Origin of the sequence: Streptomyces sp. RKAG293, assembly GCF_023701745.1 — a bacterium.
Lineage (GTDB): Bacteria > Actinomycetota > Actinomycetes > Streptomycetales > Streptomycetaceae > Actinacidiphila.
The window spans coordinates 7,011,352-7,068,542 of the sequence record NZ_JAJOZB010000001.1 but is presented as its reverse complement, the minus strand read 5'-3'; the positions used below and the strand labels follow the sequence as shown (position 1 = coordinate 7,068,542).

The window sequence follows — 57,191 nt, the reverse complement described above, 5'->3', positions numbered from 1 at the left end:
CGCGGACACCGGCGCCCTCGCGATCCACGTCTCCGACCTGCTCCGGGTCGGCGACACGCTCTACGCGGCCACCAACCGCTCCGGGGCCAGTGGCCTCCTGCAGGGCGGCCGCGGCGTGCTGCGCAGCACCGACCACGGTCTGAGCTGGCACAACATCTCCACCGGCCTGCAGAACACCGACACCACCCATCTGGCCGCGACCCCCGACGGCCGCACGCTCTACGTCGGCACCACCGACGGCGGCGTCCACCGCCTCAACCTCCACCGCTGACCCCGACCCGCACGAAGGAGCACCACAGCTGAACACAACGGCCCGGCGCCCGGACGGAACCTCGTCCGGACGCCGGGCCGGCTCGTTGTCAGAGGCACCGCTTACGGTGATCGGTATGGGGACGGGGATCGAGTACGTACGGGGAGACGCGACAACGCCGCTGGGCAAGGGGCCCAAGGTGATCGCGCATGTCTGCAACGACCTGGGCGGCTGGGGCAAGGGCTTCGTGCTGGCCGTCTCACGGCGCTGGCCGGAGCCGGAGCGCCAGTACCGGCGCTGGCACCGTGAGCGCGCGGCCAACGACTTCGGGCTCGGAGCCGTGCAGATGGTGCGGGTCGACCGGCTGGTGTGGGTCGCCAACATGGTGGGCCAGCGCGGGATGCGCACCGGCAGCAAGGGCGTCCCGGTGCGCTACGAGGCCATCGACGCGGCGCTGGAGAGACTCGCCGGCGAGGCGGCCGGGCTCGGAGCTTCGGTCCATATGCCGCGGATCGGCTGCGGGCTGGCGGGCGGGCGCTGGGAGCGGATAGAACCGCTGGTCCAGGCGCGGCTCGCGGACCGCGCGGTCGCGGTGACGGTGTACGACCACGACTGAGCGCGGTTCCTGCGTGCCGCTCAGTGCTTGGCGCGGCTCGGCTGTACCCGTTTCGGTTCGCCGGCCATTTTCGGGTGTTCGGGCGGGTAGGGGAGGTCGCCCGCGCCGTGGTCGCGTTCGTCGCGGGCGGCGAGGTCCAGGGCGGGGGTGATGTCGAAGGCGTGGTCGTCCATGTCCGCGTGGAGGTCACCGACCTCCGCGTAGCGGGCCGGCATCGAGACGAGGTCGAAGTCCCGTGGCACGGCGCTGTCCAGCTCGTCCCAGAGCAGTGGCGCGGAGACCGGTGCGTGCGGGAAGGGGCGGACGGAGTAGGCGGAGGCGATCGTGCGGTCGCGGGCCATCTGGTTGTAGTCGACGAAGATCTTCTCGCCGCGCTCCTCCTTCCACCACGCGGTGGTGACCTGCTCGGGCATCCGGCGCTCCAGTTCGCGCGCGATGGCGATGGTCGCCCGGCGGACCTCTACGAAGGTCCACCGGGGCGCGATCGGGATGAAGACGTGCATGCCGCGCCCACCGGAGGTCTTGGGCCAGCCGCGCAGGCCCAGCCCCTCCAGCACATCGCGGAGCCCGTGCGCGGCGCGCACCGCGTCGGCGTAGTCGGTGCCGGGCTGCGGGTCGAGGTCGATGCGCAGTTCGTCGGGGTGGTCGGTGTCCGTGCGGCGCACCGGCCACGGGTGGAAGGTCAGACAGCCGCGGTTGGCGGCCCAGAGCAGTGCGCCGACCTCGGTCGGGCAGGTCTCGTCGGCGAAGCGCCCGCTGGGGAAGGCGATACGGGCCGTCGGGGTCCAGTCCGGGAGGTCCTTCGGGGCGCGCTTCTGGAAGAACGACTCCCCGGCGATGCCCTCGGGGAAGCGCTGCAGCGTCGTCGGGCGGTCGCGCAGCGCCCGCAGGGCGCCCTCGCCGACGGCCAGGTAGTAGTTGGCCAGGTCCAACTTGGTGAGGTTCCGCTCGGGGAAGTACACCTTGTCCGGGTGCGTCAGCCGCACCGTCCGCTCGCCGATCCGCAGCTCCAGCGCTTCTGCCATGCCTCCACGCTAGGACCGCTTCCGGGCGCGCGCCTCCGGGGCCGTGCCGCTCCGCGAGAGGCGCCGGGGCGCGGGCGGCCGCACACTCGGACCATGGAGCTTCCCGTGATGCCGCCGGTCAAGCCGATGCTGGCCAAGGCGGCAGCGCGCATTCCGGCCGGGATGCAGTACGAGGCCAAGTGGGACGGATTCCGCGCTATCGTGCACCGCGACGGTCCCGAGATCGTGATCGGCAGCCGCAACGGAAAACCGCTCACCCGGTACTTCCCCGAGCTGGCGAGCGTGCTGCTGGAGCAGCTGCCGGACCGCTGCGTCGTGGACGGCGAGATCATCATCGTCTCCGGCGACCGGCTGGACTTCGACGCCCTGCAGGAGCGCATCCATCCCGCCGAGTCGCGGATCCGGCTGCTCGCCGAGCGCACGCCCGCCTCCTTCGTCGCCTTCGACCTGCTCGCCCTCGGCGACGCCGCGCTGCTGGACACCCCGCTGCGGGAGCGCCGTACCGCCCTCGAAGAGGCACTGGCGGGGGTCACCGCGCCCGTGCACGTCGCCCCGGTGACGATGGACCTGGCAGTGGCCGAGGAGTGGTTCAGCCGCTTCGAGGGCGCCGGCCTCGACGGCATCGTGGCCAAGTCGCCGGAGCTGCTCTACCGCCCCGACCAGCGGCTGATGGTGAAGGTCAAGCACGAGCGCACCGCCGACTGCGTCCTGGCCGGGTACCGCGAGCACAAGAGCGGGCCCGTCATCGGCTCTCTCCTGCTCGGGCTGTACGACGCGGACGGCCGGCTGCAGCACGTGGGCGCGTGCGCGTCCTTCCCCATGCGCCGCCGCGAGGAGCTGATGGCGGAGCTGGCCCCGCTGCGCATGGCGGAACCGGACGAGCACCCCTGGGCGGCGTGGAAGGACCAGGAGGCGCACGCGACCGACCGGATGCCGGGAGCTCCCAGCCGGTGGAGCGGAGCCAAGAACCTGGAGTGGACGCCGCTGCGGCCCGAGCGGGTGTGCGAGGTCGCCTACGACCACATGCAGGGCGACCGCTTCCGGCACACGACCCAGTTCCGCCGCTGGCGTCCGGACCGTGACCCGGACAGCTGTACGTACGCCCAGCTCGACGAGCCGGTCCGCTACGACCTCGCGAGCGTCCTGGCCTCCACCGGCTGACCCGGTAGGCCCGGCAGGCCCGGCAGGCCCGGCAGGCCGCTCAGTGGTCGAAGACCACCGTCACGGGCGCATGATCGCTCCAGCGCTCGGGGTGCGTCTCGGCCCGCTCCACCACGGCTGACGTGGCCTTCTCCGCGAGGCCTGCCGTGGAGACGTGGTAGTCGATCCGCCAGCCCGCGTCGTTGTCGAAGGCCCGGCCGCGGTAGGACCACCAGGAGTAGGGGCCGGTCGCCTCGGGGTGCAGCCGGCGGACCACGTCGGTGTAGCCGCCCTGCTCGAAGACCTTGCTGAGCCAGGCGCGTTCCTCGGGGAGGAAGCCGGCGCTCTTCCGGTTGGTCTTCCAGTTCTTGAGGTCCGCCTCGCGGTGGGCGATGTTCCAGTCGCCGCAGACGAGCACCTCCCGGCCTTCGGCGGCGGCGCGGATGCGGAGTTCCGAGAGATGGACGAAGAACTCGGCCATGAACCGCTCCTTCTCCGTCTGGCGCTCGGTGCCGACCTCACCGGAGGGCAGATAGAGGCTGGCGACGGTGACCCCCGGAAGATCGATCTCGAGGTAGCGGCCGGAGCTGTCGAACTCGGCGGAGCCGAATCCGATCTGGACGCGGGTGGGCTCGCTGCGGCTGTAGATCGAGACGCCGGCGCGGCCCTTGGCGGCGGCCGGGGCGTGGAAGGCGGACCAGCCGTCCGGCTCGCGGACCTCGTCCGGGAGCTGATCGGCCTCGGCACGTACTTCCTGCAGACAGACCACGTCGGCGGTGGTGGCCGCCAGCCAGGGCAGGAACCCCTTCTTGGCGGCGGCGCGGAGCCCGTTGACATTCACGGTCGTCACAGTCAGCACAGCATGCTCCCGTATTGCGGCTATCGGCGCAGGGCAGCCTACGCGACCGTGACGTGCGCGGATCCGGCACAGGGGCGGGCACGGGAGCGGGCACGGGAGCGGGCCCGCGGGCGTACGCACGTACGATGCCGTGGTGGAGATTCGAATCAGGCGCTACGACCACCCCGACGCGGTCAAGCTCAACGACCGGGTGCAGCTGGAGTACGTCGAGCGGTACGGCGACGGCGATCTGACCCCGATGGACGCCGCCCAGTTCGACCCGCCCCGGGGCCTGTACCTGGTGGGGTACGTGGACGGGGAGCCGGTCGCCAGCGGCGGCTGGCGGGCGCAGGACGAGTCGCCGGAAGGGCACTCGGACGGCGACGCCGAGCTCAAGCGGATGTACGTGGTGGACGAGGCGCGGGGCCGGGGGCTGGCGCGGCGGATACTCGCCGAGCTGGAGACGAGCGCGGCGGCGGCCGGGCGGTCCCGGATGGTCCTGGAGACCGGCACGAAGCAGCCGGAGGCCATCGCGCTGTACGAGTCGTGCGGCTACACCCCGGTGACGAAGTTCGGGCTCTACCGGTACGAGGAGCTCAGCGTGTGCCTGGGCAGGGAGCTCCAGGGGCGCACGCCGGCCGACGGCGCCTGAGCCGGTCCCCGGTCCGAGCCGGTCCCCGGTGAGCCTGAGCCGGTACCGACCCCGACCCCCGCGTCACTTCTTGCGGCGGGAGAAGTAGGCGCCGCAGATTCCGCCGATGACGGCCACCGCGAGGAAGGCGAGCCACAGCGGCATCGTCACCTCGGGAATGATCAGCCGGATCTTGACCTGCCGGGTGTTCTCGAAGATGAACACGAGGCCGAGCACCGCCAGCACGGCCACCACGATCCGGCCCGGCGTGAGCCACTCCCGGCCTGACTTCCTGCTGGACGTCGACTTGTCGGGACTCACAGCGGGTCACCTGCTTTCCGGTCGACTGTCACCCCCTGCGTTCAGCATCGCGGCCTTCGGGTCCCGGGGGGCGGTCGGCTGCTCCGTTCGGGTGACGGCGGTCGGGGTGACGGCGCTTCGGGTGACGGTGCCGAGCAGGCGCAGCGCCGCCTCGGAGGAGGAGCCCGGCTCGGCGCTGTACATCAGCATCCGGTGCCCCGAGTCGTCCGGGACCTGCAGCATCTCGAAGGAGAGCTCCAGCGGTCCGATCGTCGGGTGGTGGAACGCCTTCGCACCGAAGGTGCAGCCGTTCACCGGATGGCGCGACCACAGGGCGGCGAACTCGGGGCTCTTCATCGACAATTCGCCGATCAGCTCGGCCAGCCGCCGGTCCTCGGAGTACTGTCCCGCGGCCAGCCGCAGCGAGGCGACCGCGCGCCGGGCCTCCTCGTCCCAGCGCGGGTACAGCTCGCGGGTGTGCGGGTCGAGGAAGAGCAGCCGCTGCAGGTTGGGGCGGTCGGCGGGGCGCTCGGGGCTCCGCGCGTCGAGGTGCCCCGCGGTCAGCGCGTGCCCCAGCGGATTCCACGCCAGCACCTCGAAGCGCCGGTCCACGACCACGACGGGCACGTCACTCATGGCCGCGATCAGCTGCCGGGTCCCCGGCCTGGCGCTGTCGGGACGCTCGGCCGGGCGGCGTTTGGTGCGGCCGGGGCGCGCCAGGTTGCGCAGGTGCGTGTGCTCGTCCTCGGTGAGGCGCAGCGCGGCGGCGAGGGCGTCGAGCACCCCTTCGGAGGCGTTGTTGCTCTGGCCCTGTTCCAGCCGGGTGTAGTACGCGACGCTCACGCCGGCGAGCTGCGACAGCTCTTCGCGGCGCAGGCCCGGCACCCGGCGCCGGGCGCCGTAGGAGATCAGTCCGACGTCCTCCGGCCGCAGCCGGGCGCGGCGGGTGCGCAGGAATTCACCGAGTTCCGCGGGAGTGTCCATACGGATCAGTCTCCCCCGCCCGCGCGTTCGCAGCCTGTCCCTGTCAGGAGCAGGCAAGGCCGCGGGGTGGGGGGAGGCGCCGGTCCGGCCCCCCGCGGCCGACTGCGTCGGGTACGCCCGCTGCTGCGCCTCAGGTGCGCCCGGTGCGCCGCGTCAGGTGCGCCCACTGCTCCGCGTCAGGTGCGACCTTCGCCGTCCTGGGCCTGCTCCAGCAGGGGCGCGGATTCCATCCAGCGGGCCCGTCGTACGGTGAATCCGGCGCCCTTGTAGGCGTCGCAGACCTGCTTGTCGTCGTCGACGACGAGGCGGATCTCGCCCTTGCGCGCCAGCCGCCGCAGGAGTTCCAGCTTGGTGACGCGGGCCGGCCTGCGGTCGTTGTCGGTCCGCATCCACACCCGGCCCGGCGGCAGCCCATGGCGTTCGAGCCAGGCCGCCGTGTCGCGGCGGCAGCGTTCCGGCCGGCCGGTGACGTACTCGATGTCGCATGCGACGGCGGTTGCCAGCGCCAGTGCCACGCCCTCCTTCAGCGGCGGGTCGTCCACCGCGGCCGCGAAGAAGGCGGCCCAGTCCTTCGGCTGCCGCTCCAGGTGGATCAGCCGGTGCCTGGTGTCGCAGAGGGTGCCGTCCAGGTCGAAGACCGCCAGCGGACGGCTCGGATTTAGTTCATCGTTCACTTTTACCTCCGCGCGGAGGATAACGCCGAGAACCGGGTCCGACCCCCTCCGAGCAGGTCAAGGAGCGATAACGGGGTGCGGACGCCACCTCCCGCCGTCATCATGTGCGGATGACTTGGACCGCACCCGAAGTACCGCGTACCGATCCCCCCATGGTCGCCGATGAGCGCGCCTCGCTGGAGAGCTGGCTCACCTATCACCGCGCGACCCTCCTCACGAAGTGCGCCGGGCTCACCGGCGAGCAGCTGGCGCTGCGCCCGGCGAAGCCGTCGGCGCTGTCGCTGCTCGGGCTCGTACGGCACATGGCGGAAGTGGAACGCTGGTGGTTCCGGACGAATTTCGACGGCCAGTCGGACGTCGGCGACCTCTACTGTCCCGACGACGATCCGGACGGTGACTTCGACCGCGCCGACGGCGCCGCCGCCGAGGCCGACTTCGCGGTGTTCGCCACGGAGTGCGAACTCGCGGACCGGGCCGCCGCGGGACGCTCGCTCGACGAGACGTTCGCCCACCCGCGCCGCGGTGAACCGATCGATCTGCGGTGGGTCTACGTCCACATGATCGAGGAGTACGCGCGGCACAACGGCCACGCCGACCTCCTGCGCGAACTGACGGACGGCGTCACCGGGGAGTGACCCCCGCGCCGGCACCCGCGCCGGCCGAGGCCGACTCCGCCCCGATCGCATCCGCCCCGGCCTGCTCCGGCACGGCCGGTGCCCGGCGCCCGCTCCCCCGCCCCGCCGCGCGGGCCCGCAGCGCCGCCCCGGCCAGCACCGTCACGGCCGCCGTCCCGTAGGACCAGGACTGGAGCCAACTGCCGTGCGCGCCCATCGCGTTGCCGATGTAGAGCACGGTGCCCGCGAGGGGGACGGCGAGCCACTCCCAGCGGCCGTCGAGCGCGACCAGCGCGACCACCAGCAGGGCGTACCAGTAGTAGGAGGGCGAGGTCAGGAGCAGCGCGGTGCCGGTGACGAGCAGCGCGCCGCTCCACGGCCGGTCCTGGTCGCCCCGGCGCATGACGTAGAGGGCCGTCAGCGCGATCAGTACCACCGCGACCGGGGCGGCGACGCCGTCCGGCAGGAACAGCCGCAGCAGCGCGAACCGCCGGACGCTGCCTGATTCGTACCCTTCCTCCTGCAGATAGCCGGGCAGATAGCCGAGGACGCCGAAGCCGGAGGTCAGGATGTACGGCAGATAGGCGAGCGCGATCACCAGAACGGCGGGCAGCAGGACGCGCGCGGCGTCGCGGGGGCCCCGGCGGGCGAGGGCGCCCGGCAGGACGACCGCGGGCAGCAGCTTGACGGCGATGGCCGCGCCGAGCAGCGCGCCGCGGCGCGGCAGGACGGACGTTCCGAGCGCGAGCACGGTCAGCAGCACGCCGAGCGTGTCGACGTGCGCGTCGTTGACGGCGGCGAAGGACACCGCGGGACACCAGGCCCACAGCGCCGCGCGCCGTGGATCACCGCGCCGCCGCAGGACGAGGAGCAGGGCGGCGCTGGTCCCGACGGCCAGCAGCGCGCCCGCGATCTGGGTCGGCTTGTGGCGGGCGCCGTCGGGCGACAGCGCGTGGACGGCGAGGAACCAGCCCTCCGCCACCGGCGGGTAGATGGTGTTCACCGCCGGGCGGTTGATGCGGGTGCAGTCCGCACCCGCCGTACTCAGGTCGGGGAAGGAGCAGTCGGGGCCCGGCGGGAAGAGCCAGCTGTCGCGCAGCCCGGCCAGTTCCGGCGCGGCGGGCGGATGGGCGTACGGGGAGATGCCCGCGGCCTGCACCCGGCCGTCCCAGGCGTAGCGGTACATGTCGCTGCTGGTGCGCGGCGGCCCGCTCAGCGCGGCGAGCGACAGCGCGGCGCTGCCGGCGAGCACCAGGACCACCGCGGCGCGAACGGGCACCTTGCGGACCGCCCATACGGCTCCGGCGAACAGCACCCAGGCCGCCGCGTACCAGTACAGAAGGTGGCGCGGGTGTGCCTCGGAACCTCCTGACCGGATGGTGACGGCGACGACGGCGGTCAGCGCGGCGACGAGGACTGAGGTGCATACGGTGCGGACTCCCACACCGCCCACCGTGGCAGGCGGAGCCGCCCGGCGGGCTCCTGCCGGGCCCCGCGTCCGCATTCCGTAAGGTCTCGGCGGCGCGTCCGCATTCCGTAAGGAGTCGCCTCCCCTGCCGGAGCCCTGGTCGGGGGTGTGATGGAGGCATGCAGAATCCATCAGACGGGGAGCGTCCCCCGAAGCCTCCGAGCCCCCGGAGCGACCCGCCGAGCGACCCGCAGAAGAGCTCCCGGGGCAGCGCGCCGAGCACTCCGGCGCCCAGCACTCCGTCCGTGCCGAGTACCCCGCCGCCGAGCACCCCGCCGGTACCAAGTACCCCGTCGGTGCCGAGTACCCCGCCGACCCGTCCGCCCGTTCCTCCCCGCGCGCGGCTCGCGCTCCCCGATCCGCCGGCGTGGCTGCGCCGCGGCCCGCTGCGCGAGGGGGCGTTCACCGGGCGGCTGCACGACGCGCGGACGGCCACGGTCGTCGGCCGCGCGCTGGGCGCGGCCATCGCGGTCTGCTTCGTGACCGGCCTCGTCAGTCACTATCTGCAGCACCCGCCGGACTGGGCGGCGGACCGGCTGCCCAGCCGCCCGTCGTGGGGGTACCGGCTCACCCAGGGGCTGCACGTGGCGACCGGCATCGCGGCGATCCCGCTGCTGTTCGCGAAGTTGTGGACGGTGTACCCGCGGCTCTTCGCCTGGCCGCCGGCCAGGTCGGTCGGCAAGGCGCTGGAGCGGCTGTCGATCGCGGTGCTGGTCGGGACGGTGCTGCTGCAGTTGCTCACCGGGCTGCTGAACACCCTGCAGTGGTACCCGTGGCCGTGGAACTTCGTGCCCGTGCACTGGGCGCTGGCCTGGGTCGCGATCGGCGCGCTGCTGCTGCATCTGGCGGTGAAGGCGCCCGTCATCGCGGCGCACTGGTCGCGGCGGTCGGGCGGCACCGTGGAACTGCCCGCGGCGGACGGTCCGGACCGGCGGGCGTTCGTGCTGGGGGTCGGCGCGGCGGTGGGCGCGGTCACACTGACGACCGTCGGGCAGTCCTTCACCCCGCTGAAGGACTTCGACCTGCTCGCGCCACGGCATCCGGACCACGGCCCGCAGGGCCTGCCCGTCAACAAGACCGCGGCGGCGGCCGGGATCACCGCCGCCCGGCTGGCGGACTGGCGGCTGCGGGTCGCCGGGCCGCGACCGTACGAGCTGACGCTGCCCGAACTGCGCGCCCTGGAGCAGCACGCCTCGCTGCTGCCGATCGCCTGCGTCGAGGGCTGGAGCAAGAGCGCGCACTGGGAGGGTGTGCGGGTGCGTGATCTGCTGGACCGGGCGGGCGCCCCGCGCGGGGCGCGGCTCAGGGTGGTGTCCCTGCAGCAGGGCGGCGCCTACTCGGTGATGGAGATGGGCGCCACGTACGCACGTGATCCGCTGACGCTGCTGGCGCTGACGCTGAACGGCGCGCCGCTCTCCATCGACCACGGCTTCCCGGCCCGGATCATCGCGCCGAACCGGCCGGGTGTGCTGCAGACGAAGTGGGTCTCCCGGCTGGAGGTGCTGGCATGAAGGCGCGTATCGCGCTCGGCGCGGTGGGTGTGGCGGCGATGGGGTTGGGCGCCGTACAGCTGTTCACGAACCGTCAGGTGAAGGCGCCGGTCGAGGTGCTGTTCTGGCTGGCCGGCGCCATCGTGCTGCACGACGCGGTGCTGACGCCGGTGGTCCTGGCGGTCGGCGCGGTGCTGTCCCGGTGGCTGCCGCCGCACCTCCGGCGGCCGGTGCGCGCCGGGCTGATCACCGCGGCGTGCCTGACCGCCGTGGCGCTGCCGTTCCTGCTGCGGCCGGCCGCGACGTCCAACCCGTCGGTGCTTCCGCTGGACTATCCCCGCAACACGCTGATCGTGCTGGGAGCGGTGGCCGTGCTCACCGCTCTGGCGGCCGGATGGGCGGCGCTGCGCCGATTTCGCTCCCTTCCCAAAAGCTAATGCATAGAGAGCCACTCAAGCATTAGCATGTGTGTCGGCGGAACAGTCCCGCCGACACACATGGGAGGCACGCGCGATGACGGCTCTGGAACTTCCCCGGGTGGCACACCGGTTCGCCGACGTGGACGGCGTACGCGTCTTCTACCGCGAGGCCGGCGACCCGGACGCCCCGACCCTGCTCCTGCTGCACGGCTTCCCGTCCGCCTCGCACCAGTACCGGCGGCTCATCGACGCGCTCGGCGGCCGATACCACCTGATCGCCCCCGACTACCCGGGCTTCGGGCACAGCGACGCGCCGGCCTCCCTCACCTACACCTTCGACCTGCTCGCCGACGTCGTGGAGGGGTTCTGCGAGGCCCTCGGCCTGCACCGCTTCACGCTCTACGCCTTCGACTTCGGCTCCCCGGTCGGCTTCCGCCTCGCCGCCCGCCACCCGGAGTGGATCGCGGGGCTCGTGGTGCAGAACGGCAACGCGTACGAGGAGGGGCTCAGCCCGATCGCCCGCGCCTTCGTGGCCGAACGCCCCGGGACCGAGGGCTCCGAGGAGCGGCTGCGCCAGATGCTGACCCCCGGCTTCACCCGCGGCCAGTACGAGGGCGGCACGACCGACGCGTCCACCGTGCCCCCCGAGAGCTGGCTCCTCGACCAGCACTTCCTCGATCTGCCGGGGCGCGACGTGATCCAGCTCCAGCTGGCCTACGACTACCACAGCAACGTCGGGCTGTACCCGCGGTGGCAGGCCTGGCTGCGCAAGCACCAGCCGCCGACGCTGGTGCTGTGGGGGAACCGCGACGCCATCTTCGTGGAGGCCGGAGCGCACGCGTTCCTGCGCGATGTGCCGGACGCCGAGGTGCACTCGTTCGACACCGGGCACTTCGCGCTGGAGGAGTGCGTCGGGGAGATCGCACCGCTGATCGCCGACTTCCTGGACCGTACGTGGGCGTGAGCGCCGGCCCGGGACGGTCCTCGGCCACCGGTCTCAGCAGCGCCACAGCTCCACGAAGTGCCGGCCGGCCACGGACCACTCCTCGACCGTCGTCCAGCCCGCGCTGTCGGCGGCCGACCGCAGCGCGGCCGCGCCCAGCCGCGCCCAGGGGAAGTCCCGGCCGTACCGTCCCCGGCCGTCCTCCACCCGTACGGTGAACCGCTCGTCGACATCGTAGGCCGCCGCCTCGACGAGCAGCCGGCCGCCGGGGGCGACCAGTTCGCCGACCCGGGCGAGCAGGGCGCGCGGGTCGCCGCCGATGCCGACGTTGCCGTCGATCAGCAGCGCCGTGCCCCAGCGGCCTTCGGCGGGCAGCCGGTCGAAGACCGACCGGCACAGCACCGCTCCCCCGATGTCGCGGGTGCGGGCCACGGCGGCCGGGCTGACGTCCACGCCGAGGGCCGGTACGCCGGTGGCCGCGATTGCCGCCACCAGCCGGCCGGGCCCGCAGCCGATGTCGAGCACCGGGCCGCGCCGGCACCGGAACAGCAGCGCGGTGTCGGCGGCGTCGGGCGCCGCGCACCACCGCTCCACGTCCAGGGGCAGCAGCCAGCCGTCGGCCCTGCGCAGGAACAGCGGGCCCTGTCCCGAACGGATCGCGTGCGCGTACGGGTCGTCGATCCAGGGAGCGGGGGCGGGGGCTTCGGGCCGCTGCGCGATCGTCGCGGTCGCGCCGTCCACCGGCGTCATCGGGCCTCCGCCCGGCCGGCAGCGGCGTGCCGCGCCGGCATCGGCAGGATCCTCAGAGGCCCTGGTGGGAGGTCGGCCGCCCGCAGTGCGGCGGCGAAACGTGAGCCGGGTGCGATGCCGGCGACCTCGGCGGCATCGGCGGCGGTGTCCACATCGCGCAGCACCGGCAGATCACGGACCCGCAGCCCGGCCTCGGTGAGACGGCGGCGCTGGATCTCGCCCGTCCGGTCCGTCGACATCGGCACCCCGGGGAACAGCGAGGGATCCGGCTCGGCGAGGCCGATCGCCCAGAAGCCGCCGTCCTCCGCCGGGCCGAACCACGCGTCGCAGCCGGACCAGGCGTCCGGCCGCAGCGCCGGCTCCAGCAGGTCCGGGGTGAGCTGCGGAGTGTCCATGCCGACCAGCAGCGTGGGCCCGGCGCAGCCGGCGAAGGCCGCCGCCAGCCGCTCGTCCAGGCCACCGGACGCCTGCGGAACAATGTCGAAGCCCGGCGGCAGCCAGGGACCGGGCGCGCCGTCGAGCACCAGCACCCGGCGGCGGGCCGGGGCGCGCAGCACCGCGTCGAGGGTGTCGGCGAGCGCCGCCTCGGCCAGCGCCGCCGCCTGCCGCGGCGAGTACGGCGGGGTGAGCCGGGTCTTGACCCGTCCCGGTACCGGCTCCTTGGCGATCACCAGCAGCGTCGTCATGCCGGGAGCGCCGGTCATCGGGCGGCCTGACCGGCTTGAACGGCCCGGGTGGGCTGCGCGGGCGCGGGGACCTCGACGGTCCGGCCGTCCGCCGCCGTGCCGAGCGCCGCCGTGCCGAGCGCCGGCTGCCGCAGTACGGCGCTCATGTCCTGGACCGCCTGCCAGGTTCCGCGCCAGGTGCCGGTCACCTTGGAGCGGCCGGTTCTGGGCGCGTACGGGACGTCGGTCTCGGCGATCCGCCAGCCGGCGTCGGCCGCCCGGACCAGCATTTCGAGCGGGTAGCCGGACCGGCGGTCGGCCAGTTCCAGGCCGAGCAGCGCGGTACGCCTCGCGGCCCGCATCGGGCCGAGGTCGTGCAGCCGCAGGCCGGTGCGGCGGCGGATCCGCCGGGCCAGTTCGAGATTGGCGACCCGGGCGTGCGGCGGCCAGGCGCCACGGGAGGTCGGCCTGCGGCGGCCGAGCACCAGGTCGAGATCACCCCGCAGCACCGGGTCCGCGACGGACGGCAGCAGGGCGGGGTCGAGCGAGGCGTCGCAGTCACAGAAGCAGACGATGTCGGCGGTCGCGGCGAGCAGTCCGGCGTGGCAGGCGGCGCCGAAGCCCCGCACCGGCTCGCGGACCACCGTCGCTCCGAGGGAAGCGGCGAGGTCGGCGGAACCGTCGGTCGAGCCGTTGTCGACGACGATCGCGCGCCAGCCGGACGGAAGGCGCTCCAGCACCCAGGGCAGGGCACCGGCCTCGTCCAGGCACGGCAGTACGACGTCGACGGGCGGTGTCGTTGGGTTGGTCACGCTCCTCACCCTATGAAGCAGAAACCGACATTCCGGACTTTGGATCCTTACGAAACACGGACGTCGGCCTCCTGAGCCCCCGCCCGGGAGCCCGGTCCCACCGCTCGGTGCCAGACTCGAAGCGTGACCACCGATCCCGTACAGCGCCGCATCCTCGTCGTGGACGACGATCCGACCGTCGCCGAAGTCGTCGCGGGGTACCTCCTGCGCGCCGGCTTCGTCGTGGACCGGGCCGCCGACGGACCCACCGCGGTGGCCCGTGCCGCCGCCGTCCGCCCGGACCTCGTCGTCCTCGATCTGATGCTGCCCGGTCTGGACGGCCTGGAGGTGTGCCGGCGGATACGCGAGCGCGGCCCCGTCCCGGTCGTGATGCTGACCGCCCGCGGCGACCAGGACGACCGGATCCTCGGCCTGGAGGTCGGCGCGGACGACTACGTCACGAAGCCGTTCAGCCCGCGCGAGCTCGTACTGCGCGTGGAGTCCGTACTGCGCCGCGCCGGGACACCGCCGCCCGCCGGCCCCTGGCTGCGGTCGGGGCCGCTCGCCCTGGACCCGGCCGCCCGGCGGGCCATCCACGGCGGCACGGAACTCGCCCTGACCATCCGTGAGTTCGACCTGCTCGCGTTCTTCCTCCGGCATCCCGGGCGGGTGCTGGGGCGCGAGGAGCTGATGCGGCGGGTGTGGGGCTGGGAGTTCGGCGATCTGTCGACCGTCACCGTGCACGTGCGGCGGCTGCGCGAGAAGGTCGAGGACGATCCCGCCCGGCCGCTGCTGATCAGCACGGTCTGGGGCGTCGGCTACCGCTTCGACCCGCCCCCGGGCACTCCGCCCGCGGATCCCGTGCCCGCGGGAGCGGAACCGGCGGCACACGAGGCAGCACAGGAAACGGTGAATCCCGATGCATGACGTCCTGCTGATCGCGGCCTACGCGGCGGTCGGCGCCGCGGCCGCCGGACTCCTCGGCGCGCTGGCGCTGCGGCTGCTGCGGAACCGGTCGGTGGCGCTGTCGCTCGCGGTGGTCGCCGCCGTCACCGTGGCGGCGATGCTCGCCGGCACGCTCTCGGTCGCCTGGGCGATGTTCCTGTCCTCGCACGACCTCGGCGTGGTCATAACGGTCTGCGCGATGGCCGCCGTCGTCTCGCTGGGCGTGAGTCTGCTGCTCGGCCGCAGGGTCGTCGCGGGCAGCCGCGCGCTGGCGAGCGCCACCCGCGACTTCGGCGACAGCGACATCTTCGCCGCGCCCGCCGGGCCGCCGACCGCCGAACTCGCCGACCTGGGCCGCGAACTGGCCGCCACCAGCGCGAAGCTCGCCGCGTCGCGGGAGCGCGAACGCGCGCTGGAGGCGTCCCGCCGGGAGCTGGTGGCCTGGATCTCGCACGATCTGCGCACCCCGCTCGCCGGGCTGCGCGCCATGGCCGAGGCGCTGGAGGACGGCATAGCGGAGGACCCCGCGCGCTACCACGCGCAGATCAGGACCGAGGTGGAACGCCTCAGCGGCATGGTCGGCGATCTCTTCGAACTCTCCCGCATCCAGGCGGGAGTGCTCGCCCTGGTGCCGTCCCGGATGTCCGTCTACGACCTCGTGGGCGACGCCATCGCCGGCGCCAATCCGCTGGCCCGCGAGCACGGGGTCCGGCTGATCGGCGACGGCGTCGAGTCCGTTCCGGTGGAGGTCGACGGCCGCGAGATGACGCGGGTGCTCGCGAATCTGCTCGCCAACGCCATCCACCGCACCCCGGCCGACGGAACGGTCGCCGTCTCCGCGCACCGCGAGGCCGACTCCGTGGTCCTGTCCGTCACCGACGGCTGCGGCGGCATCCCCGCCGACGACCTCCCCCGGGTCTTCGACACCGGCTGGCGCGGTACCGGAGCCAGAACGCCTCCCGCGGGGGCCGGGCTGGGCCTCGCCATCGTCCGCGGCATCGTCGAGGCCCACGCCGGCCACGCGGCCGTCCGCAACGTTCCGGGCGGCTGCCGCTTCGAGGTCGTCCTGCCGGCCGCCTCGGGCTGACGTCAGACCGGGGTGGGCGCGGCGGTCCCGCGCAGTGCGGCCTGGGCGAAGTCCCGCATGCCGTCCGTGAAGCCGACGGCCGGCGCCCAGCCGAGTTCGGTGCGGATCCGTGCGGACGAGGCCGTGATGTGCCGGACGTCGCCGAGCCGATACTCGCCCGTGGTGACGGGGGCGGGGCCGCCGGTGGCCACGGCGAGGGCGGCGGCCATGTCGCCCACGGAGTGGACGGTGCCGCTGCCGACGTTGTACGTCCGCAGCCCGCCGGACGGTCCGCCGGTGACCGCGCCGAGCGCGGCCGCGTTGGCGGCCGCGACATCCCGTACGTGCACGAAGTCCCGCCGCTGGGCCCCGTCCTCGAAGACGCGCGGGGCCTCGCCGCGCGCCAGGGCGGAGCGGAAGAGCGCGGCGACACCCGCGTACGGGGTGTCGCGCGGCATCCCGGGTCCGTAGACGTTGTGGTACCGCAGGGACACCGCACGGCCGTCGGCCGCTCGGGCCCAGGCGGCGGCGAGATGTTCCTGGGCGAGCTTGGTGGCGGCGTAGACATTGCGCGGGTCGGTGGGGGCGTCCTCGGTGACGAGGCCGGGAGCGAGCGGATCACCGCACTGCGGGCAGGGCGGCTCGAAGCGGCCCGCGTCGAGATCGGCGACCCGGCGCGGTCCCGGCCGGACGACGCCGTGCCGCGTACACGCGTAGCGGCCTTCGCCGTAGACCACCATGGAGCCGGCCAGGACCAGGGACCGCACTCCGGTGGCGGCCATGGCGGCGAGCAGCACGGCCGTGCCGTGGTCGTTGCAGCTGACGTAGTCGGGCGCGTCGGCGAAGTCCTTGCCGAGGCCGACCATGGCGGCCTGATGGCACACCGCGTCCACCCCGCGCAGCGCGTCCTCGACGGCTCCGCGGTCCCGGACGTCGGCCCGCCGCCAGTCGGCTCCCGCCGGGAGGTCGGGAGGTTCGGCGTGGTCGCCGTGGGCGGCGGGGAGCAGCGCGTCCAGGACGCGCACGTCGTGTCCGGCTTCGAGGAGGGTGGTCACGATGTGCGAGCCGATGAAGCCCGCGCCTCCGGTGACGAGTGTCAGCATGCTCCGACGCTACGGTCCCGGCCGGTCCTGACGGCGTGACCCGGCCGGGACGTCAGCGGTCCGTAAGGAGTGCCGGGACCTCGATCGTCAGGGTGCGGGCGTCGGCGTCCAGGACGGCGGGCAGGCCGAGCGGGACGGTGATGGTGGAGTCGCAGTGCCCGAACCCCAGCTCCTCCACGACCGGCACCCCCAGATCACCGAGCCGGTCGAGCAGCAGCGGGCGCAGGGTTTCGTAGGGGCCGCACTGGGCCCAGGAGCCGAGGACGATCCCGGCGACGCCGTCCAGCCATCCGGAGCGCAGCAGTTGGGTGAGGTAGCGGTCCAGCCGGTACGGCTCCTCGCCGGTGTCCTCCAGGAGGAGGATCCCGCCGGCGGCGGCCGGCCGGGCCTCCGGGGTGCCGAGCCCCGCGGCGAGCAGGCACAGGGTGCCGCCGAGGGTACGGCCGCGGGCCCGGCCGGGGACCATGGTCCTGGCGGCGGGCGAGCTCAGAACCTGGACGCTCTCGGGTTCCATCAGGGTGCGGCGCAGATGGTCCTGGGTGGGGTCGTCCTTGAGGAAGGTGGCGGCCGCGGCCATCGGGCCGTGCAGCGTGGCGAGCCCCAGCCGGGTGGCGAACGCCTCGTGCAGCGCGGTGATGTCGCTGTAGCCGATGAACGCCTTCGGTTCCGCGGCCCGCATCGCGTTCCAGTCCAGCAGGTCGGCCATGCGCTGGACGCCGTAGCCGCCGCGGGCGCAGAGCACCGCGGCCACCGAGGGGTCGCACCAGGCCTGCTGGAGGTCCCGGGCACGGTCCTGGTCCGCGCCGGCCAGGTAGCCGAGGCCCGGGTGCCGGTCCAGGACATGCGGCGCGGCGACCGGGTCGAGGCCCCAGCCGCGCAGGATGTCGAGCCCGGCGTCGAGCCGCTCCTGCGGAACGGGACCGCTGGGGGCGACGACGGCGACCCGGTCGCCGGGCACCAGCCGGCGCGCGCGGCGCAGCGGCTCGGGAACGGTCCCCGTCATGTGGTGAGCCCCAGCTGCGGCACACCGGGCGGCACGAAGCCGAAGACCTGCCCGTAGAGCGAGAGTTCGGCCTCGAGGCAGGCGACGATGGTGTCCTCGCGGCGGAATCCATGGCCTTCGCCCTCGAAGGTGAGGTACGCGTGCGGGATGCCGCGCCCGGCGATCCGTTCCAGGAAGCGCTCGCACTGGACGGGCGGGCAGATCACGTCGTCCAGTCCCTGCAACAGCAGGAACGGTGCGGTGACGCGGTCGGCGCTGTTGACCGGCGAGCGGTCGTGGTACCGGTCGGGGACCTCGGCGAGCGGGCCGACGAGGGACTCCAGGTACCGCGATTCGAAGTCGTGCGTCTCACCGTTCGCCGACCAGCCGGTGAGGTCCAGGATCGGGAAGCTGATGGCACCGCACGCGTACAGGTCGGTGGAGGTGAGCGAGGCTCCGGTGGTCCAGCCGCCGGCGCTGCCGCCGCGGATCGCGAGCCGGGCCCCGTCCGCGGTGCCCTCGTCGACGAGAGCCTGGGCGACGGCGGCGCAGTCCTCGACGTCCACGACGCCCCACTGTTCACGGAGCCGCTCGCGGTAGGCGCGGCCGTAGCCGGTGGAGCCCCCGTAGTTGACCTCCGCGACGCCGATGCCCCGCGAGGTGAAGTAGGCGATCTCCACATCGAGCACCATCGGGACCCTGCTGGTGGGGCCGCCGTGCACCCAGATCACATAGGGCGGCAGCTCGCCCGCCGGTGCGCCGGCCGCCGGGTTGCGCGGCGGGTACACCTGCGCGTGCACCTCACGCCCGCCGGGTCCAATGAAGGTCCGGGCGGTGGGGTCCGGCAGATACGCGGGGTCGACGGCGTCCTGGTGCGCGCAGCCGATGACGCGGGCGTGCCCGGTGCTGGTGTCGAGTTCGACGATCTCGGACGAGGAGCGCGCGCTCGCGGCCACGTCCAGCACCCGGGTGCCGGACGTGGCGAGACCGGCGGCCCATTCCGTCCAGCGGCCCGGAACGTCGGCCAGTTCGCCGGTGGCCGGGTCGAGTATGGCGAGGCGCTGGGCCCCGACGCCGTGCAGAACCGCGAGCAGTCCCTCGCCGACGGGTGCGAACCAGCGGTAGCCGAGCTTCCACACCGGGCCGGCGAACTCCTCCTGGCGCGGGCAGAGGTTGACGGCCTCGCCGGTGCCGGGGTCGACACGGTGCAGGTTCCACCAGCCGGTGCGGTCCGTGGCGGCGATCAGGGTGCCGTCCGCGGCCCATTCGGCCTGCGCGACCGACTCCTCGGGGCCGCCGATCAGGGTGCGGGCGCCGCTGAAGGAGCCGTCCTTCCCGACCTGCGCGAGCTTGAGCTCGGTGCCGTCCCAGGGCATCAGCGGATGGTTCCAGGCGATCCAGACGACCTGCCGTCCGTCCGGCGAGAGCCGGGGGGCGGTGACGAACCGGTCGGTGCCGTCGGTCAGTTCACGCACCGCGCCGCGGTCGGCGGCGGCCGACCCGTCCAGCGGCACGGCGGCGATGACGCGCCGCACGTCGGAGGGCCCGTCGCCGGTGAACTCCTCGAGGACGCACCAGACCTCGTCGCGGTCCTGGTGGATCTGCGGGTCCACCCACCGCAGACCGTCGCCCACCGCCGAGACGGGTGTCAGCGGCAGCGGTTCCGCGCCCGGCCGGTACGCGTACAGGCGCTGGTCGGCGAAGTTCGCGAAGACGATCAGCGGGCCGTCCGCGTCCGGTGTGCCGGCCCACGGGCGGCCGCCGTACTCCATGACGCGGCTGCGGACGTTCCACGGTGCGGGCAGCGGGCACTGCTCGCTGCCGTCCGCGAGCCGCCGGACCAGCGCGCGGCGCCCGCCCTCGGCGGGACGCGGCTCGGTCCACCACACCTCGTCCCCGACGAAGCCCACGAATTCGGGGCCGCCGTCGTGCGACGCGGCGGTCGCCGCGCCGATCGGCGACGGCCAGGCTCCGTACGGGACGTCCTGGGTCATTCCGGTGCCTTCCCTGAGGAGGAGGTCAGAAAGCGGTCGAGCACCTGGACGCCGAAGTGCAGCGCCTCGACCGGCACGCGCTCGTCCACTCCGTGGAAGAGCGCCTGGTAGTCGAAGCCCGGGGGCAGCTTGAGCGGTGAGAAGCCGTAGCCGGTGATGCCGAGCCGGGAGAACTGCTTGGCGTCCGTGCCACCCGACATGCAGTACGGGACGACGTGCGCTTCCGGGTCGAAGTGCTCCAGCGCCTCGCGCATCGCGGCGTACGTCGGCGAGTCCACCGGAGCCTGGAGCGGCACCTCGCGGTGGTGGAACTCCCACTCGACGTCCGGCCCGGTGAGCCGGTCCATGGTCTCGGTGAACTCGGCCTCGCCGCCGGGCAGCATCCGTCCGTCCACATACGCGGTCGAGGTGCCGGGGATGACGTTGATCTTGTAACCGGCCTGCAGCATCGTCGGGTTCGCGCTGTTGCGGACCGTCGGCTCGACGAGCGCGGCGGCCGGGCCGAGCTTGCCGAGCAGCCCGTCCACATCGTCCAGATCGGGTTCGATGCCGTGCAGCGCGGCGAGTTCGGTGAGCGAGGCGCGCACGGTGGCGGTCAGCCGGACCGGCCAGTCGTGCTCACCGATCCGCGCGATGGCCGCGGCCAGCCTGCTGACCGCGTTCGCCGGATTGACCTTGGAGCCGTGTCCGGCCTTGCCGTGCGCGGTCAGCCGGAGCCAGGCGGTGCCGCGCTCGCCGGCGGCCACCGGGTACAGCCGCATACCGCCGCCCGCGTGGAAGGTGAAGGCGCCCGATTCGCTGATGCCCTCGGTACAGCCCTCGAAGAGCGCGGCGTGCTGGTCCGCGAGGAAGCCGGAGCCGTACACGGCGCTGTCCTCCTCGTCCGCGGTGAAGGCGAGCACGAGGTCCCGGGCCGGGCGGCGGCCGGTGCGGGCCATGGCCCGCACCGTGGCCAGCACCATCGCGTCCATGTTCTTCATGTCGACCGCGCCGCGGCCCCAGACCACTCCGTCGCGGATCTCGCCGGAGAAGGGGTGCACGCTCCAGTCCGCGGGCTCGGCCGGGACGACGTCCAGATGGCCGTGGACCAGCAGCGCGTCGGCCCCGGGGTCGCTGCCCTCGATACGGGCCACCACATTGGTACGGCCGGGGGCGGACTCCAGGATCATCGGCTCGATCCCGGCGTCGGACAGCAGCGCGGCGACGTATTCGGCGGCGGGCCGCTCGTTGCCGTCGCCGCCGCCGCGGTTGGTCGTGTCGATCCGGATCAGCTCGGAGGTGAAGCGCACCACCTCGTCCAGCGCCTGCTGGTCCACCCCCAGGCCGACCGACTCGAAGACCGCTTGCTCAGCCATACTGTTCCTCCACCGCTGCCGACACGAGCGTGGTGACCGCCTTGAAAGCGCGGATGCCCTCGTACATGGTCGGTGATGTGTAGCCGACTCGGCGTTCGCCGGTCCGCGCCACGCCGGGCACCACCGTGGCGGCCCCGGCAAGGTGTACGGCATCGAACTCGAGCTCGATGTGGAACGGTCCGTCCTGCGCGGGCTCATGGCGCACCGCGAGGGCCACCGCTTCCTTCGCCGCGGCCCGGATGTCGGCCGCGGTCCTGGCCGGGGGCCGGCAGACCGCCGCGTATCGCGACACATAGTCCTTGACCGCGACCGTACGGGCCCGCGGGGCGTAGCCGCGCGCGTCGGCGCCGGTCCGGTCGTCGCCGGTCACCAGGATCACCGGCACACCGTACTCGGCGACGACCAGCGCGTTCAGCCGCCCCTCGCTCGCCGGTTCGCCGTTGGCCCAGACGCCCGTGATCGAGTTGGCGAGATAGGTGTGCGCGAGCACGCCCTCGGTCCCGGCGCCCGTGTGATAGCCGACGAACGCGATGCCGTCGACGTCCCCGTGCTGCACGCCCTCGACCATCGACAGGTCCTTGTGCCGGCCGGTGAGCATCTCGGCCCGCTCGTCGAGTTTCTCCAGCAGCAGGTTGCGCATGGTCCAGTGCGCCTCGTTCACCAGGACCTGGTCGGCTCCGCCGTCGAAGAACCCGGCGATCGCGGCATTCACGTCGGACGTGAACATATGGCGGCAGCGCTGCCACTGCTCGCTTCCCGGCAACACATCGGCAGGCCAGGTGACGCCGGTGGCGCCCTCCATGTCGGCCGAGATGAGGATCTTCATGCGAGGCAACGCTACGCGGTTTTGGGCAGCGCATACCAGAGCTGTGGATAACTGCAGTGGTCCAGACCTCTACAAACCCGGCCGGACGCTAGCGTCCACCGCCCGCCACCAGCCAGTTCGACGGCAGCTCGATGCGTGTGCCGTCGGTACGGAACTCCGTCGTCGTCAGCGGCTGCTCACCGCCGGCCAGCAGCTCGAGACCCGCGGCCCGGAAGTAGCCGGGGACCGCCTCGTCGGCCACCTCACCCGGGGTGAGGCCGTGCGCGAACACCGCCCCCAGCTTCGGCGGCGGGCCGCCGGGCCCCTGGGCGATGCCCAGCAGGACGCCCTTCGCGGCCGCGGCCAGCTCGACCGCGAACACCCGGCCCCGCTCGCCGAGCAGGGCCGCGATGCCCTCGACCAGCGGCGCCCGGTCCGCCGGTTCGCACTGGTGCAGCACACCCCGCATATAGACGTTCGCGTCACCGATCTCCGCGTGCAGCCGGCGTGTCGCGGCCGCGTCGGCACCGTTGAGCTGCTGGTACTCGGCGACGCCGTGCGGGTCCGCGCGGCGCGCGTGGCCGACCGCCGCCTCGGACAGGTCCACCCCGACCACCCGGTCGTAGCGCTCCGCGAGGTACCGGGTCTGGGTGCCGTTGCCGCAGCCGAAGTCGACGACCGGCAGGCCGGCGTCGAAGTACGGCTCGAAGAGCGGCAGCTGCAGTGCGGCGGTGAGGGACGCGTCCGCGTCCCAGAAGACCGCCCCGGACGTGGCGGGCGCGTCGCGCCAGAAACTCTCCCAGGCCTGCGTGTAGGTGCCGGGCACGTTCATTTCGGGACTCCCCAGGATCCGACGAAACCTCGGTGACTCGGTACGCGGTGACGCGGCGGCCGGCCGCCGAACAGCCGGCCCCCTCAGCGCCGCCGTCGCGACGCCGACCGCGGCAGCGTCTGCTCGAACCAGACCGTCTTGCCCTGCGCCGTACGGCTCGTACCCCACTGCCGCGCCAGCCGGCTCACGATCCGCATGCCCCGCCCGTACTCGTCCTCGGGGCCGGTGTTCAGCAGGACCGGGACCGCGTGGTCGTCGTCCGTGACCTCGCACAGCAGGGCGTCGGCCCGCACCAGGCGCAGCTCGACCTCACTGGTCCCCGCATGCCGGATGGCGTTGGTGACGACCTCGCCGACCAGCAGTTCCGCGGTCTCGGAGACCTCCTCCAGATCCCAGTCGCGCAGCGTCGCGCGGGTCAGCCGGCGGGCGTGCGCGGCCTCGCGCGGATGACGGGCCAGCTGCCACGTCGCCACGTCCGAACGCGGGATGCCGTTCAGCCGCGCCATCAGCAGGGCGACGTCGTCCTTGCGGCCGCCGCGCGGGTTGAGCGCGCGGATGATCGTGTCGCAGGCGTCGTCCATCGACGCCGCCGGGTGCGCGGCGCTCTCGCACAGCGCGGCCAGGCCGGTGCCGATGTCCTGCCCGCGCACCTCGACCAGCCCGTCGGTGCACAGCACCAGCCGGTCACCCTGCGCGACCGGCACCGTGACCGTCTCGAACGGGACGCCGCCCACCCCGATCGGGGCGCCGGTCGGCACGTCGAGCAGCTCGCTGCGCCCGTCGGCCGCCCGCACCAGGACCGGCGGGATGTGTCCGGCGTTGGAGATCACCAGCTCGGACCCGATCGGGTCGTACACGGCGTACAGGCAGGTGGCCAGATAGTGCTCGCCGAGGCGCTGCGCCAGATCGTCGAGATTGCGCAGCAGCTGGGCGGGCGGCATGCCCATCGCCGCCATGGTCTGCACGGCGGTGCGCAGCTGGCCCATCATCGCGGCGGAGTTCAGCCCGTGCCCCATGACGTCGCCGACGACGAGTGCCAGCCGCGAGCCGGCCAGCTTGATCGTGTCGAACCAGTCGCCGCCGACCCGGCCCAGCCGGGTCCCGGGCAGATAGCGGGTGGCCACGTCACAGCCCGGCATCCGCGGGGTGATGTGCGGCAGCATGCTGTCCTGGAGGGTGTCGGCGACATTCTCCTGGTACGTGTACATCCGGGCGTTGTCCAGCACGAGGCCGGCGCGGGCGGCGAACTCCGCGCCCGTCGCCTTGTCCATGTCGTTGAAGACCGCACGCTCCCGGTGGCGCAGCAGGATCATGAAGCCGAGCACCACGTTGCGGGCCTTGAGCGGCACCACGAGCATCGACCGGTTGTTGATCAGCGGGCTGATGTCGCGCTTCTCGAACTGCGCGGCGATCGCGTTGCCCATCTGCTCCGAGATCCGCGGTACGAGCACCGGCTGTCCGCTGGTCATGCACTGGAAGAACGGGGTGTGCTCGGGGAACGGCATCGACTCGCCGACCGGAACCACGTCGTCCCAGCGCCCCGGCTCGTCGGTGTGCTCGACGGCCACCCGGTACCACATGGTGGTGACGTCCGGCGGCCCGTCGGGGAACCCCTCGCCCGCGAGCACCTGCTCGCGCAGATACGAGCCGGCGACGTCGGTGAAGCGCGGCACCACGGCCGCGCTCACCTCCTGGATGGTGCGGGCCAGGTCCAGTGAGGTGCCGATACGGGCGCTGACCTCGTTGAGGAATTCGAGGTGCTCGCGCACCGCGGCGTATTCGAGGTCGGGCGCCAGGTCGGCCGGGGCCGCGGCCCGCGGGTCCAGCTGGGCGGCCGCGGCGGCGGCGCGCTGCCTGGCCCGGCGCTCGTCGCGCCTGGGCACGCCCCAGTCGGGGGTGACCGGCACCCGGTCGTGCTGGCTGAACTCCAGCACCGGATAGCCGAGCTCCAGCACCTGGGAGACGATCCGGGCGCTCTCCGCCGGATTCATGCTCGGCAGGATCTCGGGCAGCCGCTTGGCTAGCTGGTCGGCGCCGGAGAACTCGGTGTGCAGCGCGAAGCCGGGCGCGATCCGTTCGAATTCCCCGGCCGCCGAGTGAGCATCCGAGTCGGCCGTCGCGTCCTGTTCCGGCCCGGAATCCGGCGAGGACCGTAACTGGGTCGCGTCGGCGGCGAGGACGAGCAGCCGCTCGGGTCCCGGGCCGACGAGCGGATACGCCCACCACAGGACGTCCACGGCCCCGTCCTCCCGGTCCGCGCCGCCGCCGTGGCAGTCGTCGAAGAGCCGGGCCCGGCCCGCGGTGGGGTACGAGGTCGCGCCGCTGAGCGGGGCGTCCAGTTCCGGGCCGAAGTCGTCCAGCCCGCTCTCGTCCCCGACCGCGCTGTTCAGAGCGCCGGAGACCGGGAGCAGATCCACCGCCGGACGGCCGACGGCCGCTTCCTTGGAGCAGCCGAAAAGTTTGCGCGCACCGGTGCTCCAGTGCGATACGAGTCCCGCGCCGTCCACGACGATCACCGCGAGCGGGATCCGTCCGGACAGCCCCGGAGGAATGCGGCGGTCCATGGCTGGGTGGGCTCCTTCCCTCGGAGCCGCTTCACAGGACCGGCCGGGATCTCCCGCCCCGGTGCAAGATCTGCGGTACCTGTACCACCGTACGACCGCGGACGGGTGCCGCGAAGGGCAATGCCCGAATCGAGGCGCACGCCCGCGCGTGAGCGCCCCCCTGAGCACGTGCTAGCGTCCTTCATCTCTGTTCGAACTCCAGATCCGTGGTGCGAGTTCGACTCCGGCCGGGTGGGGATCCAAGCCGGAGCACGTAGGACCCGCGACTGGAAGAGAACAATGTGACCACCTGGGAGACCGCGGGCTGGGCCGCCGCAAAGCGTCCCAAGTCCTTTCTCCGACTGGCTGATCCGCGCCGGCCGGTGATGGCGGCGACGCTGTTCGCCGCGGTGCTGCACATCGTGTGGGCGCTGTTCCTGGCCAAGGACGCGGGTGACATGGCCGCCCAGTTCGCGTGGACGGACTTCATCCGCGAGCACCCGGACTCCGCGTACAACCTCTCCTGGTACGGCGGGATGCACCCCGCTTCGTACAGCATCCTGTCGCCGTACATCATGGCGTGGCTCGGGGTCCGCACGACCGCGGTGATCGCGGGCACGCTCTCCGCGACCGTCGCCGCGTATCTGCTGGTCCGCTTCCGGATCCGGAAGCCGATGCTGCCCGCGCTGTGGACGGCGTTCGCGCTCTGGTGCGACGTGGCGTCGGGCCGGGTGACCTTCGCGCTCGGCATGCTGTTCGCACTCGCCGCCACCGCCCTGGTCCTCCCCGAGGACGACCAGCGGACCTCGCGCATCGTGGGGGCCTCCGCGCTGGGCGGGCTGGCCACCATGTGCAGCCCGGTGGCCGGGCTCTTCATCGAGGTCCTGGCGGGCGCCCTGTTCCTCACCGGGCGGCGCAAGCACGCGTACATCCTGGCCGCGAGCCCGCCGATCGTCGTCGGCGGCACCTCGCTGCTGTTCCCCTTCTACGGGGTGCAGCCGTTCACCTGGTACTTCGCCGCGCTGCCGCTGGCCGCAGCGCTGCTGGTGGCGCTCCTGGTGCCGCGCTCCTGGCGCACCCTGCGCACCGGATCCTGGGTCTACTCCGCGGGCATAGTGCTGACCTGGGCGATACCGTCGCCGATCGGCAGCAATGTCGAGCGGCTCTCACTGCTCTTCGGCGGCACCGCGCTGCTCGCCACGGCGGTGGGGCGGACCGACCGGGGCCGCAAGACCCTCGTCATCTTCGCGGCGTTCCTGGCCGTCGCGGTCTGGCAGGTCGCCAAGCCCGTCACCGACCTGGTCAACACCGCGCCGGTGACCGCGACCATCGAGCACGCCCAGGGGCTCATAGACGAACTGGCCCGGGTCGGGGCCGACCGGGGCCGGGTCGAGGTCGTTCCGCTGCGCTCGCACTGGGAGGCGTCGGGGATAGCCCCGCACGTCAACCTCGCCCGCGGCTGGAACCGGCAGGCGGACGTCGAGCGCAACCCGCTCTTCTACGACGGCACCCTCACCCCGGCCACCTATCTGGCGTGGCTGCAGCGCTGGGGCGTCGGGTACGTCGTCCTGCCGTCGGACGAGCCGGACGGTGCGGCCGTGGCCGAGGCGAAGATCGTCGCGGCCGGGCACGCCTGGCTGCAGCCGGTCTGGCAGGACGACCACTGGCGGCTGTACAGCGTGACCGGGGCCGAGCCGATGGCCGACCCGCCGTCGATCGTCCGCCAGGCGGGACCGGCCGAGCTGGTCGTCGACGTCCCGAAGTCGGGTCCGGTGCTGCTGCGCATCCCGTGGTCGCCGTGGCTCGCGATAGCGGGAGCCACGGACTCCGAGCACGGCTGTCTGGAACAGGCCGGCGACTGGACCCGGCTGTACGCGCCGGCGCCGGGCACGTACCGGATAGGCGGGCGCTACGCCCTGTCCCGCGGGACGCCCTGCAAGAAGGACTGACCCCGGCGCCGCCCGGCGCACGCCTCCCTCGCCGCACCCGGGCGCCGAGGGAGTTCCACGTCATCCGCGCGCCCTGTCAGCCCCTGCGTCAGTCCTCGTGCCCCAGCTGCAGATCGCGTTCGGTGCGCCCACCGCCGGCGACCTGAAGGACGGTGGCCACCGGCGGATACCCGGCGGCGATCACGGTGTACTCGCCGGCCGCCAGATCGACGAAGCGGAAGAGGCCGTCGGCCCCCGTCGTCACCGAGTCCACCACGTTGCCCGCCGCGTCGAGCAGGGTGACCCGGGCGTCCTCGACCACCCGGCCGCCGGGCGCCCGCACCGTGCCGCGCAGCACCGCGCCGCCGGCCAGTTCGACGTCCTGCCGGGTCTCCCGGGCGGCCTGCACCGAGACCGGCAGCGCGGCCGGGCGGTAGGCGGGAGCGCTGGCGGCCAGCGTGTACTCGCCCGCCACCAGATCGGTCAGCACGTAGCTGCCCTCGCGGGCGCTGCGGGTGCTGGAGACGACGTCGCCGCGTACGTCGGTGAGCGTCACGATGGCGTCGCGGACCGGGGTGCCGTCCGAGGTGTGCACCGTGCCGGCCAGCCGGCCGGCGCCGCCGAGCACCACGTCCAGCTCGACCGGCCGGTCGCCGACCGTCACGCTGACGGCCTGCGGCTGATGCCCGCCCGCGGCCGCGATCAGCACATAGCTGCCGGTGCCGGGGGTGCTCAGCGCGTACCGCCCGTCCTCGCCCGTCGCCCCGCGGCCGATCTGCCGGCCGGTGACGTCGATCAGGGTGAGCGCGGCCCGGCCCACCGAGGTGCCGTCGGAGTGCTGGACGGTGCCGCAGACCGGGACTCCCCCGGCGTCGGCGGTGCGGCCGACGGCCGTCCTGGCCGGGGGACGGCGGGGTCGGAGACGGGACCATGCTGGGTCACCAGGGGTTTCTCCTTCAGGAGGAATGCGAGCAGGAAGCCGAGGACGAGCACCGGCACCAGGTACAGGAAGATCCGCGGCATGGCCACGGCGTACGCCTGGACGTAGCCATCGCGCAGCGCGGCGGGCAGCGTGTGCACCAGCTGCGGGGTGATCGACTGCGGGTCCGGCAGATGGGCGCCGCGCGGGAGTTCGACGGCGAGCTGGTCGGCCAGCCGGTTGGCGAACAGCGTGCCGAAGACGGCCGCTCCGACGGAGCCGCCGATCTGCCGGAAGTAGTTGTTGGCGCTGGTGGCGGCGCCGATGTCGGCCGGGCGCACCGAGTTCTGCACGGCGAGCACCAGGACCGGCAGCATGAGCCCGATGCCGAGGCCGAGCACGGCCATGAAGGCGCTGTACTCGATCCGGGAGGTGCTCGCGTCCAGCAGGGACAGCAGCCACATGCCGAGCGCGGAGAGCGCGCCGCCGATCAGCGGGAAGATCTTGTAGCGGCCGGTCCTGCTGATCAGCTGCCCGGAGGCGACCGAGGCGAGGACGACGCCGAGCATCATCGGGAGCATCAGCAGCCCGGAGCCGGTGGCGCTGGCACCGTCGACCATCTGCAGGAAGGTCGGCAGGTAGCTGGCGGCGCCGAAGAGCGCGACGCCGACGACCGCGCCGACCATCGCGGTGACGTTGAAGATGCCGTCACGGAACAGCCGCAGCGGGATGACGGGTTCGGCCGCGAAGTGCTCGGTCAGGACGAAGAGCACGGCGCTGGCGAGGGCGCCCGCGCCGAGCCCGACGATCATCTCCGAGCGCCAGGCGTAGGTGGTGCCGCCCCAACTGGTCAGCAGCACCAGACAGGTGGAGCCGGCCGCGAGCAGCAGCGCGCCCAGCACGTCGAGGCGGGGCCGGATCGTGGGGCGCGGCAGCCGCAGTACGACGGTGATGAGGGCGAGGGTGAACAGGCCGAACGGCACATTGATGTAGAAGCACCAGCGCCAGGAGGCGTGGTCGGTGAAGAAGCCGCCGAGCAGCGGTCCGGCCACCGACGCCACCCCGTAGGCGGCGCCGATCAGGCCCATGTAGCGGCCGCGTTCGCGGGGCGGGACGATGTCCGCCATGATCGCCTGCACACCGATCATGAGCCCGCCGCCGCCGACGCCCTGCACCGCGCGGAAGGCGATCAGCTGGTCCATGGTGCGTGACCAGCCGGCCAGCGCGGAGCCGATGACGAAGACGATGATCGCGAACTGGAAGACCCGTTTGCGGCCGAAGAGGTCGCCGAGCTTGCCGTAGATCGGCAGGCCGATGGTCGACGCGAGCAGGTACGCGGTGACGGCCCAGGACATCTTCTCCAGGCCGTGCAGCTCCCCGACGATCTTCGGGAGGGCGGTCGCCACGATCATCTGGTCGAGGGCGGCGAGCAGCAGGGTGAGCATCAGGCCGAGGAAGACCAGCCGCACTCGGCGCGGGGTCAGGTCGGCCGGCGGAATGCCGGTGGCCGAACCGGACGGGCCGTCCGCGCCGGGCGGCGGGGCATCGGCCGGTTCAGGGCCGGCCGATGCCGCGCCGTCCGCCGGTTCGGCCCGTCCGGACCTTCCGGCCCGTTCGGCCAGAGTGGTTCCGCCCACGTGCCGCTCCCCTCGTCGCGCCTGCCTCGTCACCCAATTCCCGCATTAAGCGACAACGACGAACAAGCGCGACGATTCTCCGAAGCGATGCAGAACCACCCGTATCAGTGAACGATCGAACCCGGACGGGGGCTCCATCGCAGCGACGGCTACGCGGCCGTCTCGACCTCGGCGGCCAGCTTCGCGAGCACCTCGTCGTAGATGCGCCCGAGTCCCTTGGGTGCGAACGTCCGCTCGAAGAAGCCGCCGATGCCGCCGGCGCCGTCCCACGTGGTGGTGGAGACGACCTTGGACTGCCCGGCACCGGCCGGGGTCACCGTCCACGTGGTGACCATGGACGAGTTGCGGTCGGCCTCGACCAGCTGCCCGGTGGTCGGCGCGGTGACGTCGAAGAGGCAGTCGCGGATCCGCTTGCTGGTCGCCTGCAGCTTCCAGTGCACCAGCGTGCCGGCGCCGCTGCCGCCCTCGCGGACCTCGTACTCGCTGAACTGCTCGGGGAGCAGGGTCTTCCTGGTGCCCGCGTAGTCCGCGAGAGCGTCGTACACCCGCTCCGGTTCCGCTTCGATGACCCGCTGGGTGGTGGCCTCGACCTGCGCCATTTCTTCTCCTCCGGTCCGTGCCCGCATGTGCCGGGCAAGCCAACCACACGCGCTAACCGAATATGTGTTCTATTCTATGGAGGAGCTACTGAGGAGGGCGTCATGCGCTGGGACAACCTGGGCCGCGACGAGGCCGCCACCGCCACCACGCCCGCACTGTTCGGGACGGACGTGGTCACCCGGACCTTCGACACCCCCGAATTCCGCGGCATCACCTTCCACGAGGTACGGGCCCGGTCGATCGTGAACCGCGTGCCGGGCGCCTCGCAGATGCCGTTCGACTGGACGGTCAACCCGTACCGGGGATGCAGCCACGCCTGCGTCTACTGTTTCGCCCGCAAGACGCACAGCTATCTGGACCTCGACACCGGGCTCGACTTCGACTCGCAGATCATCGTCAAGGTGAACGCGCCCGAGCTGCTGCGCAAGGAGCTCGCCGGCCCGCGCTGGCAGGGCCAGCACATCGCCATGGGCACCAATGTGGACTGCTACCAGCGCGCCGAGGGCCGCTACCAGCTCATGCCCGGCATCATCGGCGCGCTGCGCGACCACGCCAATCCGTTCTCGATCCTCACCAAGGGCTCGCTGATCCTGCGCGATCTGGACCTGCTGCGGCAGGCGGCCCGGGTCACCGAGGTCTCCACGGCGGTCTCCGTCGGCTTCCTCGACCGCGAGCTGTGGCGCACCGTCGAGCCCGGTACGCCGTCCCCCGGCAAGCGGCTGGAGGTCTGCCGGACGCTGAACGACAACGGCATCCGCTGCGGCGTGCTGATGGCCCCCGTCCTGCCGTACCTCAGCGACTCCCCCGAGCAGCTGCGTGACACCGTCCGCGCCATCGCGCGGTCCGGGGCCACCTCCGTCACCCCGCTCGTGCTGCATCTGCGGCCGGGTGCCCGCGAGTGGTACCTGGCCTGGCTCTCCGTGCACCATCCGCGGCTGCTCAGCCGCTACAAGTCGCTCTACGCGGAGGGTTCGTACGCCCCCACCTGGTACCAGCGGCGCATCACCCGCCAGGTGCACGAGTTCGCCACGGAGTTCGGCATCGGCCCGAACCGTTCCGGCGCCCTGCGGGCCGTCCCGCCGCCCGCCGCCGCCCCGGTGCAGGCCGCGGGACCGACCCAGTTGTCGCTGCTCTAATCTCCTGCCCATGACCGACGTTCGAGTGATGACCGGCGACGACATCGACGCCGTTTCCGCGATCCGGGTGCACGGCTGGCAGAGCGCGTACGCCGGCATCGTGCCGCAGGACTACCTCGACGCGATGTCGGCGCCGGAGGACGCGGCCCGGCGCCGCGAGTGGTTCGCCCACGACACCGGCCGGGTGGAGAACCTCGTGTCGGCCGACGGGACCGAGGTCACCGGCTGGGCCGCCCACGGCCCGTACCGGGGCGACGACGCCGAGCCGGGCGACGGCGAGCTGTACGCGATCTACGTCCGCCCGGACCGGATCGGCACCGGCGCGGGCCGGGCGCTCATCAGCGCGGTGCTGGCCCGCGCGGCGGACCGCGGCTTCCCGCGGCTGCGGCTCTGGGTGCTGGCCGACAACGCGCGCGCCCGCCGCTTCTACGAGAGGGCCGGCTTCGTGGCCGACGGCGCCGAACAGCAGGAGGACTACGACGACGTGTTCCTGCGAGAGGTGCGCTACGTGCGCGGCGCCTCGTCGGAAGCGACCTGCGTGTCGGACGCGTCCGCCTCGTAGCCGCCGATCCGTTCGAGGGCCGCGGCGGCGGCCGTGCGCAGTCGCGGATGCGCGCACGCGGCCCGCAGTACGGTCGCCGCCCGGGGGTCGCCCAGCTCGCCGAGCCCCTCCACGCAGGCGGGGACGGCGTCCCAGCCGAGGGTCCGCTCGGCCAGCAGCCGGTCCAGGGTCTCGATGAGCGCGGGGACGGATTCCGGCGCCCTCAGTTGGACGAGCAGCCGGATCGGCGGTACGGCGTAGGCGACCCGGAGCGGATTGGTCGCGAGCGCGGCGGCGGCCCGCGCGGTGCGCGGGTCCCCCAGAAGGGCCAGTGCGCGGGCCGCGTTCTCGGCCCGTTCCGGCTCGCGGTAGTTGAGCAGGAGGGCGAGGGTTTCGAAGGCCCTCCGGTCGCCCGCGGTAGCCAGGGCCACGGCGGCGGCCTCCCTGGCTTCCAGGGGCTGTCCCGGTGCGGTGAGTACGCCGGCCAGTTCGTCGCGCGCTGCGGAATCCACCCGCTCAGCCTACGGCGCGCTCATCTGTACGCGGCACAGATCACATGGGCGGTGGTCTGGCGCGTAGGTTACCGGCCGGTTACCCTCGGACCAACGTGCACGGCAGCCTGGTGACGCAGCCGCCGCGCACAGCCCGGAACGCACCACCCGTACGCGGTCCTGGCACGCACCACCGCTCAGCAGCACGCAACACTTCACGTCGGTTCGGCACCATCGCGGCGCGGCCCCGGGACAGGGCCCGCCCCTCACCCTCATGCGGGCATCCACCCCATCTCCGTGGCCCGCGACTCCACCAACTCCTCAGCCGCGCGCGCCTCCCGGCAGCCGCGGTCTCCTCAGCATCTGGAGTTTCGCGATGGACCGTCCGTCCAGCAGCAGTCCCCTGCCCTCCCTCGCCCTGCCCACCGTCGCCGTCATCGGCCTCGGCACCATGGGCGCCGGAATCGCCGAGGTCATGGCCCGCGCCGGCCATGAGGTCATCGGCATCGACATCAGCGACACCGCCGCCCGCACGGCTGTCACGGCACTGGACCAGTCCACGGCGCGTGCCGTGGAGCGCGGCCGGCTCACCGAGGCCGAGCGCGCCGACACCCTCGCGCGGTTCCGCACCTTCCCCGACCTGCAGGCGGCCGCCGAGGCCGATCTGGTCATCGAGGTCGTGAACGAGCAGTTCGAGGCCAAGCAGGCGGTCTTCGAGGCGCTCGACGTGATCGTGAAGCCGGACGCCATCATCGCGACCGGCACCAACGCCCTGTCGGTGACCCGGCTGGCCTCGCACACCTCGCGCCCGGACCGCGTCCTCGGGCTGCACTTCTTCGCCCCGGCGCCCGCCATGAAGCTGGTCGAGGTGGTCTCCACCGTCCTGACCTCGCCGGAGGCGACCGCCTCGGTGACCGCGCTGGTGCGCGCGCTCGGCAAGGAGCCGGTCCCGGTCGGCGACCGTCCCGGCTTCATCGCGGACGGCCTGCTGTTCGGCTATCTCAACCAGGCCGCGGCGATGTACGAGTCGAAGTACGCGACCCGCGAGGACATCGACGCGGCGATGCGGCTCGGCTGCGGCCTGCCGATGGGCCCGCTGGCGCTGCTCGACCTGATCGGCATCGACACCGCGCAGACCGTCCTGGAGGCGATGTACGAGGCGTCCCACGACCGGCTGCACGCGCCCGCCCCGATCCTCGGCCAGCTGGCCGCCGCCGGTCTGTCGGGCCGCAAGTCGGGCCGCGGTTTCTACACCTACGAGGCTCCCGGCAGCGAGGTCGTCGTCACCGACGCCTCGACCCCGGGCACCGCCGGGGCCGCCGGTGTCGCGGGCCGCGACGTCCGCAGTGTGGGCGTCGCCGGATCCGGCACCATGGCGACCGGTATCGCCGAGGTCTTCGCGAAGGCCGGCTACGACGTCGTGCTGGCCGCCCGCTCGCAGGAGAAGGCCGACCAGGCCGTCGCCAAGCTGGCCAAGTCGCTGGACCGCTCGGTCGCCAAGGGGCGGCTGACGCAGGAGCAGCGCGACGCGGCCGTCGCCCGGGTGACGCCGGCCGGCTCGTACGACGCCTTCGGCGACGTCGATCTGGCCGTCGAGGCGGTCGCCGAGGACCTCGCCGTCAAGCAGGCGCTCTTCGCCGCGCTGGACGAGGTGTGCAAGCCCGGTGCGGTGCTGGCCACCACGACGTCCTCGCTGCCCGTCATCGCCATCGCCCGCGCCACCGCGCGCCCGCGGGACGTGATCGGGATGCACTTCTTCAACCCGGCGCCCGCGATGAAGCTCGTCGAGGTGGTCCGTACCGTCCTGACCTCGGACGATGTGCACGCCACCGTCCGCGAGGTGTGCACGAAGGTGCGCAAGCACGCCGTGGACTGCGGGGACCGGGCCGGCTTCATCGTCAACGCGCTGCTGTTCCCGTACCTGAACAACGCCGTGAAGATGGTCCAGGAGAACTACGCGACGGTGGCGGACATCGACACCGCCATGAAGCTCGGCGGCGGGTACCCGATGGGCCCGTTCGAGCTGCTGGACGTCGTCGGCCTGGACGTGTCCCTGGCGATCGAGCAGGTGCTGCACAAGGAGTTCCGCGACCCGGGCCTGGCGCCCTCGCCGCTGCTGGAACACCTGGTGTCGGCGGGGTGCCTGGGCCGCAAGACGGGCCGCGGCTTCCGCGAGTATGCCCGGCGCTGATCATGAGGGCGGCTGGGGTGGTCTGCTCGGCCCGCGCGGGCCGTCCCGGCCGCCCCGTACGTCCCGCGCGGGCCCGGCCATGGAGTACGTTCCACGTATGGCCCAGCCCCTCAAGTCCGCGACGAAGACCACCGCAGAAGGCCCCGCGCCGGCGACGGCGAACGGCCGCCGTGCCGCCGCCCAGCGCCACCGGGTGCGGCAGGACCTCGCCGCGTCCGCGATGCACCTGTTCGCGGACCGGGGGTACGAGGCCACGACCGTCGACGACATCGCGGCGGCGGCCGGGGTGGCCCGCAGGACGTTCTTCCGGCACTTCCGGTCCAAGGAAGAGGCGATCTTCCCCGACCACGACGACACCCTGGTGCGGGTCCAGGCCGTCCTGGACTCCGCCGAACCCCATGAGCACCCGCTGGACACCGTGTGCCGCGGCATCACCGAGGTGCTGCGGATGTACGCGGAGTCCCCCGAGGTCTCCGTGGAGCGGTACCGGCTGACTCGTGAGGTACCGACGCTGCGGGAGCGCGAGATCGCTTCGGTGGCCCGCTACGAGCGGCTCTTCACCCGTTATCTGCTGGGCCACTTCGACGAGTCGGCGCACCACGACGGCGACGACGACCCGCTGCTGGCCGAGGTCGCCGCGTCGGCCGTGGTGGCGGCGCACAACCATGTGCTGCGGCGCTGGCTTCGGGCCGGCGGCAAGGGCGACGTGGAGGCGCAGCTGGATCACGCCTTCGATGTGATCAAGGTGACGTTCGGCACCGGCATAGGGGTCGGGCGGCCGGCGGGCCCCGCTCCGGCGCCCGCCGCGGCGGTCTCGCAGACCGGCGAGGTCGTGGTCACGGTGGCGCGTACGGACGCCTCGCCCGCCGAGGTGATGCGGATCATCGAACGGGCGCTGCGGGGCGACTGACCGCCCTGCGGAGCCCCCTCAGAGGTATGGAACAGCGGCCGTCCGGGCGATCCGGGCGGCCGCTGTTGCTCGTTTGTGGCGACGGGATGACACTTGAGAGAAATTGTTGGCACGCAGTGTCTTTACGAGTGGCACCCCGTGCCATAACGTAAGCCGTGTCCGGGCGGCCGGCGTGTGGTGATCCCACGCACGCCGTCTGTCCCCAAAGGCCCGGACGCCTGCGTCACAGGCACCCCCGGATCCCGTCCGGGGGAACCACCGCGCCACCGCGCGCACCGGTTCCACCCGTGCGACCGTCACGGGAGCAGCACCCCCGCCGAACCGACGGCACCAGTCACCCGTCAGCCCTCGCCGACGTTCCCTCAAACGTTTCTACGTCGCGCTTCGCCGGAGGCACCCCGTGAAGGAAATTCTGGACGCGATTCTCGCGTCGGACAGCTCGGACAACTCGGACCGTTCGGCCGCCGACTTCGCGGCCCTGCCGCTGCCGGAGTCGTACCGCGGCATCACCGTCCACAAGGACGAGGCCGAGATGTTCACCGGCCTCGACAGCCGTGACAAGGACCCGCGCAAGTCGCTGCACCTGGACGACGTGCCGGTCCCCGAACTCGGTCCCGGTGAGGCCCTCGTCGCCGTCATGGCCAGCTCGGTGAACTACAACTCCGTGTGGACCTCGATCTTCGAGCCGGTCTCCACGTTCAGCTTCCTGGAGCGGTATGGGAAGCTCTCGCCGCTGACCAAGCGGCATGACCTGCCCTACCACGTGATCGGTTCCGACCTCGCGGGCGTCGTGCTGCGCACCGGGCCCGGCGTCAACGCCTGGCGGCCCGGCGACAAGGTCGTGGCGCACTGCCTGTCCGTCGAGCTGGAGTCCTCCGACGGCCACAACGACACGATGCTCGACCCCGAGCAGCGGATCTGGGGCTTCGAGACCAACTTCGGCGGTCTCGCCGAGATCGCGCTGGTCAAGTCCAACCAGCTGATGCCCAAGCCCGCGCACCTCAGCTGGGAGGAGGCCGCCGCTCCCGGCCTGGTCAACTCCACCGCCTACCGCCAGCTGGTGTCCCGCAACGGCGCCGGCATGAAGCAGGGCGACAACGTCCTGATCTGGGGCGCGTCCGGCGGCCTCGGCTCCTACGCCACCCAGTTCGCGCTGGCCGGCGGCGCCAACCCGATCTGCGTGGTCTCCAGCGACAAGAAGGCCGACATCTGCCGGGCGATGGGCGCCGAGGCGATCATCGACCGCAACGCCGAGGACTACAAGTTCTGGAAGGACGAGCACACCCAGGACCCGCGCGAGTGGAAGCGGCTGGGCAAGCGGATCCGCGAACTGACCGGCGGCGAGGACGTCGACATCGTCTTCGAGCACCCCGGCCGCGAGACCTTCGGCGCGAGCGTGTACGTCACCCGCAAGGGCGGCACCATCGTCACCTGCGCCTCGACCTCGGGCTACACCCACGAGTACGACAACCGGTACCTGTGGATGTCGCTCAAGAAGATCGTCGGCTCGCACTTCGCGAACTACCGCGAGGCATGGGAGGCCAACCGGCTGGTCGCCAAGGGCAAGATCCACCCGACCCTGTCCAAGACGTACACCCTGGAGGAGACCGGCCAGGCCGCCTACGACGTGCACCGCAACCTCCACCAGGGCAAGGTCGGCGTCCTGGCGCTGGCCCCGGGCGAGGGCCTCGGCGTCACCGACCACGAAATGCGCGAGAAGCACCTCCCGGCCATCAACCGCTTCCGGAACATCTGATGCCGCGACGCGAAAAGGACCGTCCGTGGCTCATGCGGACGTATGCCGGTCACTCCACCGCCGAGGCGTCCAACGAGTTGTACAAGAACAACCTCGCGAAGGGGCAGACCGGCCTGTCCGTCGCGTTCGACCTGCCGACCCAGACCGGCTACGACCCCGACCACATCCTCGCCCGCGGCGAGGTCGGCCGGGTCGGCGTCCCGGTCTCGCACATCGGTGACATGCGGCGGCTCTTCCAGGACATCCCCTGGAGGGGATGAACACCTCGATGACCATCAACGCCACCGCCATGTGGCTGCTGGCGATGTATCAGGTGGTCGCCGAGGAGCAGGGCGCGGACATCACCAAGCTCCAGGGGACGACGCAGAACGACATCGTCAAGGAGTACCTGTCGCGCGGGACGCACGTCTTCCCGCCCGGCCCCTCGCTGCGGCTGACCACCGACATGATCACGTACACGGTCAACAACATCCCCAAGTGGAACCCGATCAACATCTGCAGCTACCACCTGCAGGAGGCCGGGGCCACGCCGGTCCAGGAGATCGCCTTCGCGATGTCCACCGCGATCGCCGTCCTGGACGCGGTGTTCGCCTCCGGGCAGATCCCGGAGGACCGCCGCGGCGAGGTGGTCGCCCGGATCTCCTTCTTCGTGAACGCGGGTGTCCGCTTCATCGAGGAGATGTGCAAGATGCGGGCCTTCGGCCGCCTCTGGGACACCGTCACCCGGGAGCGGTACGGCATCGAGGACGCCAAGCAGCGCCGTTTCCGCTACGGCGTGCAGGTCAACTCGCTGGGGCTGACCGAGGCCCAGCCGGAGAACAACGTCCAGCGCATCGTCCTGGAGATGCTGGCCGTCACCCTCTCCAAGGACGCCCGCGCCCGCGCGGTGCAGCTTCCCGCCTGGAACGAGGCGCTGGGCCTGCCCCGGCCCTGGGACCAGCAGTGGAGCCTGCGCATCCAGCAGGTGCTGGCCCATGAGAGCGACCTGCTGGAGTACGAGGACATCTTCGACGGCAGCCATGTCATCGAGGCCAAGGTCACCGAGCTCATGGAGCTGGTGACGGCCGAGATGGAGCGCATCGAGAAGATGGGCGGCGCCATGGCCGCCGTCGAGTCCGGCTATCTGAAGTCGGCGCTGGTCTCCTCGCACGCCGAGCGCCGCGCCCGCATCGAGTCGGGCGAGGAGAAGATCGTCGGCGTCAACTCGTACCAGGGCACCGAGCCCAGCCCGCTCACCGCCGACCTCGACACCGCCATCATGACCGTCGACCCGGCCAACGAGGCGCGCGTCGTGAGCGCGCTGCACACCTGGCGGGACAACCGCGACGAGCAGCGCGCCCAGGAGTCGGTGGCGGCGCTGAAGGCCGCGGCGGCGGGCAGCGAGAACCTGATGGCCCCCACGCTGGCCTGCGTACGCGCCGGTGTCACGACCGGCGAGTGGTCCTGGGCGCTGCGGGACGTCTTCGGCGAGTTCCGCGCCCCGACGGGCGTCAGCAGCGCCCCGGTGGCGGTCACCGCCGAGGCGGGCACCCCGCTGGCCGAGGTCCGCCGCAAGGTCGCCGCGACCGCCGCCGAACTCGGCAGCGGCAAGCTCCGGCTGCTGGTCGGCAAGCCGGGTCTCGACGGGCACTCCAACGGCGCCGAGCAGATCGCCGTACGGGCCCGTGACGCGGGCTTCGAGGTGGTCTACCAGGGCATCCGGCTCACCCCCGAGCAGATCGTCTCCGCGGCCGTGGCCGAGGATGTGCACTGCGTGGGTCTGTCGATCCTGTCCGGTTCGCACGCGGCGCTCGTGCCGGACGTGCTGGACCGGCTGCGCAGGGCCGGGGTGGACGACGTACCCGTGATCGCCGGCGGGATCATCCCGCCGGCGGACGCGGCGGCGCTGCGGGCCGCCGGGGTGGCGGCGGTGTTCACCCCGAAGGACTTCGGTATCACTGAGATCATCGGGCGGATCGTGGACGAGATCCGGCTCGCGAACAAGTTGGAGGTATGACGGTGCAGTTCGGTCGCACTTACGAAGAGTTCGAGGTCGGTGCCGTCTACAAGCACTGGCCCGGAAAGACGGTCACCGAGTACGACGACCATCTCTTCTGCCTCCTCACGATGAACCACCACCCGCTCCACATGGACGCGAACTACGCCGAGAACACCACCGACTTCGGCAAGAACGTCGTGGTGGGGAACTACATCTACTCCCTGCTGCTGGGCATGTCCGTGCCGGACGTGTCGGGCAAGGCGATCGCCAACCTGGAGGTCGAGTCGCTCAAGCACGTGGCGCCGACGTTCCACGGCGACACCATCTACGGGCAGACCACCGTCCTGGACAAGTGGCCGTCCAAGTCGAAGGACGACCGCGGCATCGTCCACGTCGAGACCAAGGGCTACAAGCAGGACGGCACCATGGTGTGCGTCTTCCGCCGCAAGGTCATGGTTCCCACGGCCACGTACATCAAGGAACGCGGCGGCGAGCAGCCCGGCCGCCCCGAGCTGCAGGAGAAGTGACATGACGCGTCTTGCGCACACCGACGGGCTGACCGACATCCAGCGGGAGATCCTCTCCACCGTCCGCAGCTTCGTGGACAAGGAGATCCTGCCGGTCGCGACGGAGCTGGAACACCGCGACGAGTACCCCACCGAAATCGTTGAGGGCCTCAAGGAACTTGGCATCTTCGGGCTGATGATTCCCGAGGAGTACGGGGGTCTTGGTGAGTCTCTTCTCACATACGCCCTCACGGTCGAGGAGATTGCCCGGGGATGGATGAGTGTTTCCGGAATTATCAACACTCACTTCATCGTCGCCTACATGCTCAAGCAGCACGGAACGCAGGAGCAGAAGGAGTACTTCCTGCCCCGGATGGCGGCCGGTGAAGTGCGTGGCGCGTTCTCGATGTCGGAGCCCGGCATGGGTTCCGATGTGTCCGCGATCCGCACCAAGGGCGTCAGGGACGGCGACGACTACGTCATCAACGGCCAGAAGATGTGGCTGACGAACGGCGGTTCGTCCAACCTGGTGGCGGTGCTCTGCAAGACCGACGAGGGCCTGTCCCCGGAGGAAGCGGCGGCCAAGCCGCACAAGTCGATGACGACCTTCCTCATCGAGAAGGAGCCGGGCTTCGGTCCGAATCCGTCGGTGCCGGGCCTCACGGTGCCCGGCAAAATCGAGAAGATGGGCTACAAGGGCGTCGACACGACGGAAATGATCCTGGAGGACGTCCGGATCCCGTCGAACCGCGTTCTTGGAGGTCAGAGCGGTCGCGGCTTCTATCAGATGATGGACGGCGTCGAGGTCGGGCGGGTCAATGTGGCGGCGCGCGGCTGCGGAGTCGCACAGCGCGCGTTCGAGCTCGGGATCTCCTACGCGCAACAGCGCCACACCTTCGGCAAGCCGATCATCGAGCACCAGGCGATCTCCTTCAAGCTCGCCGAGATGGCGACCAAGGTCGAGGCCGCGCACGCGATGATGGTCAACGCGGCCCGCAAGAAGGACTCGGGCCACCGCAACGACCTCGAGGCCGGCATGGCGAAGTACCTGGCCTCGGAGTACTGCAAGGAGGTCGTGGAGGACGCCTTCCGCATCCACGGCGGGTACGGCTTCTCCAAGGAGTACGAGATCGAGCGGCTCTACCGGGAGGCCCCGATGCTCCTCATCGGTGAAGGAACCGCTGAGATCCAGAAAATGATCATTGGCCGCAGGCTTCTTGAGGAGTATCGTATCCAGGGTTAAATGTCCTGATATAAGCGATATATCCGAGGTGAAGGTCACACCCAGTCATTGCTTACCGGCCATCGACTCGCCCTCGCGCTTGCCGAGTTGTGGGTGGCAACCGATACCATCTTGGTAAAGCCGCCGTCCCCAGAACCATCTTGCGGCACCCTCCGCTACGAAGGTCTTCCATGCCCCACAGCCATTCCTCTGCACCTCGCGGCCGGGTCCGCCTCGCGCGCGGAGCGTCGCCGTGGCTCCTCCCGACCGTCGCCGCCGCGGCGGTCAGCCTTACCCGCGCCCGCCGCTCCGGGCGCTGGGCGACCGTGGCCGTACCCACCACCGCCCTGGCGGCGGGCATGCTGTGGTTCTTCCGTGACCCTGAGCGGGAGATCGCTCAGGGCCGGGTGATCTCACCGGCCGACGGCGTGGTGCAGAGCATCATGCCGTGGAAGGACGGGCGCACCCGCGTCGCCATCTTCATGAGCCCACTGAACGTCCATGTGAACCGCGCACCGCTCGCGGGCACCGTCACCTCCGTGGAGCACATCCCCGGCGGATTCGTTCCGGCGTTCAACAAGGAGAGCGAGAACAACGAACGCGTTGTCTGGCACTTCGACACCGAACTCGGCGACATCGAGATGGTGCAGATCGCCGGCGCAGTGGCCCGCCGCATCGTTCCTTACGTGCCCTCGGGCAGCAAGGTCGAGCAGGGCGAGCGCATCGGTCTGATCCGCTTCGGCTCCCGCGTCGACATCTACCTCCCGGAGGGCGTCCTGCCCGATGTCGAGGTCGGCCAGACCACCATGGCTGGGGTGACTCGTCTTGACCGTGATTGATCCCGACACACAGGCCCCTGGGTGACCGAGCTGGAGGAGGAGGTCGACGACCTCCCACTCTCCACCCGGCTCTCCATCGCGGACACCCTCACTCTCGGTAACGCCATCTGCGGATTCATGGCCGTGTACTTCACGACCACCGGAGTGCTGGTGCCGCACCTCATGGGCACCGCCGACGGCGGCATGGCGCGGCACAACGCCGCGACGGCCGTGACCCTGATGCTGATGGCGTCCGTCTTCGACCTCCTGGACGGGCTGGTGGCGCGCAAGCTCCGCAGCTCGGCGATGGGGGCGGAGCTCGACAACCTGTCGGACCTGATCAGCTTCGGACTCGCGCCAGCGTATTTCGTGGTGGTGTGGGGGCTGGTCGCGGACGATGCGCACGGCCGGGTCTCGGCGGTGGCCGCCGTCGTGGTCCTGCTCGCCGTGGTCCTCAGGCTCGCGCGCTTCTCCTGCACCACGGTGCGGGACGGGGTCTTCCAGGGCATGCCGAGCCCCTTCGGCGCGATGACGGTCGTCTCCGTCGTCCTGCTGGAGCTGCCGTTCATCCCGACGCTGCTGGCGATCGTGGGTGTGGCGTGGCTGATGATGAGCCGCGTCGAGTACCCCAAGCCGCGTGGCCGGCTCGCGCTGATCACGCTGGCCTGGATCTTCATCAGCATGGGCTGCCTGGCGGCCTGGACGCTGGACGTACCGGGCGGGCACCTGCTGCTCCAGACCGGTGCGGCGCTCCAGATCGTCGCCGCGGCGGTCATCCCGCTCTTCGCGACGACGCGACGGGTGAACACGTTCCGTAACAACCGCCGTGAGGCGCGCGCCGAGCAGTGACGGCGCCGCCGCCGAGTGCGCGGTACAGCGAAGAAGGGCCCCGGGCGATCCGCCCGGGGCCCTTCGCGTTCCCGCCCCCGGTCGGCCGCGAAGCGACGGGCGGGGTAACAGCTTGTCAACAACCCGTCTCTCCCTGGCGATTCAGCCGTTCCACCAGTGCAACAATTGGACCGAAGTTGATCATTCATGGGGGGTTGGACCGTGGCGAATCGACCGACGGATTGGCATGTACTGGATCTGGACCGGGATCCGGTCCCCGGTGATCCGTATGAGGTCAAGGAGCTCGCCCGGAAGCTGGGCGACTTCGCCGATGACGTGTCGTCGGCGCTGCGGTCGGTCAAGGGGCTGAGCGGCGACAGCGCCGTCCAGGACTGGGCGGGCCTGTCGGGGGACGCCTACCGGGAGCAGTTCGGTGATCTGCCGAACGAGCTGACCAAGCTGGAGAAGTCCTACCGGCTGGCGTCGGGGGCGCTGGAGACGTACTGGCCGAAGCTGGAGACGGCGCAGGCCGACGCCGACCGGGCCCTGGCGCAGGGCCGCACAGCCCGGCAGGACCTGGACGCCGCCAAGACCACCCAGGGCACCGCCGATGCCTGGGTGAAGCGGGCGGGCGACAAGTCCAAGGAGTACCAGGCCGACCCGAAGCCGGGCGTGGAGCCGCCGTCCGCAGAAGAGGTCCGCACCGCCACCCGCAACGCGTTGGACGCCTCGAACGCGCAGAAGTCCGCGAACACCGCCGTGCACGACGCCCAGCAGCGCCTGGACGCCGCGAAGGAGCTCGCCGCCCAGGCCGCGCACCTGCGGGACACTGCGGCGTCGACCGCGGAGCACGCCCTGCACGAGGCCTCGGACGCCGGGATCAAGAACAAGCACTGGTGGGAGAAGGCGGTCGACTGGGTCGCCGACCACTGGGACGACATCGTCGCCGTCTGCAAGGTCATCGTCGCCGTCCTCGGCATCATCGTCATGATCATCGGCGGACCCCTCGCCTGGATCGTGCTCGCCGCCGCTCTCGTCGTCCTCGCCGACACCCTCGTCAAATACGCACAGGGCAAGGCATCGCTCTGGGATGTGGCGTTCGCCGCCCTGGACTGCATCCCGATGTTCAAAGGGCTCACCACCGCCGGCGGCCTGCTCAAGATGGCCAAGGAACTTCCCGCGCTCCTCAAGAGCGGCAAGGCCCTGGAGAACGTCGCCAACAGCATCCGCAAGGGCGGCCAGGCGTTCAAGGACGTCTTCACCTCGCTGCGCCGGGGAGCGAAGGACGAGGTCGCGGCGGGCAAGCCGTTCTCCGGGCGCTGCAAGGGCGGCGACCCCATCGACATGATCTCCGGCGAGATGCTGCTGGCCGAGCGGGACGTCTCCCTGGCCGGCATCCTCACCCTGCTGCTGACCCGCACCCACGTGTCCTCGTACCGCACCGGCAGCTGGTTCGGCCCCTCCTGGTCCTCCACGCTCGACCAGCGGCTCGAGGCGGACGGCGACGGCCTGGTCTTCGCCGCCGACGACGCGATGATGCTGGTCTATCCGGTCCCCCGGCCCGACCGGCCCGTCATGCCGGACCACGGTCCCCGCTGGCCCCTGGAGTGGGACGGCACGCCGGCCGGCGAGATCCGGATCACCCAGCCCTCGTCGGGAGTCGTCCGGCACTTCACCCCCGTCGACTCCCCGGCCGGCGCGCCCGACGGGCTGATGTCGCTCGGGCTGACCGCGATATCCGACCGCAACGGGAACCGGATCAGCATCCAGCGCGCCCCGGACGGCACCCCCCTCGCCGTCCGGCACAGCGGCGGCTACCACCTCGCCGTCGACACCTTCGACCGGCGCATCACCGGCCTGCGGCTGCTCGGCACCGAGGACGGCACCGAAGGCACCGTCCTGCGCCGCTACGGCTACAGCGTCAACGGCGACCTCACCGAGGTCACCGACGCCCTGGGGAACACCGAGCGGCTGGAGTACGACGCCGAGGGCCGCGTCGTCCGGCGGACGGACCGCAGCGGCCACTGGTACAGCTGGGAGTACGACGAGGGCGACCGCTGCGTCAGCGGCGCGGGCCAGGACGGCGTCCTGAACTGCACGATCGCCTACGACGACGAGGCCCGAACCACCGTTTACACCAACTCGCTCGGCCACTCCACGACCTACCGCTACAACGAGCGGATGCAACTCGTCTCGTCGACGAACGCGCTCGGCGAGTCGCTGGTCAACGAGTGGGACGAGTTCGACCGGCTGCTCTCCCAGACGAATGCGCTGGGCGCCGCCTCGCACAACAGCTACGACCCGGCCGGGAACCTCACCTCGGTCATCCGGGCCGACGGCACCTCGACCGCGGCCGCCTACAACGAGCAGCACCAGCTGGTGGAGGCCGTCACGCCCGACGGCGGGGTATGGCGGCACACCTACGACGACCGGGGCAATCACATCTCCACCGTCGGCCCGTCGGGTACTCAGGTCCACTACGGGTACGACGGGACCGGTGGGCTCGTGTCCGCCACGGACGCCGCGGGACGAACGAGCTGGGCCCGCTGTGACGCCGCGGGCCTGCCGGTGGAGTTCACCGATGTCCAGGGCGCGGTCAGCGCCATCGAGCGGGACCCCTTCGGCCGCGTGAGCAGCGTCACCGACGTATTGGGACGTACGACTCGCTTCGGCAGGACGGCCGAGGGCAAGGCGGCATGGCGCGAAGCCCCGGACGGCCGGACCGAGTTCTGGGAGTGGGACCCCGAAGGGAACCTGGTGTCCCAGACCGACCGGGCGGGGAACACGACCACGTTCGAGGTCGGCTCCTTCGGTCAGGTCACCGCCCGTTGCCTCAGCGACGGAAACCGGTACGAGTTCGGTTACGACACCGAATTGAATCTGCTGCGCGTGACCGACCCTCAGGAGCGGTCCTGGCAGTACGTGTACGACGAGGTGAACCGGGTGGCGTCGGAGACCGACTTCCACGGCCGCACGCTCACGTACGAAGTGGACGCCATGGGCGGCCTGGTCTCCCGGACCAACGGGGCGGGAGAGGTCATCCGCTTCCGCCGGGACGCACTCGGCAGGACCGTCGAGATGCTCTACGACGACGGTTTCGCGCACTTCACATATGACACGTCCGGAAATCCTGTCCGAGAGGTCAGCCCCGACGTCACGGTGGAACGCGCGTACAGCGCGACCGGCCGGCTGGTGTCGGAGAGCATCAACGGCCGGACCACCACCTTCGAGTACGACGTGCTCGACCGGCGCACCAAGCGACGCACCCCCACCGGGATCGAGTCCACCTGGACCTATGACGCCGGAGGCCATCCAGCCGCTCTGGACACCGCCGGTCACCGCATCAGCTTCGAGTTCGACGGCGCACATCAGGAGACCGGCCGCCGGCTCCCCGGCGATGTCGTGCTCCAGCAGTCATGGGACACCGCGGGACGCATCGCCACCCAGCGTGTCGCCCGTACACCCGAGGAGACGGAGACCCTCCTTCAGCTGCGCACCTACGCGTACCGCCCGGACGGCGTCCCCATCGAGATCACCGAACTCAACTCCGGGACACGGCAGTTCACCCTCGACGCGGCCGGCCGCGTCGAGGCCGTCGACGCGCGTGGCTGGACCGAGAGGTACAACTACGACGCGGTGGGCAACATCAGCAGGGCCGTCACCCCGGGCTCCGACGACAGTGAGGTGGAACGGACCTTCGTCGGGACACGGATCCAGCGCAGCGGGCGCACCCACTACGAGCGCGATGCCGAGGGACGCATAGTCCGCGCCGTCCACCGGCTTCTCAACGGGCAGAAGCGGGTGCGGTCCTATGTCTGGAACAGCCAGAGCCAGCTCGTGTCCACGACGACGCCCGACGGTACGCGGTGGCGGTACACGTACGATCCTGCCGGCCGCCGGACGGCGAAGCAGCGGCTGGACGTCGACGGCGGCGTCACGGACGAGACGCTCTTCGTGTGGGACGGCGCCCGCCTCATCGAGCAGGTGGCGGCGGACGGACGTGCCAGCTCGTGGGACTACGCCCCCGGAAGCTTCCAGCCGGTGGCCCAGCTCGACCAGACCGTCCGGTCGGCGGGTCCGGGCGCTGATGCCGGTTCCGGCACCCGTGGCAGCGGCTTCGGGACCGGCGGGCCGGGCGCGGGCGAGCGGAGCGCGCGGTCCGGCAGCGCCGGTGACGCCTGGCCGCCGCAGGGCGAAGTGGACATCCGCTTCCACTCCATCGTCACGGATCTGGCCGGCACACCGGCCGAGCTGATCTCCGACGACGGCGAACTGGCCTGGCAGCAGCGCACCACGCTCTGGGGAGCCCCACTCCCGGGCCGGCCCGGTGTGGGGGGAGGCGATGACGGCGTCGATTGCCCGCTGCGCTTCCCCGGCCAGTACGCCGACGAGGAGACCGGCTGGAATTACAACTACCAGCGCTACTACGACCCGGAAACCGGGCAGTACGCCACCCCGGACCCGCTCGGGCTGGCTCCCGGTTCGCACGACACCGCCTACGTCCCGAACCCGTTCACCATGATGGACCCGCTCGGGCTGGCCTGGCAGGACCCGAACAACGGCATGCGATTCGGCCGTGACCCGAGCCTCCCGGACCAGGTGGGCGAACGGCAGTACACGCGGGACAGCCAGTACCCTTCGCAATATCGCCAGTCCACGCACGACCATATGACCCAGCACTACACCGACGAGGGACGGGCTCAGGGCAGGGCTCCGCTCGACACCAAAGGAGACCGGATCCCACGGGACGAGCTGACCTGGCGCGACGGCAATGACAACATGATCTGGGATCCGAACGCGGAGAACCCGAAGCCGTTCAGCAAGACGGTGACCTATGAACACAAGGAAGCGGTCGTCGACCACTGGAACAAGGACGGCGGAGGAAGGTTCTCCGACCGCGCGGCGAGAAACGACTTCTACAATCACGTAGCCGATATGGAACCAATGAGCTTCTCCGAGAACGCGCGCGGTGGTGGCCAGATGACGGCCACGTATCTCCAGGAAGTCGGAGAGGGATACTCATGCACCTGATGACGGAGGACTCATGGACATCCGGGCGGTAGTCACCGGTTTCCGCAACGTGGCCCCACTCCCCGGTCTGGAGGACGCCTGGCACTGGTCTCCGGCGCCCGGGATCAACTTCGCGGGCGCTCTGTCCGCCGATGGGGCCCGTCTGCTGCAGACGAACAGCCGCGGGACCTTCGACAACGAACTCGCGGTCGCGGTTCTGACGTTCGCCCGCGCCCATGAAGAGGAGTTCTTCGCCCGCAATCCCCATTTCGGTGCCGTGGCGGGCTTCGCGGCGCCTGGCGGACGCGGCTTCGACGTGGTCGTGGGCATCATGCCGGAGGTGCACGGTTTCTACCGTGTGGAGAAGCCCGACCTGATGCAGTTCGTGCGTCTGGTCTTTCCCGCCCATTCCTTCGAATTCTCCGGGACGGAGACCGTCCCGGAGGCGGTGACCCGCTTCAACCAACTGCGGATGAACCAGCTCGACCGGGAGCCGTTCCCGTTCCTCAAGATGCGGTACGCGAACACCAGGAGCCTCGGCCGGAGTACCAACCCCGGACGTGGATTCGCCACCGCGGCGATTCTTCAGCAGGAACTCCGCGCGATGGACGGCGGACCCGGAAGCTTCGTGGAGTTCGAGAACCGCCACGGCAAGGTCTGGCGCGTCGAGTGGCACGGCGCCTGGTACCTCGCGGAGTGGGACACCCAGGACGGCGAGCCCCGGGAGATCGCCCTCGACGAACTGCTCGCCTTCGCGGCGGCCCGGTTGGTCGACTGAGGCACGGCATGGACACGGGCGGGCCGGAGGTGCTCCGGCCCGCCCGTGTCGCGTTGCGCTACGGCGCCAGGAAGTCCCGGGCCAGTGCCTGGGCGACGCGCTCCAGGAGGGGGCCGGCCTGGGCCATGCAGACGGCCGGGTCCGGCTCGATGTCGGTCAGGGCGTAGGCGCGGCGGATGCCGGCCCCGCCGAGAGCGCCGGGGGCCAGGGCGAGCCGGCCGCAGACGGCGACGACGTCGATGTTGCGGGCGCGGGCGGCCTGTGCGACGCCGACCGGGGCCTTGCCGTGCAGGGTCTGCTCGTCGAGCGAGCCCTCACCGGTGATCACCAGGTCGGCGCGGTCCAGCGCCTCGGCGAAGCCGAGAACGTCGAGCATGACGTCGATACCGGGCCGGAAGGCCGCGTCGAGCCCGACGAGCGCTCCGTAGCCGATACCGCCCGCGGCGCCGGCTCCCGGCGCCTCCGCGGCATTCGCCGCGGCGGAGCCACGGGCCTCGGTGAGCACCTCGACGAACCGTCCGAGGGCGGCGTCGAGGGTGGCCACGTCCTGCTCGGTGGCGCCCTTCTGCGGGCCGTAGACGGCCGCGGCGCCCTTCGGGCCGAGCAGCGGGTTGTCGACGTCGCTGGCGAGCACCACCTCGGTGCCGGCCAGCCGCGGGTCGAGCCCGGAGAGGTCCGCGGTGGCGAGGGCGGCCAGCGCCCCGCCGCCGGGACCGACCGGTGCTCCGTCCGCGTCGAGCAGGCGGGCCCCGAGCGCGACGAGCATGCCGGCCCCGCCGTCGTTGGTGGCGCTGCCGCCGACGCCGAGCACGATGGTGCGCGCACCGTCGTCCAGCGCGGCGCGCAGCAGCTCACCGGTGCCGTGGGTGGTGGCCGTGAGCGGCGCGAAGACGCCCTCCGGCAGGTGCCGCAGGCCGGAGGCCTCGGCCATCTCGACCACGGCGGTGGTGTCACGTACGGCGTACGTGGCGGTCACGGGCTCGCCCAGCGGCCCGGTCACCTGGAGCTCACGTCGCTCGAAGCCGGCCGCGACCGCCGCGTCGACGGTGCCGTCACCGCCGTCGGCGACCGGCAGCGACTCGACCGTCAGCCCCGGCACCACGTGCAGCAGGCCGGCCGTGACGTGCTCGGCGACTTGCACCGCGGTCAGCGAACCCTTGAACTTGTCGGCGGCGATCAGCACGCGCCCCGTTGTGTGTCTTGCAGCGTCGGACACGTTTACTCCCCATCCGATACGGAACATCGCGCCGCTCGGACCATATCCCGCCATCGGCCGCCTGCCCATGGCCGGTCCAGCGCGCCACCCCCGCAAACCGGAAGATTCACGACCATAGCGGGATGTCCTGATCGGTGCCGGCGAGACACGGACCGCGGCACCGGCGGCGGAAATTCCGTTGCGCGGGCCCGGTGCGGTGCGCCAGAGTGCGCCGGTGCTGATCCGACGGGAACGAGCCACCGACATCGACGCGATCCGCGAGGTCATCGCCGCCGCGTTCACCAAGCCCGGCCAGGCCGCGGGCAGCGGCACCGTCGAGGCGCTGCTGGTCGACCGGCTGCGGGCGGACGACGCGTGGCTCCCCGAGCTGTCGCTGGTGGCGACGGACGGGGAGGGGCGGGTGACCGGGCATGCGCTGGCCACCCGCGGCCACGTCGGGGAGACGCCCGTGCTCGCGATCGGCCCGCTGGCGGTGGCTCCCGGCCACCAGCGGTCCGGCGTCGGCAAGGCCCTGATGCACACCGCCCTCGGCGCCTGCGACGCGCTGGGCGCGCCGCTGGTGATCCTGCTCGGCGATCCCCGCTACTACGCACGGTTCGGTTTCCGGCTCGCCGAGGAGTACGGGATCACCCCCGCGGTGCCCGAGTGGCGGCCGTACTTCCAGGTCCGGACGCTGTCCGGCTACGATCCGGCCGATCCGGCACTGCGTGGCGCGTTCGCGTATGCCGCGCCTTTCGACGACGTCTGAGCCGCGTAAGTTGGGTCCGTGACCCAGGACTACGCCTCATACATCGCCGGTCTGCCGAAGATCCTCGCCGGAGCGGCGGTGCTGTTCCGTGACGGGGCGGGCCGTGTGCTGCTCGTGGATCCCAACTACCGCGAGGGCGAGAAGAAGTGGATTCTGCCCGGCGGGACGATCGAGTCGGGGCAGGACGAATCGCCCCGGCAGGGTGCGCGCCGTGAGGCCGCCGAGGAGATCGGCCTGGACATCGCCCCCGGCGCGCTCATCGCGATCGACTGGGTGACCAGCCCCAGCCGGCCGCCGCTGGCGGTGTACCTGTACGACGGCGGGGTGCTCGACGGCACCCAGCTCGGCGCGATCCAGCTGCAGAAGGAGGAGCTGGACGCCTGGAACCTGGTCCCCCTCGACCAGGTCGGCACCTTCGTCCAGCCCGGTATGGAACGCCGGATCCGCGCCGGGTTCACCGCGCTGATGGCCGGCACCGGGCCCGCGGAGCTGGAGAACGGCCACCGGGTCGGCCCGGCGCCCGCGGTGGATCACACCGGCAGGACCGGTCAGCGGCCGACCGCGTAGCCCTGCATGCCGCGCGGGTTGGCGCCCGCGGACAGCACGCCCGTCGCGGGATCGCGGGCGACCGCGCAGAGCCGGCCCTCCGACCAGGGGCCGCCGACCGTCACCTGGTGGCCGCGGCGCCGCAGCTCGCCGATCGCCCGCTCGCCGAGCCGGGACTCGACGGTGACGCTGCCGGGCCGCATGGCACGTGGATGGAACGAGCCGGGGAAGCCGTCGGTGTGCCAGCCGGGCGCGTCGATCGCCTCCTGCAGTCCGAGGCCGCCCAGCGCGACGGCCAGGAAGAAGTGCAGTGACCACTGGTCCTGCTGGTCGCCGCCGGGGGTGCCGAACGCCAGGACGGGTTCGCCGTCGCGCAGCGCCATCGACGGCGACAGCGTGGTGCGCGGGCGGCGGCCGGGCGTGAGGGAGTTGGGCAGCCCCTCCTCCAGCCAGGTCATCTGCAGCCTTGTGCCGAGCGGGAAGCCGAGTTCCGGGATCAGCGGGCTGGACTGCAGCCAGCCGCCGCTCGGGGTGGCGGCGACCATGTTGCCCCAGCGGTCGACGACATCGACATGGCAGGTGTCGCCGCGGGTGCGGCCGTCGGCGGCGACGGTGGGTTCGGAGGTGGGCGCGGCGGCGGAACCTGCGGCTGATCCCGGGGCGGGTTCGCCCGACGCCACGGTCGGTTCACCCGTGCCCGGTGCCCGCGGTGCGCTGTCGACGGTGAAGCGCGGCAGCCGGGGCGCGCGTCCGTCCGGGCTGCCGGGGCGCAGCTCGTAGGACGCGTCGGCGCCGATCAGGGCCCGGCGCCCGGCGTTGTACGCGGGTGACAGCAGCGCGCCGACCGGGACCTCCGCGGCGTCGCCGTACCAGGCCTCGCGGTCGGCCATCGCGAGCTTGGCGCCTTCGACGAGGGTGTGGACGTAGCCGGGCTCCTCGTAGCCGAAGCCGTCGGGCAGCAGGGCGAGCTGCTGGGCGAAGACCGGGCCCTGGCTCCACGGCCCCGGCTTGCAGACCGTCCAGCCGAACCGGTCGTATGTGAGCGGGGGTTCGTAGCGGGCCTCGTAGCCGGTCAGGTCGTCCCCGTTGAGCGTCGAGGCGTGCCGTTCGCCGGAGGTGTCCATCGCGGGGCGGGCCGCGGCGGCGGCCAGCGCCTCGCCGATGAAGCCCGAGCGCCAGATCCGCCGGGCGGCCTCGATCCGCTCCTCCCGCCCACTGCCCGCCGCCTGCGCGTCGGCCTCGCGCAGCAGGCGCCGCCAGGTGGCGGCGAGGGCGGGGTTCCGCAGCAGGGCGCCAGGCCGCGGTGCCCGGCCCGCCGACAGATAGAGCGCGGCGGAAGCGGTCCACTCGGTCGCGAAGAGGGTGCGCACCGCCTCCACGGTCGCGCCGATCGCCGCGACCGCCGGATGCCCGTGTTCGGCGTAGCCGATGGCGTACTTCAGGACCTCGGCGGGGGACTTCGTGCCGTGGTCGCGCAGCAGCACCATCCACGCGTCGAACGCGCCCGGCACGGCGGCGGCCAGCGGTCCGGTGCCGGGCACCAGGTCCAGGCCGAGGCTCCGGTAGTGCCCGACGGACGCTCCGGCGGGGGCCGGCCCCTGCCCGCACAGCACCCGCACCGGTCCGCCGGCCGGGGCGAGGAGGATCGGCACCTCGCCCGCGGGACCGTTCAGATGCGGTTCGACGACGTGCAGGACGAAGCCGGCGGCCACCGCGGCGTCGAACGCGTTGCCCCCGTCCTCCAGCACGGCCATCGCCGACTGCGACGCCAGCCAGTGCGTCGAGGAGACCATGCCGAAGGTGCCCTGGAGGGTGGGCCGGGTGGTGAACACCGGGCGCCTACCCGGCCCGGGTGCCGGTGCCGGCGACGAACCCGAGCTCGACGGGACGCTCCGGCGGACCCTCGTCGCGCAGCCGGGCGAGCAGCTCCGGCAACTGCGGGGGCCACAGCGCCTCCGGGGTCGCCGCGAGCTCCTCCGGGGTCCACCAGCGCCACTCCAGGATCCCGTCCTCCTGGTGAACGCCGCTCACATCACCCGTCGGCGGCCTGCGCGGGCCGTTGCCGAGGAAGATGTGCTCGAACTGCCGGACCGGCACACCGGCCCGGGTGAAGTCGTGCTCCCAGGTGCACAGCACAGCGCCGGGTTCGACATCCGACCAGCCGGTCTCCTCCAGCACTTCCCGCAGCGCCCCCTGCACGGGGGTCTCCCCCGGGTCGAGGCCGCCACCGGGCATGAGCCAGTGGACGCCGACTTCCTCGTTGTCCGACCGGAGCAGGAAAATCGCTCCGGCCGGGTCGAGCACCGCGACTCTCGCCGCCTGCCGGGGTATCCGCATCTACACCCTCACGCCTTCGGTATGTCGAAGAAGTACGTCAGTCCGCCGGCGAGGCGGATGTCGCCCTGGATCTTGAGCTTACGGGTGAAGAACAGCGCCGGGCCAGAGGCGTTGCCCGAGACGAGCTTGAGGAATTCCGGGGCGGCCATGGTGAGGGTGAGCTGCGGATCGCGGCCGCTGTCCTGCCGGGAGACCGTGCAGGCGCCCTCGGCGATATGCGTCTCGTAGACGTCGCGGGCGTCGTCGCCGTTGGTGATCCGCCACCGGATGAGCGCATCACGCTTGCCCGCGACGTCCGGCTTGAAGAGGGTCTCCATCCGGTTGAACACCTCGTCGAGCACGCGCTCGCGCTGCGGCCCGCTCATCAGCTCGGCGATCCGCCGGACGGGCAGCTCCTTGACGATGCGGGCGAATTCCTTCGGCTCGACCGTACCGAAGTCGAGCGTGTCGAGGTCGAGATCGCCGATGTCGGCCATGCCGGGCACCACCCTTACTCCAGAGTAAGTTTACTGGTGGGTAAGCCTAGAGCCGCCACGTCTAGGCTGGCAACGTGTCCCACGATTCCTCCCCCGCCCCCTCCCCCGGCGCTGAGAGCCCTGCCGTGCACGCGATGGCCGAGCGGCTGGCCGGTCTCCCGGGCATCGCCGGTGTGCTGCTCGGCGGCAGCCGGGCCCGCGGCACCCACCGCCCGGACTCCGACTGGGACCTCGGCCTGTACTACCGGGGTGAGCCCGACACCGCGGCGCTGGCCGCCCTCGCGGCGGAGTTCACCGGCGGACCCGTCGAGGTCGCGAGCCCCGGCGGCTGGGGACCCTGGGTGAACGGCGGCGCCTGGCTGACGGTCGACGGGCTGCCGGTCGACTGGATCCTGCGCGACCTCGACCGCGTCGAGCGCGTCTGGGACGACTGCCGCGCAGGCCGCTACGAGGTCGGCACGCAGCCCGGCCACCCGCTCGGCTTCTGGTCCCCCGCCTATCCGGGCGAGGTGGCGCTGGGCCGCGTACTCGCCGATCGGGAAGGGGAGTTGACGGCACTACGGGAGCAGACCCGGCACTATCCCGAACCGTTGCGCGCGGCGCTCGTCGCCGCCGCCTGGGAAGCGGAGTTCTCGGTGGCCGCCGCCCGCAAGTCCGCCCGCGCGGGCGACACACTGCATGTCGCGCTCTGTCTGTCCCGGGCGGTCGGCGTCCTCACCCAGTCCCTCCACGCACACCACCGCGCCTGGTGCCTCAACGAGAAGGGCGCGCTGGCGGCCGCCGCGGCGCTCCCCGGGACGCCCCCGGACTTCCGCACCCGCGCCGAGGCCGTCCTGACCCGGCTCGACGATCCGGCGGCCGCCGTCGAAGCGGCGGCCGCACTCGTCGCCGACACCCGCGACCTGCTCGACTCCTAGACAGAGAGCCGGACAGGTCGCGGGGCCGGGACGGCATCACGCGTCCCGCGGCCACTGCGGGGAGCGGCCCAGTATCGCGACGATCCGGTCGAGCGGATCGCCCGTACCGCCGTCGGCCACCGCGGGCCCGAACGCCGCGCCGGCGGTCAGCCGGCTCTCCCCCGCCGGTACCGCCGCGGCCACCGGCAGCGCCGCCTCCAGCACCTCCGGGTCGAACTTCGCGTCGACGCCGAGCGCCCGCGCGACGTCCCAGCCGTGCACCACCGTGTCCACGAAGTGGAATCCGATCGCCACCGGCGCAGGGAAGGCCCGCCCGTCGCGGATCTCCGGAAGCCACCAACTCCGGTCCAGCACCCCCGATTCGGTGAAGGCCGCCGCCACATCGGCGGCCGACGCCGCGAACGCCCCGGCCGGGTCGTCCCCCACCGGCCGGTCGGCGAACACCGACCGGTCCTTCGTCTCCCCCCGCGCAGCCGCGGCGAAGCCGTGGTTCTGCCCCACCATGTGCTCCAGCAGCTGCCGCAACGTCCAGTCCCCGCACGGCGTGGCCACATCCAGCCGGGTCGCGCCGATCCTTCCGGTGATCTCTTCCGCCGTCCGCAGCGCCTGCCGATGCAATACCCGAAGATCCGTCATACCCGAAACCGTAGCCGCCGGGTACGACAACGCGGTGGGTCCGCCGCGGCGGAAACCCGCTCGTCCGCACCCGTGTTGCGCCCTACGCTGCGGAGATGACCAACCGCAAGCCCCTCGTGGCGATCCTGAGCGGGGCCGGCATCTCCACGGACTCGGGGATTCCGGACTACCGCGGCCCCAACGGCCTGTGGCGGCGCGACCCCGGTGCGGAGAAGCTCGTCACCTACGACACGTACATGGCCGACCCGGACGTCCGCCGCCGCGCCTGGCTCATGCGGCGCGACAGCGAGACCTGGCACGCGCGCCCCAACGCCGCGCACCTCGCGGTGGCGGAACTGGAGCGGTCCGGCGTCCCGGTCCGCGTCATCACCCAGAACGTCGACGGGCTGCACCAGTTGGCGGGGCTGCCCGCCCGCAAGGTGCTGGAACTGCACGGCACCGCCCGCGCCGTCGTCTGCACGAAGTGCCATGCGCGCAGCGGCATGGACACCGCGCTGGAGCGGGTGGCGGCCGGCGAGGAGGACCCGCCGTGCCTGGTGTGCGGAGGGATCCTGAAGTCCGCGACGGTGATGTTCGGGCAGCGGCTCGACCCCGCGGTGCTGGCGCAGGCGATGGCCATCGCCAAGGCGTGCGACGTGTTCTTCTCCGTGGGCACGACGCTGCGGGTGCAGCCCGCCGCGTCACTGGCGGGCATCGCGGCCGAGCACGGGGCACGGCTGGTGATCGTGAACGCGGAGCCCACGCCCTACGACGAGTTGGCCGCCGAGGTGGTGCGGAAGCCGATCGGCACGGCGCTGCCCGCGCTGCTCAGCGCGCTCGCTTCGCCAGGGACCTGAGGACGGAGCGGGCCGCGTGGTGCCCGCTCATGCCGTGCACTCCGGGACCCGGCGGGGTCGCGGAGGAGCACAGGAAGACGTTGGGGCGGGCGGTGGCGTAGGGGTTCCAGGCGATCTTCGGGCGCAGCACGGTCTGGATCCCGGCGAAGGCGCCGCAGGCGATGTCACCGCCGACGTAGTTGACGTTGTGAGCGGCGAGTTCGGCCGGTCCCGCGACGGCGCGGGCCAGGACGAGGTCGCGGAAACCGGGCGCGAAGCGCTCGATCTGCCGCTCGACGGCGTCGGTGGCGTTGCCGCGCCAGTCGTGCGGGACGTGGCCGTAGGCCCAGAAGACGTGCTTGCCCTGCGGGGCGCGGGAGGGGTCGACGACCGTCGGCTGCGAGGTGATCAGGAAGGGGGTCTGCGGCGGCCGGCCGCTGACCGCCCGGTTGAGCGCGTCGCCGATCTCCGTATACGTCGGGCCGATGTGGACCGTGCCGGCGCGGCGGGCGTCGGGCGCGGTCCAGGGGACGGGACCGTCCAGCGCGTAGTCGATCTTGAAGACGGACGGGCCGTAGCTGAAGTTCCGGTAGGCGTCGCCGAGTCCGGCGATCCGGGCCAGCGCGGTCGGTGAGGTGTCGAAGACGTAGGCCCGCGCGGGCGGCAGCTCGTCGAGCTTGCGCACCGTCACCCCGGTGTGGACGACGCCGCCCTGCTCCGTGAGGTACGAGGCGAGGGCGTCCGAGATCGCCTGCGAGCCGCCGCGCGCGATCGGCCAGCCGACCGCGTGCGCGGCGAGCGCGAACATCAGGGCGGTGGCGCCGGTGAGCGGTGCGGTGAGCGGGGTGATCGCGTGCGCGGCCAGACCGGCCAGCAGGCCACGGGCCTTGGGGTCGCGGAACCGCCGGGCCAGCAGGGCGACCGGCGGCAGCCCGGTCAGACCGAACCGCGCGAACCGGTAGGGGTCGATGGGCACCCCGCGCCACTGGGGCCGCAGCAGGTCGGCGGCCATGGTGTTCCAGTGGCCG

49 protein-coding genes and 3 pseudogenes (2 of these 52 only partly in view) are annotated in these 57,191 nt (G+C 72.1%); 27 read left to right on the top strand and 25 right to left on the bottom strand.

The annotated features are described in order from the left end of the window. Together LNW72_RS31295 and LNW72_RS31290 are read left to right on the top strand one after the other, a co-directional pair. Window positions 1–271: the final stretch of a S8 family serine peptidase gene (locus LNW72_RS31295; RefSeq protein ID WP_285369840.1), read on the top strand. The gene continues 3,923 nt to the left of window position 1, outside the view; 271 of the gene's 4,194 nt are visible here — the last part of the coding sequence; its start codon lies off the left edge, out of view; it ends in the stop codon at window positions 269–271. Between the two features lie 115 nt (window positions 272–386). After that, window positions 387–866, top strand: coding sequence for a macro domain-containing protein (locus tag LNW72_RS31290; RefSeq protein ID WP_250978427.1), 480 nt, complete (start codon window positions 387–389; stop codon window positions 864–866). Between the two features lie 20 nt (window positions 867–886). Here LNW72_RS31290 and ligD read toward each other — a convergent pair whose 3' ends face one another. After that, window positions 887–1,891: a non-homologous end-joining DNA ligase gene (gene ligD / locus LNW72_RS31285; protein ID WP_250978426.1), complete on the bottom strand. Its 1,005-nt coding sequence runs from the start codon at window positions 1,889–1,891 to the stop codon at window positions 887–889. 93 nt (window positions 1,892–1,984) lie between these two features. Here ligD and LNW72_RS31280 point away from each other — a divergent pair, with 93 nt between their 5' ends. Then, window positions 1,985–3,052, top strand: coding sequence for an ATP-dependent DNA ligase (locus LNW72_RS31280; protein ID WP_250978425.1), 1,068 nt, complete (start codon window positions 1,985–1,987; stop codon window positions 3,050–3,052). A 40-nt stretch (window positions 3,053–3,092) separates the two neighbouring features. On the opposite strand, the gene LNW72_RS31275 is transcribed toward LNW72_RS31280, so the two are convergent. Further along, window positions 3,093–3,890 (bottom strand): exodeoxyribonuclease III, encoded by a 798-nt coding sequence (locus LNW72_RS31275; protein ID WP_250978424.1) that lies wholly within the window; start codon window positions 3,888–3,890, stop codon window positions 3,093–3,095. 133 nt (window positions 3,891–4,023) lie between these two features. Here LNW72_RS31275 and LNW72_RS31270 point away from each other — a divergent pair, with 133 nt between their 5' ends. After that, window positions 4,024–4,521 carry a GNAT family N-acetyltransferase gene (locus tag LNW72_RS31270; RefSeq protein WP_250978423.1) on the top strand — a complete coding sequence of 166 codons (498 nt, stop codon included), beginning with the start codon at window positions 4,024–4,026 and terminating at the stop codon, window positions 4,519–4,521. Window positions 4,522–4,584: 63 nt separating this feature from the next. Here the strand turns inward: LNW72_RS31270 and LNW72_RS31265 are convergent, their stop codons facing one another. The 3 genes from LNW72_RS31265 to LNW72_RS31255 all read right to left on the bottom strand — a co-directional run bounded on the left by LNW72_RS31265 (window position 4,585) and on the right by LNW72_RS31255 (window position 6,458). Further along, a complete protein-coding gene (locus LNW72_RS31265) occupies window positions 4,585–4,821 on the bottom strand; it encodes a DUF1049 domain-containing protein (protein ID WP_250978422.1) in 237 nt (78 codons plus the stop codon). Window positions 4,822–4,827: 6 nt separating this feature from the next. Next, the gene (locus LNW72_RS31260; protein WP_250978421.1) at window positions 4,828–5,784 is read right to left on the bottom strand and encodes a helix-turn-helix transcriptional regulator; all 957 of its coding nucleotides are present in this window, start codon (window positions 5,782–5,784) and stop codon (window positions 4,828–4,830) included. A gap of 176 nt (window positions 5,785–5,960) precedes the next feature. After that, on the bottom strand, window positions 5,961–6,458 hold the full coding sequence (locus LNW72_RS31255; protein WP_250978420.1) for a hypothetical protein: 498 nt from the start codon (window positions 6,456–6,458) through the stop codon (window positions 5,961–5,963). A 110-nt stretch (window positions 6,459–6,568) separates the two neighbouring features. Here LNW72_RS31255 and LNW72_RS31250 point away from each other — a divergent pair, with 110 nt between their 5' ends. After that, entirely contained in the window at window positions 6,569–7,093 is a 525-nt protein-coding gene (locus tag LNW72_RS31250) for a DinB family protein (RefSeq protein ID WP_250978419.1), read from the top strand. On the opposite strand, the gene LNW72_RS31245 is transcribed toward LNW72_RS31250, so the two are convergent. Next, entirely contained in the window at window positions 7,080–8,516 is a 1,437-nt protein-coding gene (locus LNW72_RS31245; RefSeq protein WP_250978418.1) for a glycosyltransferase family 87 protein, read from the bottom strand. The two genes, LNW72_RS31250 and LNW72_RS31245, sit on opposite strands and share 14 nt — an antisense overlap. Window positions 8,517–8,911: 395 nt before the next feature. Between LNW72_RS31245 and LNW72_RS31240 the strand changes: the two genes are divergently transcribed. The 3 genes from LNW72_RS31240 to LNW72_RS31230 all read left to right on the top strand — a co-directional run bounded on the left by LNW72_RS31240 (window position 8,912) and on the right by LNW72_RS31230 (window position 11,413). Continuing rightward, on the top strand, window positions 8,912–10,051 hold the full coding sequence (locus LNW72_RS31240; protein ID WP_250980391.1) for a molybdopterin-dependent oxidoreductase: 1,140 nt from the start codon (window positions 8,912–8,914) through the stop codon (window positions 10,049–10,051). Further along, the gene (locus tag LNW72_RS31235; protein ID WP_250978417.1) at window positions 10,048–10,467 is read left to right on the top strand and encodes a hypothetical protein; all 420 of its coding nucleotides are present in this window, start codon (window positions 10,048–10,050) and stop codon (window positions 10,465–10,467) included. Before LNW72_RS31240 ends, LNW72_RS31235 begins: the two co-directional genes overlap by 4 nt. A 76-nt stretch (window positions 10,468–10,543) precedes the next feature. Beyond that, complete coding sequence (locus LNW72_RS31230; protein ID WP_250978416.1) at window positions 10,544–11,413, top strand: alpha/beta hydrolase; 870 nt, start codon at window positions 10,544–10,546, stop codon at window positions 11,411–11,413. Between the two features lie 33 nt (window positions 11,414–11,446). On the opposite strand, the gene LNW72_RS31225 is transcribed toward LNW72_RS31230, so the two are convergent. From LNW72_RS31225 to LNW72_RS31215, 3 genes are read right to left on the bottom strand one after another with little or no spacing between them, the layout of a single operon-like run. Next, a complete protein-coding gene (locus tag LNW72_RS31225) occupies window positions 11,447–12,142 on the bottom strand; it encodes a methyltransferase domain-containing protein (protein ID WP_250978415.1) in 696 nt (231 codons plus the stop codon). Beyond that, complete coding sequence (locus LNW72_RS31220; RefSeq protein ID WP_250978414.1) at window positions 12,139–12,846, bottom strand: DUF2064 domain-containing protein; 708 nt, start codon at window positions 12,844–12,846, stop codon at window positions 12,139–12,141. Before LNW72_RS31220 ends, LNW72_RS31225 begins: the two co-directional genes overlap by 4 nt. Continuing rightward, complete coding sequence (locus tag LNW72_RS31215; protein WP_250978413.1) at window positions 12,843–13,628, bottom strand: glycosyltransferase family 2 protein; 786 nt, start codon at window positions 13,626–13,628, stop codon at window positions 12,843–12,845. Before LNW72_RS31215 ends, LNW72_RS31220 begins: the two co-directional genes overlap by 4 nt. Before the next feature lie 114 nt (window positions 13,629–13,742). On the opposite strand from LNW72_RS31215, the gene LNW72_RS31210 reads away from it, so the two are divergent. Further along, complete coding sequence (locus LNW72_RS31210) at window positions 13,743–14,525, top strand: response regulator transcription factor (protein WP_250978412.1); 783 nt, start codon at window positions 13,743–13,745, stop codon at window positions 14,523–14,525. Then, window positions 14,518–15,630: a HAMP domain-containing sensor histidine kinase gene (locus LNW72_RS31205; protein ID WP_250978411.1), complete on the top strand. Its 1,113-nt coding sequence runs from the start codon at window positions 14,518–14,520 to the stop codon at window positions 15,628–15,630. The genes LNW72_RS31210 and LNW72_RS31205 overlap by 8 nt, the downstream gene beginning before the upstream one ends. Window positions 15,631–15,632: 2 nt before the next feature. On the opposite strand, the gene LNW72_RS31200 is transcribed toward LNW72_RS31205, so the two are convergent. The 7 genes from LNW72_RS31200 to LNW72_RS31170 all read right to left on the bottom strand — a co-directional run bounded on the left by LNW72_RS31200 (window position 15,633) and on the right by LNW72_RS31170 (window position 25,244). Further along, window positions 15,633–16,712, bottom strand: coding sequence for an NAD-dependent epimerase/dehydratase family protein (locus LNW72_RS31200; RefSeq protein ID WP_250978410.1), 1,080 nt, complete (start codon window positions 16,710–16,712; stop codon window positions 15,633–15,635). Between the two features lie 52 nt (window positions 16,713–16,764). Next, entirely contained in the window at window positions 16,765–17,715 is a 951-nt protein-coding gene (locus tag LNW72_RS31195) for an LD-carboxypeptidase (RefSeq protein WP_250978409.1), read from the bottom strand. Then, window positions 17,712–19,688: a prolyl oligopeptidase family serine peptidase gene (locus LNW72_RS31190; RefSeq protein WP_250978408.1), complete on the bottom strand. Its 1,977-nt coding sequence runs from the start codon at window positions 19,686–19,688 to the stop codon at window positions 17,712–17,714. Before LNW72_RS31190 ends, LNW72_RS31195 begins: the two co-directional genes overlap by 4 nt. Continuing rightward, window positions 19,685–21,043 carry a M20/M25/M40 family metallo-hydrolase gene (locus tag LNW72_RS31185; RefSeq protein WP_250978407.1) on the bottom strand — a complete coding sequence of 453 codons (1,359 nt, stop codon included), beginning with the start codon at window positions 21,041–21,043 and terminating at the stop codon, window positions 19,685–19,687. The genes LNW72_RS31190 and LNW72_RS31185 overlap by 4 nt, the downstream gene beginning before the upstream one ends. Continuing rightward, a complete protein-coding gene (locus LNW72_RS31180) occupies window positions 21,036–21,869 on the bottom strand; it encodes a M55 family metallopeptidase (protein ID WP_138355534.1) in 834 nt (277 codons plus the stop codon). The genes LNW72_RS31185 and LNW72_RS31180 overlap by 8 nt, the downstream gene beginning before the upstream one ends. Window positions 21,870–21,957: 88 nt before the next feature. Beyond that, window positions 21,958–22,680, bottom strand: coding sequence for a class I SAM-dependent methyltransferase (locus LNW72_RS31175; protein ID WP_250978406.1), 723 nt, complete (start codon window positions 22,678–22,680; stop codon window positions 21,958–21,960). A gap of 83 nt (window positions 22,681–22,763) precedes the next feature. Next, entirely contained in the window at window positions 22,764–25,244 is a 2,481-nt protein-coding gene (locus LNW72_RS31170) for a SpoIIE family protein phosphatase (RefSeq protein WP_250978405.1), read from the bottom strand. A 281-nt stretch (window positions 25,245–25,525) separates the two neighbouring features. Between LNW72_RS31170 and LNW72_RS31165 the strand changes: the two genes are divergently transcribed. Then, on the top strand, window positions 25,526–27,172 hold the full coding sequence (locus LNW72_RS31165; protein ID WP_250978404.1) for an MFS transporter: 1,647 nt from the start codon (window positions 25,526–25,528) through the stop codon (window positions 27,170–27,172). Between the two features lie 88 nt (window positions 27,173–27,260). Here the strand turns inward: LNW72_RS31165 and LNW72_RS31160 are convergent. Then, window positions 27,261–29,707, bottom strand: a pseudogene (locus tag LNW72_RS31160) (MFS transporter). Window positions 29,708–29,856: 149 nt separating this feature from the next. Further along, window positions 29,857–30,306, bottom strand: a complete 450-nt coding sequence (locus LNW72_RS31155; RefSeq protein WP_250978403.1) for an SRPBCC family protein — start codon at window positions 30,304–30,306, stop codon at window positions 29,857–29,859. A gap of 102 nt (window positions 30,307–30,408) precedes the next feature. On the opposite strand from LNW72_RS31155, the gene LNW72_RS31150 reads away from it, so the two are divergent. Together LNW72_RS31150 and LNW72_RS31145 are read left to right on the top strand one after the other, a co-directional pair. Next, entirely contained in the window at window positions 30,409–31,443 is a 1,035-nt protein-coding gene (locus tag LNW72_RS31150) for an Rv2578c family radical SAM protein (RefSeq protein ID WP_250978402.1), read from the top strand. A 10-nt stretch (window positions 31,444–31,453) separates the two neighbouring features. Beyond that, window positions 31,454–32,005, top strand: coding sequence for a GNAT family N-acetyltransferase (locus LNW72_RS31145; protein ID WP_250978401.1), 552 nt, complete (start codon window positions 31,454–31,456; stop codon window positions 32,003–32,005). On the opposite strand, the gene LNW72_RS31140 is transcribed toward LNW72_RS31145, so the two are convergent. Next, on the bottom strand, window positions 31,948–32,496 hold the full coding sequence (locus tag LNW72_RS31140; protein ID WP_250978400.1) for an adenylosuccinate lyase: 549 nt from the start codon (window positions 32,494–32,496) through the stop codon (window positions 31,948–31,950). The two genes, LNW72_RS31145 and LNW72_RS31140, sit on opposite strands and share 58 nt — an antisense overlap. Before the next feature lie 355 nt (window positions 32,497–32,851). Between LNW72_RS31140 and LNW72_RS31135 the strand changes: the two genes are divergently transcribed. From LNW72_RS31135 to LNW72_RS31090, 10 genes and pseudogenes are all read left to right on the top strand, one after another. Beyond that, window positions 32,852–34,666 (top strand): 3-hydroxybutyryl-CoA dehydrogenase, encoded by a 1,815-nt coding sequence (locus tag LNW72_RS31135; RefSeq protein ID WP_250978399.1) that lies wholly within the window; start codon window positions 32,852–32,854, stop codon window positions 34,664–34,666. A gap of 79 nt (window positions 34,667–34,745) precedes the next feature. Beyond that, window positions 34,746–35,576: a TetR family transcriptional regulator gene (locus tag LNW72_RS31130; protein ID WP_374117431.1), complete on the top strand. Its 831-nt coding sequence runs from the start codon at window positions 34,746–34,748 to the stop codon at window positions 35,574–35,576. 400 nt (window positions 35,577–35,976) lie between these two features. After that, the gene (ccrA, locus tag LNW72_RS31125) at window positions 35,977–37,332 is read left to right on the top strand and encodes a crotonyl-CoA carboxylase/reductase (protein WP_250978397.1); all 1,356 of its coding nucleotides are present in this window, start codon (window positions 35,977–35,979) and stop codon (window positions 37,330–37,332) included. Further along, window positions 37,332–39,328, top strand: a pseudogene (locus LNW72_RS31120) (protein meaA). Before ccrA ends, LNW72_RS31120 begins: the two are co-directional and overlap by 1 nt. Window positions 39,329–39,330: 2 nt before the next feature. Next, window positions 39,331–39,837, top strand: a complete 507-nt coding sequence (locus LNW72_RS31115; RefSeq protein WP_138355605.1) for a MaoC family dehydratase — start codon at window positions 39,331–39,333, stop codon at window positions 39,835–39,837. Window position 39,838: 1 nt separating this feature from the next. Further along, window positions 39,839–41,059, top strand: a complete 1,221-nt coding sequence (locus LNW72_RS31110) for an acyl-CoA dehydrogenase family protein (RefSeq protein WP_250978396.1) — start codon at window positions 39,839–39,841, stop codon at window positions 41,057–41,059. A gap of 170 nt (window positions 41,060–41,229) precedes the next feature. Beyond that, window positions 41,230–41,877, top strand: a complete 648-nt coding sequence (locus LNW72_RS31105; RefSeq protein WP_250978395.1) for a phosphatidylserine decarboxylase — start codon at window positions 41,230–41,232, stop codon at window positions 41,875–41,877. Further along, a pseudogene (gene pssA / locus LNW72_RS31100) lies at window positions 41,864–42,705 on the top strand (CDP-diacylglycerol--serine O-phosphatidyltransferase). The gene LNW72_RS31105 and the pseudogene pssA overlap by 14 nt, the downstream one beginning before the upstream one ends. Window positions 42,706–42,906: 201 nt before the next feature. Further along, window positions 42,907–47,715, top strand: a complete 4,809-nt coding sequence (locus tag LNW72_RS31095; RefSeq protein ID WP_250978394.1) for a DUF6531 domain-containing protein — start codon at window positions 42,907–42,909, stop codon at window positions 47,713–47,715. A gap of 13 nt (window positions 47,716–47,728) precedes the next feature. Continuing rightward, window positions 47,729–48,472: a hypothetical protein gene (locus LNW72_RS31090; RefSeq protein WP_250978393.1), complete on the top strand. Its 744-nt coding sequence runs from the start codon at window positions 47,729–47,731 to the stop codon at window positions 48,470–48,472. Between the two features lie 58 nt (window positions 48,473–48,530). Here LNW72_RS31090 and LNW72_RS31085 read toward each other — a convergent pair whose 3' ends face one another. Beyond that, window positions 48,531–49,715, bottom strand: a complete 1,185-nt coding sequence (locus LNW72_RS31085; protein WP_250978392.1) for a glycerate kinase — start codon at window positions 49,713–49,715, stop codon at window positions 48,531–48,533. Between the two features lie 187 nt (window positions 49,716–49,902). On the opposite strand from LNW72_RS31085, the gene LNW72_RS31080 reads away from it, so the two are divergent. Together LNW72_RS31080 and LNW72_RS31075 are read left to right on the top strand one after the other, a co-directional pair. After that, window positions 49,903–50,436: a GNAT family N-acetyltransferase gene (locus LNW72_RS31080; RefSeq protein ID WP_250978391.1), complete on the top strand. Its 534-nt coding sequence runs from the start codon at window positions 49,903–49,905 to the stop codon at window positions 50,434–50,436. Window positions 50,437–50,454: 18 nt separating this feature from the next. After that, a complete protein-coding gene (locus LNW72_RS31075; RefSeq protein ID WP_250978390.1) occupies window positions 50,455–51,003 on the top strand; it encodes an NUDIX hydrolase in 549 nt (182 codons plus the stop codon). Here the strand turns inward: LNW72_RS31075 and LNW72_RS31070 are convergent. The 3 genes from LNW72_RS31070 to LNW72_RS31060 are packed head-to-tail and all read right to left on the bottom strand — an operon-like array spanning window position 50,985 to window position 53,795. Further along, window positions 50,985–52,814 carry a gamma-glutamyltransferase gene (locus tag LNW72_RS31070; protein WP_250978389.1) on the bottom strand — a complete coding sequence of 610 codons (1,830 nt, stop codon included), beginning with the start codon at window positions 52,812–52,814 and terminating at the stop codon, window positions 50,985–50,987. The genes LNW72_RS31075 and LNW72_RS31070 overlap by 19 nt on opposite strands. A gap of 7 nt (window positions 52,815–52,821) precedes the next feature. Next, window positions 52,822–53,319 (bottom strand): NUDIX hydrolase, encoded by a 498-nt coding sequence (locus LNW72_RS31065; protein ID WP_250978388.1) that lies wholly within the window; start codon window positions 53,317–53,319, stop codon window positions 52,822–52,824. Between the two features lie 8 nt (window positions 53,320–53,327). After that, complete coding sequence (locus tag LNW72_RS31060) at window positions 53,328–53,795, bottom strand: SCP2 sterol-binding domain-containing protein (RefSeq protein ID WP_250978387.1); 468 nt, start codon at window positions 53,793–53,795, stop codon at window positions 53,328–53,330. Window positions 53,796–53,929: 134 nt separating this feature from the next. Here LNW72_RS31060 and LNW72_RS31055 point away from each other — a divergent pair, with 134 nt between their 5' ends. After that, window positions 53,930–54,712, top strand: coding sequence for a DUF4037 domain-containing protein (locus LNW72_RS31055; protein WP_250980390.1), 783 nt, complete (start codon window positions 53,930–53,932; stop codon window positions 54,710–54,712). A 36-nt stretch (window positions 54,713–54,748) separates the two neighbouring features. Here LNW72_RS31055 and LNW72_RS31050 read toward each other — a convergent pair whose 3' ends face one another. Then, window positions 54,749–55,348: a TIGR03086 family metal-binding protein gene (locus LNW72_RS31050; protein WP_250978386.1), complete on the bottom strand. Its 600-nt coding sequence runs from the start codon at window positions 55,346–55,348 to the stop codon at window positions 54,749–54,751. Window positions 55,349–55,443: 95 nt separating this feature from the next. On the opposite strand from LNW72_RS31050, the gene LNW72_RS31045 reads away from it, so the two are divergent. Continuing rightward, the gene (locus LNW72_RS31045) at window positions 55,444–56,184 is read left to right on the top strand and encodes a Sir2 family NAD-dependent protein deacetylase (protein WP_250978385.1); all 741 of its coding nucleotides are present in this window, start codon (window positions 55,444–55,446) and stop codon (window positions 56,182–56,184) included. Here the strand turns inward: LNW72_RS31045 and LNW72_RS31040 are convergent. Next, window positions 56,156–57,191, bottom strand: partial view of an NAD(P)/FAD-dependent oxidoreductase gene (locus LNW72_RS31040; RefSeq protein ID WP_250978384.1) — the 3' portion only. 392 nt of this gene lie beyond the right edge of the window; 1,036 of the gene's 1,428 nt are visible here — the last part of the coding sequence; its start codon lies beyond the right edge, outside the window; it ends in the stop codon at window positions 56,156–56,158. The two genes, LNW72_RS31045 and LNW72_RS31040, sit on opposite strands and share 29 nt — an antisense overlap.

Bases quoted from the DNA above. Each gene is read 5' to 3' on its own strand.
- LNW72_RS31055 (WP_250980390.1), top strand. From the start codon at position 53,930: ATGGCCGAGCGGCTGGCCGGTCTCCCGGGCATCGCCGGTGTGCTGCTC.
- LNW72_RS31150 (WP_250978402.1), top strand. From the start codon at position 30,409: ATGCGCTGGGACAACCTGGGCCGCGACGAGGCCGCCACCGCCACCACG.
- LNW72_RS31230 (WP_250978416.1), top strand. From the start codon at position 10,544: ATGACGGCTCTGGAACTTCCCCGGGTGGCACACCGGTTCGCCGACGTG.
- LNW72_RS31200 (WP_250978410.1), bottom strand. From the start codon at position 16,712: ATGCTGACACTCGTCACCGGAGGCGCGGGCTTCATCGGCTCGCACATC.
- LNW72_RS31185 (WP_250978407.1), bottom strand. From the start codon at position 21,043: ATGGCTGAGCAAGCGGTCTTCGAGTCGGTCGGCCTGGGGGTGGACCAG.
- LNW72_RS31280 (WP_250978425.1), top strand. From the start codon at position 1,985: ATGGAGCTTCCCGTGATGCCGCCGGTCAAGCCGATGCTGGCCAAGGCG.
- LNW72_RS31155 (WP_250978403.1), bottom strand. From the start codon at position 30,306: ATGGCGCAGGTCGAGGCCACCACCCAGCGGGTCATCGAAGCGGAACCG.
- LNW72_RS31130 (WP_374117431.1), top strand. From the start codon at position 34,746: ATGGAGTACGTTCCACGTATGGCCCAGCCCCTCAAGTCCGCGACGAAG.
- LNW72_RS31090 (WP_250978393.1), top strand. From the start codon at position 47,729: ATGGACATCCGGGCGGTAGTCACCGGTTTCCGCAACGTGGCCCCACTC.
- LNW72_RS31220 (WP_250978414.1), bottom strand. From the start codon at position 12,846: ATGACCGGCGCTCCCGGCATGACGACGCTGCTGGTGATCGCCAAGGAG.
- LNW72_RS31180 (WP_138355534.1), bottom strand. From the start codon at position 21,869: ATGAAGATCCTCATCTCGGCCGACATGGAGGGCGCCACCGGCGTCACC.
- LNW72_RS31175 (WP_250978406.1), bottom strand. From the start codon at position 22,680: ATGAACGTGCCCGGCACCTACACGCAGGCCTGGGAGAGTTTCTGGCGC.
- LNW72_RS31145 (WP_250978401.1), top strand. From the start codon at position 31,454: ATGACCGACGTTCGAGTGATGACCGGCGACGACATCGACGCCGTTTCC.
- LNW72_RS31205 (WP_250978411.1), top strand. From the start codon at position 14,518: ATGCATGACGTCCTGCTGATCGCGGCCTACGCGGCGGTCGGCGCCGCG.
- LNW72_RS31060 (WP_250978387.1), bottom strand. From the start codon at position 53,795: ATGGCCGACATCGGCGATCTCGACCTCGACACGCTCGACTTCGGTACG.
- LNW72_RS31045 (WP_250978385.1), top strand. From the start codon at position 55,444: ATGACCAACCGCAAGCCCCTCGTGGCGATCCTGAGCGGGGCCGGCATC.
- LNW72_RS31050 (WP_250978386.1), bottom strand. From the start codon at position 55,348: ATGACGGATCTTCGGGTATTGCATCGGCAGGCGCTGCGGACGGCGGAA.
- LNW72_RS31085 (WP_250978392.1), bottom strand. From the start codon at position 49,715: ATGTTCCGTATCGGATGGGGAGTAAACGTGTCCGACGCTGCAAGACAC.
- LNW72_RS31110 (WP_250978396.1), top strand. From the start codon at position 39,839: ATGACGCGTCTTGCGCACACCGACGGGCTGACCGACATCCAGCGGGAG.
- LNW72_RS31105 (WP_250978395.1), top strand. From the start codon at position 41,230: ATGCCCCACAGCCATTCCTCTGCACCTCGCGGCCGGGTCCGCCTCGCG.
- LNW72_RS31195 (WP_250978409.1), bottom strand. From the start codon at position 17,715: ATGACGGGGACCGTTCCCGAGCCGCTGCGCCGCGCGCGCCGGCTGGTG.
- LNW72_RS31190 (WP_250978408.1), bottom strand. From the start codon at position 19,688: ATGACCCAGGACGTCCCGTACGGAGCCTGGCCGTCGCCGATCGGCGCG.
- LNW72_RS31260 (WP_250978421.1), bottom strand. From the start codon at position 5,784: ATGGACACTCCCGCGGAACTCGGTGAATTCCTGCGCACCCGCCGCGCC.
- LNW72_RS31065 (WP_250978388.1), bottom strand. From the start codon at position 53,319: ATGCGGATACCCCGGCAGGCGGCGAGAGTCGCGGTGCTCGACCCGGCC.
- LNW72_RS31235 (WP_250978417.1), top strand. From the start codon at position 10,048: ATGAAGGCGCGTATCGCGCTCGGCGCGGTGGGTGTGGCGGCGATGGGG.
- LNW72_RS31250 (WP_250978419.1), top strand. From the start codon at position 6,569: ATGACTTGGACCGCACCCGAAGTACCGCGTACCGATCCCCCCATGGTC.
- ligD (WP_250978426.1), bottom strand. From the start codon at position 1,891: ATGGCAGAAGCGCTGGAGCTGCGGATCGGCGAGCGGACGGTGCGGCTG.
- LNW72_RS31225 (WP_250978415.1), bottom strand. From the start codon at position 12,142: ATGACGCCGGTGGACGGCGCGACCGCGACGATCGCGCAGCGGCCCGAA.
- LNW72_RS31170 (WP_250978405.1), bottom strand. From the start codon at position 25,244: ATGGACCGCCGCATTCCTCCGGGGCTGTCCGGACGGATCCCGCTCGCG.
- LNW72_RS31135 (WP_250978399.1), top strand. From the start codon at position 32,852: ATGGACCGTCCGTCCAGCAGCAGTCCCCTGCCCTCCCTCGCCCTGCCC.
- LNW72_RS31290 (WP_250978427.1), top strand. From the start codon at position 387: ATGGGGACGGGGATCGAGTACGTACGGGGAGACGCGACAACGCCGCTG.